We start from the raw sequence: 53,800 nt of genomic DNA, 5'->3' as shown, positions 1-53,800 counted from the left end.
GGAGAGGACTCGAACCTCCACGGTTTTACCCGCTAGTACCTGAAACTAGTGCGTCTACCAATTCCGCCACCTGGGCATTTCAGGAAGCGAATTTTGTCCTGAGCTAAGTGCACTGTCAAGACAGCGTCACGAAAAAAAACTCGGCCGCTTGTCGCGTGCCGAGGGCGGCGCGGACAATCGCGAGGCATCCCGAAGGAAAGGTCCAGATGACGTTGCCCCACGCCGCGTTGCGCGCCGGCCTGTTGTCACTCGCGCTGTTGTTCTTGCCGCTCACCGGCCTGGCCGCCGACGTGCCCGCTTCGGCCATGCCCACTGATCGCCTGGACCAGCCGTGGTGGGCGGCGCGCCACGCGCAGCTGCTTGCGCAGGTCCAGGCCAGCCCGCGGGCGCCGCTGCTGCTGATCGGCGATTCCATGACCCACAACTACGAGAAGGCCCAGGCGCCGGACGAGGATTTCCTGCCGACGTGGGAGACGTTCTACGGTGCGCGCGGGGCGATCAACCTGGGCTTCAGCGGCGATGGCACCCAGCATGTGCTGTGGCGGCTGGAGCACGGCGAGGTCGATGGGCTGCAGCCGAAGGTGGCGGTGCTGCTGATCGGCACCAACAACACCGGCTGGCTCCAGCAGGGCGCGCTCGATACCCAGCTGGGCATCGATGCGGTGGTGGCCAAGCTCGAGCAGAAGCTGCCTGACACACGCATCCTGCTACTGGGCCTGCTGCCCAGCGACATCTCCGCGGAGAAAACGCGCGCCGATGCGGCGGTCAACCGCTACCTGGCCGAGCGCTACGCGGACAATCCGCGCGTGACCTTCCTCGACATCGGCGCGATTTTCCAGCGGGACGGCAAGCTGGACACCACGCGCTTCTACGACACCCGCTTCAGCCCGCCGGCCGGCGCATTGCATCCGGACACGATCGGCCAGCGGATGATGGCCGAGGCCATCGAGCCGACGCTGGCGCGCATGCTCGGCGAACCGACGCGCGTGCCCATGGCGCAGCTCGGCACCGCGTTCAACCCGGCGCTGATCCCGGTGCCATGGCTGGAGCAGGATTCGTACGACTGGTTCGCGCGTCATCGCGGCGCGCTCGCCGCGGCGCGCACCCTGCACCCGGAGGTGGTGATGATCGGCGATTCGATCACCCATTTCTGGAGTGGCGAACCGCGCGGCGTGCGCGCCAGCGGGCCGGAATCGTGGCGGTGGCTCTACGGCGAGCGCCCGGTGCTCAACCTCGGCTTCGGCTGGGACCGCACGCAGAACGTGCTGTGGCGCATCCGGCAGGGCGAACTGGACGGCCTGGACCCGCGCTGGGTGGTGGTCAACATCGGCACCAACAACCTGACCGGCACCGAGCATGCGCGCGCCAGCACGCCGGCAGAAGTGGCTGCTGGCGTGGAAGAGGTGGTGGCGCAGGTGCGCACGCGCCTGCCGCGCGCCAAGGTGGTGCTGATGGGCATCTTCCCGCGCGGCCGGCATGCGGGCGACGCCTTGCGCAAGCCAATCGAGGAAACCAACCGCCTGCTCGCCGCCCGTTTCGGCAAGGATCCGAATATCCGTTTCATGGATATCGGCAGCCGTTTCCTGCAAAAGGACGGCACCCTGCCGGAGGCGCTGTTCCCGGACACCACCCACCCGAGCGAGGCCGGTTACCGCATCTGGGCGCAATCGCTAAGAGAGGTGGGCATAACAGCGCCCTGACCCTCAGCCGGCAAGTCACTCGATGGAGAACAGCCCCCTTTGTTAAGGGGGCGCGCCGAAGGCGCGGGGATAGGAAGCCACGAGGCCCGGCACCGGACATAAAAAAAACACCGCCGAAGCGGTGTTTTTTTTATGTCTGGTGCCCAGGAGAGGACTCGAACCTCCACGGTTTTACCCGCTAGTACCTGAAACTAGTGCGTCTACCAATTCCGCCACCTGGGCAGGTGAGCCGCGTATTGTGGTGATGAGGCGGAGGGCTGTCAACGGTTTTGTGCGGAATCCGTATATCACTTGAGCATGACACCGGATTGATGGGTCAGGGCGCTACCATTCCTGAATGAAAAAGAAGAACGCCAGGGATGCCGGCCAGGCCCCAAGCTCCCCCGCGCGCAAATCCGCGCCGGGCAAGTCGAACCCGCAGGGCAACGCCGGCAAGGGGGGCAAATCGGGTAAGGCGAAGCTGCCGCCCTGGATGCCGGAGTCGCTGAGCGCGCCGTCCCAAGGCGCCCGCAAGACAGGCAAGGCCGGCAAGTCCGGCAAGTCAGCGCCAGGGCCCGCGGCGCCGGCGGGCGAGGGCCGGCGCGGTCGCCGCGTCCCGCCGCCGCAGGTCGAACGCGTGCCGATGTCCGGCGGCGCGGCATCCTCCTTCCAGGACCCCCATGCCGCCCGCGAGGCCGAGCGCTACGCCGAGCCCATCGCCAGCCGCGAGGCCATCCTGCAGCTGCTCGAGCAATGCGATGGCCCGCAGACCGCCGAGGAGATCGCCGAGCGCCTGGGCCTGTCGCATCGCATCGATGCGCTGGGCAAGCGCCTCGCCGCGATGGTGCGCGAGGCGCAGCTGGTGCAGAACCGCCGCGGCGGCTATGCGCCGGTGAAGCACACCAACCTGATTGCCGGCGTGGTGATCGCCAACCCGGACGGCTTCGGCTTCCTGCGCCCGGACGAGGGCGGCGATGACCTGTTCCTGCCGCCGTTCGAGATGCGCAAGGTGATGCACGGCGACCGCGCGCTGGCCAACGTCACCGGCATCGACCGCCGCGGCCGCCGCGAGGGCAGCATCGCCCGCGTGCTGGAACGCCGCGTCACCCGGCTGATCGGGCGCTTCTTCTACGAACTCGGCATCGCCTACGTCGATCCGGACGACAAGCGCATCCAGCGCAACCTGCAAATTCCCGCCGACCAGACTGGCGGCGCGCGCGAGGGCCAGCTGGTGGTATGCGAGATGATCGCCCCGCCGGATGGTCGCCGCCCGGCAATCGGCAAGATCATCGCGGTGCTGGGCGACAAGCTCACCCCGTCGCTGGTGGTGGAGACCGCCATCCACGGCCACGACCTGCCGCACGAGTTCCCGCAGGAAGTGCTGGACGAAGCCGCCGCGGTGCCGCTGGTGGTCGAGCCTTCGATGATCGGCGGTCGCGTCGACCTGCGTTCCACCCCGCTGGTCACCATCGACGGCGAGGACGCCAAGGACTTCGACGACGCGGTCTACTGCGAGCCCACCCGCGATGGCTTCCGCCTCGTGGTCGCCATTGCCGACGTCTCGCACTACGTGCGCCCCGGCACGCCGCTGGACGACGAGGCGCAAAAGCGCGCCACCTCGGTGTACTTCCCCGGTTTCGTGGTGCCGATGCTGCCGGAGACGCTCTCCAACGGCATCTGCTCGCTCAATCCCAAGGTCGACCGCATGTGCTTCGTCTGCGACATGCAGGTGGACCGCGCGGGTGAGGTGACGTCCTCGCGCTTCTACGAGGCGGTGATGAACTCGCACGCGCGCCTGACCTACACCCAGGTCTGGAAGGCGGTGGGCGAGGACGATGCCGACGCCAAGGCGCAGGTCGGCGCGCTCCTGCCGCAGGTGCAGCAGCTGTTCCAGCTCTACCACGTGCTGGCGAAGGCGCGTACGCAGCGTGGGGCGATCGAGTTCGAATCCTCCGAGGTGCGCTTCGTGCTGGACAACCGCGGCGAGGTCACCCAGGCGGGCATGCTGGTGCGCAACGACGCGCACAAGCTCATCGAGGAATGCATGATCGCGGCCAACGTGCAGGCCGCGCGCTACCTCATCGCCCACCACATCCCGGCGCCGTTCCGCATCCACGAGCGCCCGCCGGAGCACAAGTACGAAGACCTGCTGGAATTCCTCAAGGAGTTCAAGCTCAGCCTGCCGCCGTGGAGCAAGGTCAAGCCGGGCGATTACACCAAGCTGCTGAAGAAGGTGCGCGAGCGCCCGGATTCGGCGCTGCTCGAATCGGTGTTGCTGCGCAGCCAGAGCCTGGCGGTGTATTCGCCGGACAACCAGGGCCACTTCGGCCTGGCGCTGGATGCGTATGCACACTTCACCTCGCCGATCCGCCGGTACCCGGACCTGCTGGTGCATCGCGCGATCAAGTACGCGCTGACCGGCGGGCGCGCCGACAAGTACCTCTACTCCGCCCGCGAGATGGCGGCGCTGGCGCTGCAGTGCTCCGAGCGCGAGCGCCGCGCCGACGAGGCCGAGCGCGAAGTGGACGAGCGCTACCGCGCGGCCTGGATGGAAAAACACGTCGGCGGCCAGTTCGATGGCGTGATCAGCGGCGTGACCAGCTTCGGCCTGTTCGTGGAGCTGGACGAGTCCAAGGTCAACGGCCTGGTCCACGTCACCCAGCTGCCGCAGGACTATTACCACTTCGACCCGATCCGCAAGACGCTCTCGGGCGAGCGCCGCGGCCTGGAATTCCGGCTCGGCGACCGCGTGCGCGTGCTGGTGCTGAAGGCCAGCATGGAAGAGCGCAAGATCGATTTCCGCCTGGTGGAAGCCAAGGACGCCGAACCGGCGCCGCCGCCGCCGCGCGGGCAACCGGCCAAGCGCAAGAAGCAGCCTTACTGAGGGCGATGCCATGGGCCGGTACAGTGGTGGATGCCAGTGCGGCGCGGTGCGCTTCCGGGTCGAAGGCGACCTGGAAGCGTCGATCTGCCACTGCCGGATGTGCCAGAAAGCCTTCGGCGCGTATTACGCGCCATTGGTGTCGGTGCGTGGCGCGGATTTCGCCTGGACCCGCGGCGCGCCGCGCCACTTCGCGTCCTCCAACCTGGTGCGGCGCGGCTTCTGCGGCGATTGCGGCACCCCGCTGCCCTACGAGGCGCCGGATGGCATGGCGGTGGCGCACGGCGCATTCGATGAGCCGGCCGCCATCGCGCCGCGCCTGCAGTTCGGGCTGGAGGCGCGGCTGCCCTTCGTCGAGGGCCTGGCCGCCTTGCCGGGAACCCGCACCGAGCAAGACGTCCAGGCCACCCCCTTCCTGGCCGCGCTGGTGTCCTGCCAGCACCCGGATCACGACACCGTCCGCTGGCCGCCGGCCGGGTAGGGCGGGGCCCTACGACCACGCGGGCCGTGCCAGCACCGGCCATAACCCCTACCATTGGCTTCTTTCGGCCATCCCCCGCCCCCCGTCCGCATGAGCAAGCAGAACCAATGGATCGTCGGCGTCAACGCCGTCGCGTCCTCGATCGAGAATGACGCCGACCACGTGCGCGAGGTGTTGGTCGAGGCCGGCAGCAAGAATCCGCGCCTGCAGGAAATCGAAGAGAACGCCCGCCGCAAGGGTATCGACGTGCGCCGCGTCAGCGGGCAGGCGCTCGACGGCGTCGGCGGCCAGGTGCGCCACCAGGGCGTGGCCGCGCGCTATGCCGCCGCCCAGACCTGGGCCGAGAGCGAGCTGCCGGGCCTGGTCGAGGCGGCCGAGGGCAAGGCGCTGCTGCTGGTGCTCGATGGGGTGCAGGACCCGCACAATCTCGGTGCGTGCCTGCGCAGCGCGGCCGCCGCCGGTGTTACCGCGGTGGTGATTCCCAAGGACAAATCGGCCACGGTCAACGCGACCGTGCGCAAGACTTCCGCGGGTGCCGCCGACCGTATCCCGGTGGTGGCGGTCACCAACCTGTCGCGCTGCCTGCGCGAGATCCAGAAGCTGGGCGTGTGGATTTACGGCCTGGCAGGCGAAGCCGAGGCTTCCCTGTACTCGCTGGACCTGCGCGGCAACGTCGCGCTGGTACTGGGGGGCGAGGCCGATGGCCTGCGCCGCCTGACCCGCGAGCATTGCGATGGCCTGGTGCGCATCCCGATGCCGGGCGAGATCGAAAGCCTCAACGTGTCGGTGGCGGCGGGCGTGACCCTGTTCGAGGCGGTGCGCCAGCGGCAGGGGTGAGCCTGGCGGGCCCCGCTGCGGCGCAGTGGCCCGGTTCTTGCCTCCTCCGTCTCGAGAACCTTTCCCGTCCCTCCATGTCCTCGCTCCGCCTGCGGCGAATCCCATTGTCCCGTCCCACCATGGTCCGGCCGTGGCAGGGCGGCCTTTGGCTGCTGCTGGCCGCGCTCCTGGGGCTGTGCGCAGGGCGGGCGCCGGCGGCCAACCCCGGCACGCCGCCGCTGCGCGATTACGCCATCGACGTATGGACCTCGCGCGAGGGCCTGCCGCACAACTCCATCCGCGCCATCGCGCAGACGGCCGAGGGCCACCTGTGGTTCGCCACCTGGGAAGGGCTGGTGCGCTACAACGGCCTGGACTTCACCGTGTTCGACCGCGGCACCCGCCCGGGGCTGCTCGACAACGGCGTGGGCACGTTGTTCATCGATAACCAGGGCCATCTGTGGCTGAGTGATTCGCGTGGCGACGTCGGCCGCTTCGACCCCGCCAGCAACGCCTGGCGGTGGTGGCCGCACCAAGACCCGGCGCCGCAGGTGATCATCCAGGGCATGCAGGCCGACAGCCAGGGCCGGCTGTGGCTGCTGTTCGAGGGCAACGGCCTGGGCTACCTGGGCACCGACGGCAAGATGGTCTACCAGCCCTCGCCGCCGGACATGCCGCTGACGGTGAGCTACATGCGCCTGGCCGTGGATGCGCGCGACCGCGTGTGGGTCGGCACCTTCGACGGCCTGGTCTATCGCGACACCGACGGCAGCTTCCATCGCGCCCCGGCCGGCTTCCACCTGCCGCCCGGGCTGGCCTGGCCGTACATGGCGCCGGATGGCGCGCTGTGGTTCGCCGCCGGCGACGGGCTGTACCGGCTGGAAGACGGCGAGGCGGTGCTCAAGCATCGCGTGCCCGGCCAGGGCCACCTCACCGCGCTGCTGCAGGACCGGCGCGGCGAATTGTGGGTGGGCACGGAGAACAACGGCCTGTTCCGCATCGGCCGCCGGGGCGTGGAGCGCTTCCCGCCGAGCGTGTCGATTCCCGGCGGTCGCATCAGCAGCTTGTTCGAGGATGCGGAGGGCAGCATCTGGGTCGGTGCCAATGCCGGCCTGTTCCGCCTGCGCGAGACGCTGATCGCCAACGTCACCCGGCGCGATGGCCTGAGCGGCGATTACACCCGCAGCGTGCTGGAAGACCGGCTTGGGCGGCTGTGGGTGGGCAGTTCGACCGGGCTGGACGTGGTCGAGCTGGACGGCCACATCCGCCACTACCCGCTGCCGGAAAGCAATGGCCGCGCGCCGGCGGTGCTGAGCCTGGCCGAGGACCGCGAGGGCCGCCTGTGGGTGGGCACCTACGGCGACGGCGTCTACCGCATCGACGGCGCGAACCTGCGCCACTTCGGCTTCGGCGACAACCTGCCGGCCGGCAACATCCGCGCCATCACCGTGGACGAGGACGGCACCGTCTGGCTGGGTACCCAGCACGGCGTGGTGGCCATGGCGCGCGACCAACCGCGCCTGGTGCGCACGCCCGGCGTGCCCACCGGGCTTATCACCGCCCTGGCCAGCAGCCGCGGCGCGCTGTGGATCGGCACCATTCAGGGCGCCTACCTGCTGCGCGACGACGGGCAGGTGGCGCATCCGGACCTGGAAGCGCTGGGCGGTGCGCGCACCGTGTTCGGCTTCCACCGCGCGGGCGCGGACATGTGGATCAGCAGCGACCGCGGCTTGTACCGCTACCGCGACGGCCAGCTGGCGCGCGTCGGCCTGGAGCAGGGCATGCCGGTCGATGCGGTGTTCCAGATGGTGGCCGACCACGACAACAACGTGTGGATCAGCAGCAACCGCGGGCTGATGCGCACGCAGATGGCCACGCTCAACGCCGTGGCCAAGGGCCGCGAGCGCCGGATCGCCGTGGAGCATTTCAACGAAATGGATGGCATGGCGAATTCCCAGGGCAACGGCAGCTCCGCGCCGTCCGCGCTGGTGCGCCGCGACGGCACGGTGTGGGTCGCCACCGCCGGGGGCCTGGCCACGCTCGACCCGGTGCGCCTGGATGCCTTGCGCGAGCGCACGCCGCCACCGCCGGTGATCGAAAGCGTGCAGGTCGACGGCCAGCCGCAGGGCTGGCAAGAAGCGCCGCGGCTGCGCGTGCCCGGACGCAGCCGGGTGTCGGTGACGTATGTCGGCCTGAGCTACCTGCTGTCCGAGCGCATCGAGTACCGCACCCGCCTGGAAGGGCTGGACAGCGAATGGATCGAACGCGGGCGGCAGCGCAACGTGGAATTCATCGGCCTGGCGCCGGGCCAGTACATCCTGCACGTCTCCGCCCGCCACCCCGGCGGCCGCTGGAGCGAGCGCGAGGCGGTGCTGCGTTTCAGCATCGCGCCGCTGTGGTGGCAGCGCCACGACGTGCAGGCCATCGCCGCGCTAGCCCTGGTGCTGCTGCTGGTGGCGCTGTACCGCTTCGGCATCCAGCGCTACAAGCGGCGCAACGAGCGCCTGGCCGAACTGGTGCGCGAGCGCACCCAGGACCTGCAGCAGCAGGCCCAGCGCCTGCTGCTGGCCAACCAGGAAAAGAGCGAGCTGCTGACCCGCCTGCGCCTGCGCTCGGACGCCTTCGAGCGGCAGGCCCACGAGGACGCGCTGACCGGGCTGCCCAACCGCCGCCAGTTTGATGAGGCGTTGGCGCGCGATCTCAGCCGCGCGCGGCGCAGTGGGCGGTTGCTGTCGCTGGTGATCCTGGACATCGACCACTTCAAGCTGATCAACGACCGCCACTCGCACGCCACCGGCGATGCGGTGCTGCACGAGGTGGGCGCGCTGCTCACCGCCGCCTGCCGCGCCTCGGACCTGCCGGCGCGCCTGGGCGGTGAGGAATTCGCCATCCTGCTGAGCGACACGCCGGCCGAAGAGGCCGAGCGCGTGTGCGCGCGGATCCGCGAGCTGTTCCATGCGCGCTCGGACTGGGGCGGCATCGAGGGATTGCGGGTGACCTTCAGCGCCGGCGTGGCGGAGCTGCGCGAGGACGAGTCCGGCTCCTCGCTGCTGCAGCGTGCGGACCACGCGCTGTACGAGGCCAAGAGCGACGGGCGCGACCGGATTCGGATCGGCTGACGCGCCGGGCGGCGGTAGCCGCGTATGCGGCCCTTACGGCGTGGGGCTCGGCCAGGCGTTGGTGATCTTGCAGAACAGGCGCGCGGTCTGCTCGGTGTCGTAGACGGCGCTGTGCGCATCGGCCGCGTTCCAGTCCAGCCCGGCGGCCTGCGCGGCGCGCGCCAACACCGTCTGGCCATAGGCCACGCCGGCCAGGGTCACGGTGTCGAACACGCTGAAGGGGTGGAACGGGTTGCGCTTGTGGGACGTGCGCGCGACCGCCGCATTGAGGAAGTTCAAGTCGAAGTGCGCGTTGTGGCCCACCAGGATCGCGCGCTGGCAGCCGTGCTTCTTCACCGCCGCGCGCACCGGCGCGAACACGTGGTCCAGCGCGGCCTTCTCTTCCTTGGCGAAACGGAACGGATGGTCGAGCACGATGCCGGTCACTTCCAGCGATTTCGGGTCGATGTCCGTGCCCGGCGCCGGCACCACGTGCGCGCTGCTGGTCTCGCCGGGATACAGCAGGCCGTTGGCGTCCATCTCGATCGGCACGACGGCGATCTCCAGCAGCGCGTGCCGGTTCCAGTCGAAGCCGCCGGTTTCCACGTCCACCACCACCGGCAGGTAGCCCCGGAAGCGGCGCGACATCGGCGTGACGATGGGCGCGGCCCCGGTGCTTTCGACGTTCTCGTTCATCGCAATAGCCTAGCAGGTCGCCCGCGGGCCCAGTTTGCAGCGCCCGGCGCGATTCAGGTGCCGATACGCGTGCCGAGCACGCTGCCCTGGGCGTGCAAACGGCGCAGCAGCGCCTCGGCGTGCGCGAGCAACACCTCATCGCCCTCGGCGCCGGCCTCGCGTGCGAGGTGCCGCAGGCGCTGCCCGCCGGTGTCCGGCCCGGGTGCGTCCAGCCAGTGCAACAGGCGCGCGGTCCAGGCGCCGAGTTCGGCAAAGCGCACCTGGCCCTGCGCATCGCGCCGGGCCAATAGCCACACCGGTTCCTCCAGCGGCGCGGGAGGCGGGAGGGTGGGGCCGATTCGGTGCACTGGCCAGCGATAGCTTTCCAGCCGCAGCCAGGGCGAGCACACGGGGATGCCGGCGAGCAGGTCGCCTTGCGGGTCGTGGGCGGGCAGCGGCGTGTCGTCGATGCGCAGCGACTGCTCGGTCCATTCGTGGCGCGCCAGCTCCGCCAGCCAGGGCGCATGGCCGGGCAACGGATGGTGTTCGAGGAAGGACACGAATTCCGCCCCGAAGCGGGGGAACACCGGCGTGCGCGCGCGGTGGTCGCGGCAGAACGCGTCGCCCAGTGCGTCCCACGCATCGGGCGCGAGCGTGGCGCGGATCACCGGGAAGTTCGCCGCCAGCAACTGGCCGATGTTGCGGCGGAACAGCTGCCGATAGAGCGCGGCGGCTTCGGGGTCGAAGCCTTGCGGCGGCGCATGCGCGCCCGGATCGCGCAGGTACGCCGCGAACGCGTGCTGCTGGGCCTGCAAGGTGCTCACGCCGGCATCGCCGTCGCGGCATCGCGCACGGCACGGATGCGCGCCAATTCGTCCGCGAGCACCGCCAGCGGCGGGAGCTGGCTGTCGCGTTCGAGCAGGGTCGGGCGCGGGCCATGGCAGGCATAGGCATGCGCCAGCAGCGCCCAGACCGCCTCGTCCACCGGGCGGCCGTGCGTGTCGATCCGCAGGCCGCTTTCGTGCGTATCGTGCCCGGCCACGTGCAGGCAGGCGATGCGCGCGCTGGGCATCGCGGCGATGAACGCCCGCGCGTCCACGCCGACATTCAGCGCGTTCACCTGCACGTTGTTGACGTCCAGCAACAGGTCGCAGTCCGCCTCGGCCAGCACGGCCCGCACGAAGTCGGCCTCGGACATCGGCGAGGCGCCGGCCGGCGGCGTTGCGTAGCGCGAGACGTTCTCTATCGCGATGCGGCGCCCGAGCGCGTCCTGTGCCTGGCGGATGCGCGCGGCGACATGGCGCACCGCTTCCTCGCTATGCGGCAGCGGCAACAGTTCGTACAGCTGCGCACCGTCGTCGCACCAGCTCAGGTGTTCGCTGTACAGGGCCACCTCGTGCGCATCCAGAAAGCGCCGTGTTGCCGCAAGGAATTCGCGGTCCAGCGGCGCCACGCCACCCAGCGACAGCGACAGCCCGTGGCAGGTCAGCGGGACGCGACGCGAAAGGGTGCGCAGTTGCTCGGCCGCCAGGCCGCCGATGCCGACCCAGTTGTCAGGCGCGCATTCGAGGAAATCGAACGGGGCCGGATCGGCGGCGAGCAGCTCGGGCAGGAGCGCGCGGCGCAGGCCCAGGCCCACCGCCGCCCGCGCGGGAAGGCGTGGCTCAGAGGCTGGCACCGCATTTGCCTTCGCCGCACTTGCCCTCCATGCCCTTGTCGGCGGCGTTGCCGGTGTCGCGGTGCTTGTCGGCCGCCTCATGTGGCTTCTCGGCCTGCGGCATGTTCGCACCGCACTTGCCTTCGCTGTGGGCGTGTTCGGAACTGGCTTGCTGGCTGGTGGGCACCGGCGGCTCGGCCGGCGGCGGGGTGTTGGGCTTGCCGGTGGCCGGCGGCGTGCTGGCCGGGAGGGCGTAGCCCTGCGCCAGGTCGGTCATCGCGAAGGCGGGGGAGGCGAGCAGCGCGGTAGTGGCCAGGGTGGTGGCCAGCACGGCCGTTTTGCGGATCGGGGGATTCATGGGCGGAACCTGCCGGTGATTTTCGGGGAGCTTAGCGCGTTCGATTCGCGCGAGAACCGCATGGCGGTCCTCACGAACCCATCCCCAACAAAAAGGCCCTGCAAGAAGCAGGGCCTCGAAGCCATCAAAGGCAGGAGAATCAGTGGCTGGCCAGGATCACGCTGGTGATCAAGCCGGTGGCGACCGCGATCAGCACGTAACGGTCGTCCACGCGGCGCCACTCGTGGCCGCGCGGCGGCGCCTTCAGGCCGTGCTTGCGGTAGTCGCTCACGTAGACGCCGCGGTGGTCGTGCGGCAGGCGCTCGCCGCGGGCCCAGGCATGCGGCGGCGGGCCGTTATGGCGGCCGTTGTCGTGGTGACGATCGTCGTGGCGATCGTCATGGCGATGCGCGGGGCCGCGATCATCATGGTGCGGCGGATCGGCCAGCGCGGCACCCGTGCCCAGCAGCAGCGAAATACCCAGCAGCGGAACGATAAGACGCTTCATAGCTTTCTCCGGTCGAGCGGGGGATGTGGGGTCCCGCCGTGGAGTCCACCCTATTCAGGCGAACCTGAATAGGGCATCAAAGCCGCGTGCAGGCGGCGTCAGGGCGTCACCGTGGTGCTGGTGTCGTCGCGCTTCTCGCGCGGCGGCAACGGCTGCTCGCCGTGGATCAGGAACCACACGTTCTCGGCGATGTTGGTCGCGTGGTCGCCGATGCGCTCCAGGTTCTTGGCCATGAACAGCAGGTGCGTGCACGGGGTGATGTTGCGCGGGTCTTCCATCATGTACGTCAGCAGCTCGCGGAAGAACGCGGTGTATTGCGCATCCAGTCGCGCGTCGGCATCGCGCACGCGCACCGCCGCCTCGCCGTCGTTGTCGCGGTAGGCGTGCAGCGCGTCGCGGACCTGGTCGGCCGCCAACCGGCCGAGCGCGCGCAGGCCCACGGTCTGCGGCAGCGGCGGCACCGCGTTCAGCGCGATGGAGCGCTTGGCCACGTTCGCCGCGTAGTCGCCGATGCGTTCGATGTCGGCGGGGATGCGCAGGCCCGCGAGGATCTCCCGCAGGTCGCGCGCCATCGGGCCACGCAGCGCCAGGCGCATCACGTCATGGCTGATCGCATGTTCCAGGCTGTCGATGGCCTCGTCGTTGGCGATGATGCGGTGCGCGGCGTTGTCGTCGCGGCGCTCCACCACGTCCAGCGCGGCCTCCAGCTGCGCCACGGCGGTTTCGCCCATGCGCACGATCTCGGCGACCAGCCGGTGCTGCTCTTCGTCGTAGCTCTTCACGATGTGTTCGTTGGGTAGGGTGTTCATGGGTGTCCCGGGCGGCGATGACGGGGAAGGCGAGAGGCGCCGGCCTCAGCCGAACCTGCCGGTGATGTAGTCCTCGGTCTGCTGCTTCGAGGGCTGCTGGAAGATGGTTTCGGTGCGGTCGTGCTCGATGAGGTCGCCCAGGTACATGAAGGCGGTGTAGTCGGAGACGCGCGCGGCCTGCTGCATGTTGTGGGTCACGATGACGATCGTGTATTCGCGCTTGAGCTCCTCGACCAGCTGCTCGATGCGGCTGGTGGAGATCGGGTCCAGCGCCGAGGTCGGCTCGTCGAGCAGCAGCACGCTCGGGCGCAACGCCACCGCGCGCGCGATGCACAGGCGCTGCTGCTGGCCGCCGGACAGGCCCAGCGCGCTCTGGTTGAGCTTGTTCTTCACCTCGTCCCACAGCGCGCCCTGGCGCAGCGCCTGCTCCACGCGGTCATTCATTTCCGACTTGGAGAGCTTCTCGTGGTGGCGGATGCCGTAAGCCACGTTCTCGAAGATCGTCATCGGGAACGGCACCGGCTTCTGGAACACCATGCCCACCTTCGAGCGCAGGCGGTTCATCGGGTACTTCGGGGAGAGGATGTTCTCGTCGTCCAGCAGCACCTCGCCCCGCGCTTCCAGCTTCGGGTACAGCGCGTAGATGCGGTTGAAGATGCGCAGCAACGTGGACTTGCCGCAGCCGGAAGGGCCGATCAACGCGGTGACGCGCTTTTCCGGGATTTCCAGGTTGATGTTCTTCAGCGCGTGGAACTTGTCGTAGTAGAAGTCCAGGTTGCGCGCGGCCAGCTTGACCGGGGCCGGCGCGAGCGCGGCCTCGCCCGAAGCCGGGACGGCGATGCGCTGCATCGGCGCGGCGTTGTTGAGGTCGTTCATGGCAAGGTTCCGGGAAAGGTCAGTCATGGGTGATCTTGTTGCGCAGGAGCAGGGCGCGGGCGCCGAGGCTGACGAGCAGCACGAACACGGTCAGCACCAGCGCGCCGGCCCAGGCCAGCACCTGCCACGATTCGTACGGGCTGCCGGCGAACTGGTTCATCACCACCGGCACGCTCGCCATCGGGCGGAACACGTTGCTGTTCCAGTACTGGTTGCCGAAGGCGGTGAACAACAGCGGGGCGGTCTCGCCGCTGATGCGCGCCAGCGCCAGCAGGATGCCGGTGACGATGCCGGCCGAAGCGCTGCGGTACAGCACCTGGACGATCACCTTCCACTGCGGGATGCCCAGCGACAACGCGGCTTCGCGCATCTGCGAAGGCACCAGCCGCAGCATCTCGTCGGTGGTGCGCACCACCACCGGCAGCACGATGAAGGCCAGCGCCAGCGCGCCGGCGAAGGCGGAGAACTGCCCACCGGTCTGCATCACGTACAGCGTGTAGACGAACAGGCCCAGCACGATCGACGGCGCCGAGAGCAGGATGTCGTTGACGAAGCGCACCACCGTGCCGGTCTTGCGCGCATTGCCGTACTCGGCCAGCCAGGTGCCGGCGGCCACGCCCAGCGGCGTGCCGATGGCGATGGCCAGCGCGCACATCACCGCGCTGCCGAAGAAGGCGTTGAGCAAGCCGCCCTCGGCCATGGGCGCGGGGGTCATCTTGGTGAAAAGATCGAGGTTGACGCCGGCCAGGCCCTTGGCCGCCAGCGTCCACAGGATCCAGCCGAGGAAGAACAGGCCGAACAACGCCGTGGCGCACGAGACCGCCAGCGCGACGACGTTGACGACGCGGCGGCGCAGGTACAGCCGATCTGAGACGGCGGACATCAGTTGCCTTCCTTGCGCGACAGGCGCAGCAGCATGAAGCGGGCGATCGCCAGCACGATGAAGGTGACGATGAACAGCACGAAGCCGAGCAGCAGCAATGCCGAGCGGTAGGTTTCGGTGGCTTCGCCGAAATCGTTGGCGATCAGCGCGGCGATGGTGGTGCCCGGCTCCAGCAGCGAGGGCGACAGGCGCACGGTGTTGCCGATCACGAAGGCCACCGCCATGGTCTCGCCGAGCGCGCGGCCCAGGCCGAGGAACACGCCGCCGATCACCGCCGAGCGCGTGTAGGGCAGCACGATGTCCCAGCTCACTTCCCACTTGGTCGAACCCAGCGCGTAGGCCGACTCCTTCAGGCGCGTCGGCACGGTGAGGAACACCTCGCGCATCACCGAGGAAATGAAGGGAATGACCATGATCGCCAGCACGAAGCCGGCGGTCAGCGTGCCGATGCCCAGCGGCGGACCCTGGAACAGGATGCCGATGCCCGGCAGCGTGCCGAGGTGGTCGTTCATCCAGGGCGTGACGTATTCGGTCATCACCGGTACCAGCACGAACAGGCCCCACATGCCGTAGATGATCGACGGGATGCCGGCCAGCAGTTCGATGGCCGTGCCGATGGGCCCGCGCAGCCAGCGCGGCGCCACCTCGGTGAGGAAGAAAGCGATGCCGAAGCTCACCGGCACCGAGACCAACATCGCGATCAACGCGGTGACCAGCGTGCCGTAGATCGGCGCCAGCGCGCCGAACTTGTTCTCGACCGGGTTCCAGTCGGCCGAGTAGAAGAAGCTCAGGCCCTGCTCCTGCAGGGCGTGGCGGCCGCCCCACAGCATGGACAGCGCCGCACTGGCCAGGGCGACCAGCACGAAGATGACCGTGGCGGTGAGGACCAGCCGGAAGAAGCGGTCGGCGCGCGCGTCGCGCAGGTCGCGCCCGAGGGGCGCGGTCATCGCTTCAGGGATAACAGTGGCATTCATGGGTGGGGGCTCGGCGTGGCCGGCGAAGGCGCACAGGAGGGGAATGCGAAAGGCCGGCCAGGCCGGCTACGGGCGTGGCGCCTGCCGGCAGAGCCGGCAGGCGCACCGGGCATCACTTGAACTCGCTGCCCCAATAGGCCTCGATCTGCTTCACCAATTCCGGCGGCAGCGGCACGTAGTGCAGTTCGTTCGCCTGCGCCTGGCCGTTCTCGAAGGCCCACTTGAAGAACGCCAGCGTCGCCTTGCTGCGCGCGGCGTCCTTGGGCTGCTTGTGCATCAACATGAAGTTGGTGGCGGTGATCGGCCACGCCTGGTCGCCCGGCGCGTTGGTGATCACCAGGTTGAAGTCCTTGGCGTTGGCCCAGTCCGCGCTGGCGGCCGCCGCGGCGAAGGTCTCCGCGCCCGGCTGCACCCAGTGGCCGGCCGCGTTCTGCAGCGAGGCATACGGCATGTTGTTCTGCAGCGCGTAGGCCAGTTCGACGTAGCCGATGGAGCCCTTGATCTGCTGCACGTAGGAGGCCACGCCCTCGTTGCCCTTGCCGCCCACGCCACCGGGCCACTGCACGGTGGTGCCTTCGCCGACCTGGTCCTTCCAGGACTGGCTGACCTTGGACAGGTAGTTGGAGAAGTTGAAGGTGGTGCCCGAGCCGTCCGAGCGGTGGACGATGTTGATCTTGCCGCTCGGCAGCTTCACGCCCGGATTGGCGGCGACGATCGCCGGATCGCTCCAGGTGGTGACCTTGCCCAGGAAGATATCGGCCAGCAAGGGGCCGGTCAGGCGCAGCTGCCCGGCGGTGACGCCTTCCAGGTTGACCACCGGCACCACGCCGCCGATGGCGGACGGGAACTGGCCCAGGCCGGCCTGCGCCAGTTCGGCCGAATCCAGCGGCTTGTCGGAAGAGCCGAAATCGACGGTGCCGGCCTTGATCTGCGCGATGCCGCCGCCGGAGCCGATGGACTGGTAGTTGACCTTGTTGCCGGTGGCGCCGTTGTAGTCGGCCGACCACTTGGAGATCAGCGGGTAGATGAAGGAGGCGCCCGCGCCGGAAATCTCGGCGGTCTTCGCATCGCCCGCGGCCGGGGCCGCGGCGCCCGGCGCGGACTGGCCGGCATCGGCGGCGGGCTGGGATTCGTTGCCCGGCTTGCAGGCCGCCAGGCCCAGGGCGATGGAAAGGGACAGGGCGGCGAGGGCTGCCTTCTGCAGTTTCATGCGAACTCCATAACGGGTGCCAGCGGGGGCTGGCGGTCGACGCTATGAAATGATGTTTTTGTTACAGCGGGATGACATCGGGCCGGGTGCCTGTCCGTCGCCCATTCCCGCGGCGCTGCGCGAAGGCGCGGGCAGGCCGGAAAGGGCGGTCCCCACTGGCCTTCGAAGCCTGCGCAAAAGAAAAGCGCGAACCTTGCGGTCCGCGCTTTTCCGGGTCGAACCGGCGGGAGAGAAGCGCCGGATCTTCCGTGCCTGGAAGGCTTACTTCATGTTCGCGGCCCAGTAGGCCTCGATCTGCTGCACCAGCGAGTCCGGCAGCGGCACGTAGTCCAGCTGCTGCGCCTGCGGGGCGCCGTTGTGGAAGGACCACTTGAAGAAATCCAGCGCGGCCTTCGAGGACGCCGGCTTCTTGGCCTTCTTGTACATGATCGCCCAGGTGGTGGCGGTGATCGGCCACGCTTCGGCGCCCGGGGCGTTGGTCATGATCAGGTTGAAGTCCTTGGCCGACTTCCAGTCCGCGGTGGCGGCAGCGGCCGAGAAGGCCTTGTCGTCCGGCTGCACGAAGCGGCCCGAGGCGTTCTTCAGGCTGGCGTAGTTGAGCTTGTTCTGCAGGGCATAGGCGTACTCGACATAGCCCACGCCGCCGCGGATCTGCTTGACGTAGGCGGCCACGCCCTCGTTGCCCTTGCCGCCGATGCCGGCCGGCCACTGCACGCTGGTGCCTTCGCCCACGGCCGACTTCCACTCCGGGCTGACCTTGGAGAGGTAGTTGGTGAAGTTGAACGAGGTGCCCGAGCTGTCGGAACGATGCACGACGGTGATCTTGATGTCCGGCAGGGTCACGCCCGGGTTCAGCGCGGCGATGGCCGGGTCGTTCCACTTGGCGATCTTGCCCATGAAGATGCCGGCCAGGGTGGTGCCGTCCAGCTTCAGCGCGCCCGGGGCCACGCCCGGCACATTGAACACCGGCACGATGCCGCCGATGACGACCGGGAACTGGCCCAGGCCGAACTTGGCCAGCTCGGCGCCGGTCAGCGGCTTGTCCGAAGCGCCGAAGTCGACGGTGGCGGCCTGGATCTGCGCGATGCCGCCGCCCGAGCCGATGGACTGGTAGTTGACGCGCGTGCCGCTCTTCTCGGCATAGGCCGCCGACCACTTCGACAGCACGGGGTACACGAAGCTCGAGCCCGCACCGGTCACGTCGGTCGCATTCGCGGCAATGCTGAGCGAAGCCAGGGCCAGCGCGAGCGGCAGGCGGAACTTGGAGATGGAAGTCATGTTGGGGTTTCTCGATGGGAGACGGCGCCACACGCCGTGGCGGCGCCATTGAAAGCGGCGTCGATGGCGGTTTGGCGACGGTGGGATGACAGTTCCATGACGGCCCTGTCATGGCGCCGGACGTGCAGGCCACGTGCAGTTTCCATGTGGCTGTCGCGCGGCTGTCATGTTCGAGTCGCCGGAGTGTCACAAATTTTTCGGAAATTTAACGAGGTCGGTGGCCGCCATCACCTGGCACTCACTGCGTAAACCTCTAACCACTCCGGAGAATCTCCAATGCGTTCCAGCTTGCTCGCAACGGCCATCGCCACTGGCCTCGGGCTCACCGCTCTCACTGCCGCCGGCAATGCTCATGCGGCTCCTCCCGCCGTCACCGCCGAGCAGCTGGCGCAGCTGCAGGCCCAGATCGCCTCGCTGCAGGCGCAGGTGGCCGAACTGCAGGCGCAGAACGACGCGCAGTCGGAAGTGAACGTCACCCAGGCCAAGGCCATCGAAGCCACTGCCGATACGCAGAAGACCGTGGACGGCCTGAAGAAGCTCGTCAACGACACCAAGATCGGCGGCCGCATCTTCTTCGACGCCACGCACGTGGACCAGGAGAACAACGGCAAGAAGACCGACGCCACCGGCTACGGCATCGACGTCAAGCGCTTCTACCTGACCGTGGACCACAAGTTCACCGACGTCTGGTCGGCGAACCTGACCACCGACTTCCAGTACCTGTCGGCGATCTCCAACACCGAAGTCTTCGTCAAGAAGGCCTACCTGCAGGGCAAGTTCAGCGACGCGTTCTTCTTCCGCGTCGGTGCGGCCGACATGGCGTGGATTCCGTTCGTCGAGAAGTACTACGGCATGCGCTACGTCGAGAACACCCTGACCGACCGCCTGTCCTACGGCACCTCGTCGGATTGGGGCGTGCACGCCGGCGGCGAGCTGTCCGACAGCATGTTCAACTACGCCGTCTCGGTGGTGAACGGCCGCGGCTACCGCAACCCGAGCCGCAGCGAAGGCATGGACGTGGAAGGCCGCTTCGGCTTCGCGCCGACCCAGAACACGATCATTGCCGTGGGTGGCTACAACGGCAAGCGCGGCCTGGACGTGGAAAGCACCAACCCGCCGCAGACCGCCGAGCGCTGGAACGCGCTGGCCGCCTATGCCTCGCCGAAGTTCCGCGTGGGCGCCGAATACTTCCAGGCCAAGAACTGGGCCGTCACCAACGTGCGCGAGGACAAGGCCGACGGCTACTCCTTCTGGGCGAGCGTGACCCTGACCGACGGCGGCATCACCGCGTTCGGCCGCTACGACAAGGCCAAGCTGAGCAAGGACATCGATCCGAGCCTGGAAGACACCTACTACAACATCGGTGTCGAGTTCCCGGTGGTGAAGGGCTTCAAGCTGGCCACCGTGTACAAGAACACGCATCGCGAGAACAGCACCAGCACCGACGTGAAGACCAACGAGTTCGGCGTGTGGGGCGACGTGTCGTTCTGACGCTGCACGTTTCGGGGTGAGAACGGCGGCGGGGAAGTCCCTGCCGCCGTTTTCTTTTGGGCGCGCGCTCAGGCCGGCGGGGTCTTGTCCGGGTAACGGCACAGGTCGCGGATCACGCACTGCGGGCAGTCGGGCTTGCGCGCCTTGCACACGTAGCGCCCGTGCAGGATCAGCCAGTGGTGGGCGTCCTGCATGAACTCGGCCGGCACCACCTTCATCAGCTTGTCCTCCACCGCGCGCACGTCCTTGCCCGGCGCCAGGCCGGTGCGGTTGGAAACGCGGAAGATGTGTGTGTCCACCGCCAGGGTGGGCTCGCCGAAGGCGGTGTTGAGCACCACGTTGGCGGTCTTGCGGCCCACGCCGGGCAGCGCTTCGAGCGCGGCGCGCTCGCGCGGCACCTCGCCGGCGTACTGCTCGACCAGGATGCGGCACGTCGCGATGACGTTCTTGGCCTTGGCGTTGTACAGGCCGATGGTGGAGATGTAGCGCTTCAGCCCTTCCTCGCCCAGGTCCAGGATCGCCTGTGGCGTATTGGCCACCGGGAACAGCCGGCGCGTGGCCTTGTTGACGCCCACGTCGGTGGCCTGCGCCGAGAGCGTCACCGCCACCAGCAGCTCGAAGGGCGTGGTGTATTCCAGCTCCGTGGTCGGGTGCGGGTTGAGCTCGCGCAGGCGCGAGAACAGTTCGACCACTTCGGCCTTGCTCAAGGTCTTGCCGCGGCGCACGGGCTTGCCAGTGACGGTGCTCATGTCGGCTCGCGGCCTGCCGCGCGCGCCTTGGCGCGCGCGAGGATCGCCGCGGCGGCGGCGGGCAGCGCGGGCACGGCGGGGCGATCCGGCGGCGGCGGCGGTGCGCGGCGGGCTTCGCGTTCGGCGGCGCGGCGGGCCAGGCGTGCCTGGCGCTGGCGGTAGCGTTCGCGCGCGGCCCAGGCGTCGCGCAACCGCGCCTGCGCGGCGAGCAGGCGCTGCGGCAGGTCCGGGTGCGCGGCCTCCAGCGTGTCGTCGCCGGGTTGCGGCAGGTAATCCATCAGCCCTTGGGCGAGCGCCTGGTCGAGGTCGTCGGCCAGCACGCAGGCGAGCAGGGCGCGGGCATCGGGTGACGCGCTGGCCATCAACGTCCCACGAACGCCGGCTTGCGCCGTTCGAGGAAGGCCGAGGTGCCTTCGCGCATGTCTTCGCTGGCGAACATCAGGCCGAACTGCGCCGATTCGAATTCCAGGCCCTCGTCCAGCCCGCATTCGCCGCCGACGATCACCGCGTCGAGGATCGCGCGCAACGCCAGCGGCGCGCTGGCGGCCAGCCGCTCGGCCCACTGGGCCGTGGCCGTTTCCAGCTCGGCTGCCGGCACCACGCGGTTGACCAGGCCCAGCTGGTGCGCGCGCGCCGCATCGATCGGCTCGCCGAGCAGGCACAGCTCCAGCGCCGCGGCGCGGCCGGTCAGGCGCAGCAGGCGCTGGGTACCGCCGAAGCCGGGGATGAGCCCGAGGTTGATTTCCGGCTGGCCGACCTTGGCGGTGTCGGCCGCGATGCGCAGGTGGCAGGCCATCGCCAGTTCCAGCCCGCCGCCGAGCGCGTAGCCGTTGATCATCGCGATCACCGGCTTGGGCATGCGCTCGATGCGCCGCATCAGGCGTTGCCCGACCAGCCCGAAGTCGCGCCCGGCCAACGCAGGCAGGCCGGTCATCTGCGCGATGTCCGCGCCGGCCACGAATGCCTTGGGGCCCGCGCCGGTCAGTACCACCACGCGCACGTCGTCGGCCACGGCGGCCTCGGCGAAGGCGGCATCCAGGGCGAGCAGGGTGTCCTGGTCGAGCGCGTTCAACTTGTCCGGGCGGTTGACGGTGACCGTGAGAATGGCCCCGCGGCGGGTGACGACGACGCTCTCGGACATGGATGAATCTCCAGATAAGTAAAAAAATAGTGAAGGCGGAACTTCCGAAACCCGCACTGGTCTTAGCTTCCAGCGCTGGTAGCGGACCTTCGAAGCGGTCGCTATCCTAGCGCGTCACCTCAGGCGGCAGCCCCGTCCTGTGCCACCACCCTGGAGAATTTTTTCAATGAAGTTGCGTTCGATCGCGGTCGCCGTGGCGGCCCTGGCCCTGACGGGCAATGCGCTGGCCCAGGACACCACGTCCGAGAAAGGCAAGCTGAGCTATTACTTCGGCTACGACTACGGCAACAACCTGGCCGAGCTGACCGGCCGCGGCGAGCAGCTGGACATCAACTCGGTCATCAAGGGCCTGCAGGACGCCTACGCGAAGAAGCAGCCGGCGATCACCGCCGACCAGCTCAAGCCGGCGGTCGAGGCGTTCCAGAAGCGCGAGCAGGGCCGTGCCCAGCAGGCCAAGGCCGAGTACGACAAGGCCGCCGCCGAGAACAAGACCAAGAGCACCCAGTTCCTGGCGCAGAACAAGGCCGCCGCGGGCGTGCAGACGCTGCCGAGCGGCGTGCAGTACAAGGTTCTGGAGAAGGGCACGGGCGCCAAGCCGACCCAGGCCAGCACGGTGCAGCTGGAAGTGGCCGGTCCGTTCCCGTTCGGCCAGCGTCCGGCGCAGGCGCGCCCGGCGCAGCAGATCCCGGCGATGAAGCTGAGCCAGGTCGAGATGCAGGCCATGCGCGATACGCTGCTGCAGATGCCGGCCGGTTCGAAGTGGGAAGTGACGCTGCCGCCGGAACAGGCCTACGGCGCCGACCCGCGCACGCCGTTCCCGCCGAACGTGGCGGTGCAGTTCGAGATCAAGCTGGTGAGCGTGAAGTAATCGCGCTTCTTGCTTGGAGAGGTAGTGAAGGACGCCGGCCGAAAGGCCGGCGTCTTTTTTGTCCGGTTGAGCGCGTGGCGGGGTCGCCCGTGCCTGTCCCGGGCACCCTCAGCCCTCACGCGATCTGATCGGAGATCAAACGCGGACATGGGCGCGGAAACGATTTCGCGCTACGCTCGTGCAGTGACTGTTTCGAAGGATCGCGCGGATCATGTGGTGGCTTCCCCCTGCGTCGGCCAATGCGCGCTCGATGCCGAGCGCCTGTGTCGCGGGTGTCGTCGCCATCTGGATGAAATCGCGCGCTGGTCGTCGATGAGCGAGGAAGAACGCCGCCATCTCGTCGAGGACGTGCTGCCGCTGCGCGCGCCCGCCGCGCGTTTCGAGCTGCAGCTGCGCGAACGCACGCATCTGCTGCGTGCGCTGTACCCGCCGCACGCGGCGCCTGCCGGCCCGGGCTGGAACCACGAGGAACTGGTCGATGTGCTGGCCGGCGGCGTGTCGTCCGAGGCCGCCGTGCTGGCCGGCCTGGTGCCACGCCCGGCGGGCACGCATGTGCTGCTCACGCGGCGCAACGATGCGCTGCGCCACCACGGCGGGCAGGTGAGTTTTCCGGGCGGCCGTATCGAGCCTTCCGATGCCGATGCCGCCGCCGCCGCGCTGCGCGAAAGCTGCGAGGAAATCGCGCTGCCGCCCGCGCAGGCCAGCGTGCTCGGCTACCTGGACCCGTTCCTGACCGTCAGCGGCTTTCGCGTCACCCCGGTGGTGGCGGTGATCGACCCTGCGTTCGTGCCGGTGCCGCAGCCCGACGAGGTGGCCGAGGTGTTCGAGGTGCCGCTCGCCTTCCTGATGGACCCCGGCAACCTGCGCAGCATCGATATCGAATTCCGCGGCCGCCCGCGCCGGGTACTGGAATACGCCTGGCCCGGCCAGCGCATCTGGGGCGCCACCGCCGCCATCCTGCTCAACCTGCGTCGCCGCCTGGAGCACACCGCATGATCGATTGGCAGACCCTCGTCGACCCGGCCACGCTCGCCACCGCGCTGGGCCACGCCGACCTGCGCATCGTCGATGCGCGTTTCGCCCCGGCCACGGTGGACGATCCCGATTTCGGCCGCCGCGCCTACGCCCAATCCCACCTGCCCGGTGCGGTGTACGCGGATCTCAACCGCGAGCTGTCCGATCTCTCGCGCAGCGGCCTGGGCCGCCATCCGCTGCCGCACGATGCGGATTTCGCCGCCGCGGTGGGGCGCTGGGGTATCACGCCCAACAGCCAGGTGGTGGTCTACGACGCCGCCGACGGCAGCATGGCCGCCGCGCGGCTGTGGTGGCTGCTGCGCCTGCTGGGGCATCGCCGCGTGGCCGTGCTCGATGGCGGCCTGGCCGCGTGGCGCGCCGCGGGCCTGGCCGAAAGCACGCAGCCGGGCGCGTATCCGCCCGCCCCGCCGTATCCCGCGCGCCTGGACATGCGCCAGGTGGCCGATGCCGACGAAGTGGCGCGCCGCGCCGGCGACGCGCCGGGCTGGCTGATCGACGTGCGTTCGCCGGAGCGGTTCGCGGGTCAATCCGAGCCGATCGACCGCGTCGCCGGCCATGTGCCCGGCGCCATCAACCGCCCGCTCCCGTTGAGCCTGTCCGAGGGGCGCTTCCTGCCGCCGGCGCAGCTGCGCGAGGACCTGTTACCGCGCCTGGGCGGCCATGCGCCGCACGAGGTGGTGCTGATGTGCGGCTCGGGCGTCACCGCGTGCCACACCCTGCTGGCGATGGAGGCGGCCGGCTTGTCCGGCGCGCGCGTGTACGCCGGCTCCTGGAGCGGCTGGATCAGCGATCCCGAACGACCCGTCGCGACCACCGGCGTCCCGTCTGCGGCACAATAGCCGCTGGCGACCGCAGCCGGCAGGGGCCGGAGCGAATCTCGGGGGCGGTGCGATGCGTTGGCGGGCGTGGGCCGTATGTGGCATGGCGATGGTGGGGGCGGCATGTTCCGATGGCGCGGGTACCGCGACGTCGGGGTCCGCGCTGCTCGGCGGCGCCGAAACCGACCGCTACACCGCGCAAATCGAGAAGTGGCGCCAGGCGCGCCTGGCCGCGTTGCGCGCGCCCGATGGCTGGCTCAGCTACACCGGCTCCGGCCGCCTGCGGCCGGGCAGCTATCGCGTCGGCACGGCCGCGGACAACGACATCGGGCTGTCCTCCGGGCCGCCGCGGCTGGGCCTGCTCACCGTGGAGGAAGGGCGCATCCGCTTCGAGGCCGCGCGCGGCGTGGACGTGCGCCTGCGCGGGCAGCCAGTCGGCCAGGTGCAACTGGTGCCGGAGGAAGCCGGGCGCAAGGCCGATCGCCTCGACGTGGGCGGCAGCCAGTTCTACGTGGTGCGTACCGGCCCGGTGTACGGCTGGCGCTTCCGCGATCCCGGCGCGCCCGCGCGGCACCTGCTGTCGGGGATCGAGCATTTCCCGGTCGATCCGCGCTGGCGCGTCAACGCGCGCTGGCAGCCTTACGCCAAGCCGCGCCCGATCACCCTGCTGACATCCATCGGCACGCCGCTGGCGGCGTGGATTCCCGGCGAGGCGGTGTTTGAGCGCGACGGCCACCAGTACCGGCTGCATCCGGTGACCCAGCCCAACGACACCAAGCTGTTCTTCATCTTCTCCGACCGCACCAGCGGCAAGGAGACCTATGGCGGCGCGCGCTACCTGTTCGTCGAGCCGCCGGCCGATGGCGTGCTGGTGCTCGATTTCAACCGCGCCGAGAACCCGCCGTGCGCGCTCACCCCGCACCTGGTGTGCCCGATCGCGCCCCCCGCCAACCGGCTGGACCTGGCGGTCAACGCGGGCGAGAAGACCTACATCGCCAACTGAGCGCGCGCCTCAACCCGATGCGCCATCGAACACCGCGCGCACGCGCGGCCAGGGGAAACGGGGGCCGGGGTCGAGCTTGCGCCGCACCTGCACCGAGGGATCGTCGCTGGCCGCTTCCAACGCGGTGTCCAGCGCGTCGTGCCCGGCGATCTCCTCCAGCGCAGGCAACTCGGCGCGCAGCCAGCGCAGCAGGTTTTCCAGGGCGAGCAGCTGCGCCTGCGGGTAATCCTCGTCCATCGCCTGGTGGCGCGAATCCAGCCAGTGCGGGTAGCGCCCGCGGTTGACCAGCTCGATGCCCACCGAGTGCGCGTTGTGCCCGCGCACGTGGTGGGCCACGCGCTCCAGCGCCACGTACTGCTCCACGCGGCCATCGCGGTCGATATAGAAATGGCCGCTGTTGCCGGTACCGTTGGCGTAGCGCGCGCGCTCGCCGTATTCGCGCGCCATCGCCAGGTCCGGCAGCTCGGTGCAGTGGATCACCACCAGGCGGATGTCGCCGCGTTCGCGCAGGTCCAGTTGTGCCTCGTAGGGCAGGGGTGCGGCGTGGATCCAGGTCGGTGTCGGCATGCGCGGATGCTAGCATTCGCGCATGCCCCTGAACCCCGAAAGCCCGCTCGCCCGGTTTATGGCGAACCTGCCGCAACGTGGACGCGTCGACTGGATCGGCGTGCGTCCGGCGCGCGCCATTCCGATGCGCACCGTCGAGGAAATCGAAGCATTCGCCGGGGGCGGTTTGGCCGGCGACCGCTACCAGGGGGGCAGCGGCAAGCGCGGCGTCACCCTCATCCAGGCCGAGCACCTGCCGGCGATCGCCGCGCTGTCCGGGCACGCGGTCGTCGCGCCGGCCACGCTGCGGCGCAACCTGGTCGTCTCCGGCATTCCGCTGGTCGCGCTGAAGGGCCGGCGGTTCCGCATCGGCGATGTGGAGCTGGAAGGCACCGCGCCGTGCGATCCCTGCTCGCGCATGGAGGACGCGCTCGGCCCGGGCGGCTACAACGCGATGCGTGGCCACGGCGGGCTGTGCGCGCGCATCCTGCGCGGCGGCACCGTGCGGGTGGGCGACGAGGTACAGGCGCTGTGAGCCGCGGCCATTGCATCCTCTCGCACGGCTTCGAGAGCGGCCCGGACGCCACCAAGGTCACCGCGCTGGCCGAGGTCGCCGAACGTCTCGGCTGGACCCACGAACGGCCGGACTACACCGACCTGGACGCGCGCCGCGAGGTCAGCGTGGTCGGTGACGTGGAAGCGCGCTGGCAGCGCCTGCTCGACCGCGCGCGCATCGCCGCCGCCCGAGGGCCGCTGGTGCTGGCCGGCTCCAGCCTGGGCGCGTACATCGCCGCGCAGGTGTCGTTGCAGGTGCCCATCGCCGCGCTGTTCCTGATGGTGCCGCCCACTCGCATGGGCCCGCTGCCGGCGCTGGACGCGGCCGACGTGCCGATCTCCGTGGTGCATGCCTGGCACGACGAGCTGATTCCGGCGGCGGAGATCATCGCCTGGGCGCAGCAGCGCTCGGCGCGGCTGCTGCTGGTCGACGACACGCACCGGCTGGCCGCTCATGTCGAAACGTCGGCGCAGGCGTTCGAAAGCCTGCTGCGCGCGGTATGAGCATGGAAGGCATCGTTTACCGTCCGGCCGTGCCGGCCGATTTCGAGGCGATCGAGGTGCTGACGCTGGTCGCCTACTTCGACCTGCCCGAGAGCCGGCACGACGAACACGCCGCGATTGCCACGCTGCGCCAGGACAGTGCGCTGTCCGCCTCGTGGGTCGCCGAGCACGAGAGCTACATCGTCGGCCACCTGGCCGCCTCGCCGGTGACGCTCTCCGACGGCGGGCGCGGCTGGCACGCGCTGGGGCCGATGGCGGTAGGGCCGGGCCACCGCGGCCACGGCCTGGGCGGCCAGTTGCTGCGCCACGTGCTGGCGCAACTGGAAGGCACCGGCGCGGCGGGCTGCGTGATCGCCGCCGGCCCGCGGGCGCTGTTCCAGGCCGCCGGCTTCGCACCCGAACCCGGCCTCACCCTGGACGGCCAGCCGCTGCTGGCGCGGGCGTTCGGCGACCGCCTGCCGCCGCTGGCCGAGGTCGCGCTGCATCCGGCGCTCGCCGGCGGTTGAGGCGGCCGCGCGCCGCCGCACTGGCAATGCGGGGCCCGATGGCCGAACATGCGCCCCTCCCGCGCGGCCCGGCCTGATCGCCGCCGCTCCCTTCACGGCCGGCCAGCTACAACGGCCCGGCCCATCGCGATCCGCTGACCACGTGAAATTCTTCGCATCCTGCGCCAAGGGCCTGGAGTACCTGCTGGCCGACGAACTGTCGGCGCTGGGCGCCGCCAAGGCGACCGCCACCATCGCCGGCGTCAACGCCGAGGGCAGCCTGGCCGATGCCCAGCGCGCCGTGCTGTGGTCGCGCCTGGCCAGCCGCGTGCTGTGGCCGCTGGCCGAATTCGACTGCCCCGACGAGGTCGCGCTGTACGACGGCGTGTTCGCCGTGGACTGGGCCGCGCACCTGGCGCCGGGCCACACCCTGGCGGTGGACGCGCACGTGTCGGGCACGGCGATCACCCATGCGCGCTACGCCGCGCAGCGCATCAAGGACGCGGTCGTGGACCGCATGCGCCAGCAGGGCCTGGAGCGGCCCTCGGTGGACGTGGAGCAGCCGGACCTGCGCTTGAACCTGTCGCTGCGCAAGGGCCGCGCCGTGCTCTCGGTGGACCTCGGCGGCGGCGCGCTGCACCGGCGCGGCTGGCGCCAGGCGCAAAACGAAGCCCCGCTGAAGGAAAACCTCGCCGCCGCCGTGCTGATGCGCGGCGGCTGGCCCAAGGCCTACCACGAAGGCGGCGGCCTGCTGGACCCGATGTGCGGCAGCGGCACGCTGCTGATCGAAGGCGCGCTGATGGCCGCCGATGTCGCGCCCGGATTGCAGCGCCACGGCACCACGGTGCCGAGCCGCTGGCGCGGCTTCGACCGCGGCGCGTGGGAAGTGCTGGTGCACGAGGCGCGAGGCCGCGAGCGCATCGGCCGCGCCGGGCTGCGCCACGCCTTCCACGGCAGCGACCTGGACCCGCGCGCCATCGCCAACGCGCGCGAGAACGCCGAAGTGGCCGGCGTTGCCGCCGCCCTGCAACTGCGCGTGCTCGACGTGGCCGCGCTGGCCTCGCCGCCGGAAGCGCAGGGCTTGGCGGTCTGCAACCCCCCGTACGACGAGCGCCTGGCCGCCGACGCCGCGCTCTACCGCCAGCTCGGCACCGCCTTGCGCCGCGCGGTGCCGACCTGGCGCGCCAGCCTGCTGTGCGGCGATGCCGAACTGGCGATGGCCACCGGCCTGCGCGCGAACAAGCGCTACCAGTTGTTCAACGGCGCCATCGAATGCGCGCTGATCGTCTGCGACCCGATCGCACCACCGCAACGCGAAGTGTCCGATGAGCCGCGCGCGCTGAGCGAAGGCGCGCAGATGGTGGCCAACCGCCTGCGCAAGAACCTGCAGAAGCTGAAGAAGTGGCGCGCGCGCGAGCAGGTCGAATGCTTCCGCGCCTACGACGCGGACCTGCCCGAATACGCCGCCGCCATCGACGTCTACGAAGAGGCAGACGGTGCCCGCCGCACCTTCCTGCACGTGCAGGAATACGCCGCCCCGGCGACCATTCCCGAAGCGGACGTGCGCCGTCGCCGCAACGAGTTGCTGGCGGCCGCGCGCGAGGTATTCCAGGTGCCGGCCGAGCAACTGGCGCTGAAGTCGCGCGAGCGTGGCAAGGGCGGCAGCAAGTACGGCCGCTTCGAACAGCGCGGCGAGTTCATCCACGTGCGCGAGCATGCCGCGCTGTTGCAGGTGAACCTGTTCGACTACCTGGACACCGGCCTGTTCCTGGATCATCGTCCGCTGCGCGGGCAGATGGCGGCGCAGTCACGCGGGCGGCGCTTCCTCAACCTGTTCTGCTACACCGGCGTGGCCAGCGTGGAAGCGGCGGTGGCCGGCGCGAGCGCGACGACCAGCGTGGATCTTTCCGGCACGTACCTGGAATGGTGCGCGCGCAACCTCGCGCTCAACGGGCACGGCGGGGCGCGCCACCAGCTGGTGCAGGCCGATGCGCTGGCCTGGCTGGAGGCCGAACGCGGCCAGTACGACGTGATCTTCTGCGACCCGCCGACGTTCTCCAACTCCGCGCGGGCGGAGGATTTCGACGTGCAGCGCGAGCATGTGCGCCTGCTGCGCGCGGCCATGGCGCGGCTGGCGATGGGCGGCGTGCTGTACTTCTCCAACAACTTCCGCCGCTTCAAGCTGGAAGAGAACGCGATCGCCGAGTTCGCGCGCTGCGAGGAGATCAGCGCCAAGACCCTCGATCCGGATTTCGAGCGCAATGCGCGCATCCACCGGGCGTGGCGGTTGACGCATCCGTGAGCGGCAGGGCGTCGGCCGGCGGGAGCGCCTAGCCCGCGCCCCATGCCGGCAACCCCACCGACAACGCATGCAGCAGCAGCCCGATCAAGCCGCCGACCAGCGTGCCGTTGAAACGGATGTACTGCAGGTCGCGCCCGACGCTCAGTTCGAGCTGGTCCACCAGGTGGCGCTCATCCCAGCCTTTCATCGTCGAGGCGATGTGCTCGGTGACCGAGCTGCGCAGCCGCGTGCTGAGCCGCCCGGCGGCGTCGAGCATGTGCGTGTTGAGCGCTTCGCGCAGCGAGGGATCGCGGCCCAGCGCCTGGCCCAGCCCCCGCAGCGATTGCTCCAGGTGCCGGGCGATCGCCGAATCCGCGCGCTCCAGGTCCTGCCGCAGCGCGGCGTGGATGCGCGCCCATAGGCCCTGGATGTATTCCTGCAGGGCCGGGTGGTCGATCGCCTGCTGCTTGAGTTCTTCCACCCGCGCGGCCAGCTGCGGGTCTTCGCGCAGGCGCACCACATAGGCCTGCAGCCAGCGCTCGTAGTCCTGCCGCAGCGGATGCTCCGGGGTGGTCAGCACTTGTTGCAGTTCTTCCAGCGCGGCGCGGGCGAGGCGCTCGGCGAGGCTGTCGCCGATCTCCTCCACCGGTTTCACCCAGTCCACCGTGTCCATCAGCTTGGGCCATTCGCGCCGGGCGTAGCGCACGATCAGCGCCGACACGCGCGCCTTGACCGACTCGTTGTCCAGCCAGCCCCCCAGCCGCTGCAGGGCTTCGTCCAGCAGCCGCTGGTGGCGGCCGTCGGCGGTGAGCAGGCCGAGCACGTCGCCGGCGGTCGCCGCGGCGTTCCATTGCCGCAGGCGTTCGACGACGAAGCGCTGGATCGCGCGCCGCACGGCGCGTTCGTCGAGCAGGTCCAGCGCCTGCAGCAACCAGCCGCGGCCCATGTCCGCCAGCATGCGCGACTGCGCCGGCTGGGCCAGCCACTGTGCCAGGCGCTCGGCCGGGTCGAACGCGCGCAGCTTCTCCAGCAAGGTGTCCGGCGCGAGGAAGTGGTCGCGCACGAAGGCGGCCAGGCCATCGGCGAGGCGATCCTTGCCGCGCGGCAAGATCGCGGTGTGCGGGATCGGCAGGCCGAGCGGGCGGCGGAACAACGCCACCACGGCGAACCAATCGGCCAGCGCGCCGACGGTAGCCGCCTCGCAGAAGGCCGCCAGCCACGCCCAGCCGCCCTGCTGGCCCATCAGGTGGCTGAGCACGAAGCCGGCGAGCATCAGCAGCAACAGGCCGGTGGCCAGGGCACGCATGCGCCGCAATTCGGCGCGGCGGGGATCGGGATCGGTGAGGACGCGCGTCGTCATGCGCCGCAGTGTACGCAGGCGCGCATGACGCGGCCGTGCAACGCCGTCATGCCACCTTCTGGATCGTCTCGCCCAGCACGTTGACGATGCGGTCGATCTGCGCGGGGGTGATGATCAGCGGCGGCGAAAGGGCGAGGGTGTCCCCGGTGACGCGCACCAGCAGGTCGCCCTCGTGGAAGGCGCGCTCGAACACCTCGTAGCCGCGCGCGCCCGGGGCGCCTTCGCGCGGGGCCAGTTCGATGGCGCCGATCAGCCCGAAATTGCGCAGGTCGATCACGTTCGGCAACCCTTTCAGCGAGTGGATCGCCTGTTCCCAGTGCGGGCCCAGCTCGATGGCGCGTTCGAACAACTGCTCCTCGGCATAGGTGTCCAACGCCGCGAGCGCGGCCGCGCACGCCAGCGGATGGCCGGAGTAGGTGTAGCCGTGGAAGAACTCGATCGCGCCCGGCGGGCCTTCCATGAAGGCCTGGTGCACTGCGTCAGCCACGAACACCGCGCCCATCGGCACGCTGCCGTTGGTGAGCCCCTTGGCGGTGGTCATCAGGTCAGGGGTGACGCCGAAGCGCTGCGCGGCGAAGGCCTTGCCCACGCGGCCGAAGCCGGTGATCACCTCGTCGAACACCAGCAGGATGCCGTGGCGGTCGCAGATGTCGCGCAGCCGCTGCAGGTAGCCTTCCGGCGGCAACACCACGCCGGCCGAACCGCTGATCGGCTCGACGAACACCGCGGCGATGGTCGAGGCATCGTGCAGGGCGATCAAGCGTTCCAGGTCCTCGGCCAGCTCCACGCCATGCTTGGGCAGGCCCGGCGTGAACGCATTGCGCGGCAGGTCCAGCGTGTGGCGCAGGTGGTCCACGCCGGCGAGCAGCGGTCCGAACCATTTGCGGTTGTTCGGCAACCCGCCGATGGACATGCCGCCGAATCCCACGCCGTGGTAGGCCTTCTCGCGGCCGATGAACTTGATGCGCTGCCCCTCGCCGCGCGCGCGGTGGTAGGCCAGGGCGATCTTCATCGCGCTGTCCACCGCCTCCGAGCCGGAGTTGGTGAAGAACACGTGGTGCAGGCCCGGCGGGGCGATCTGCGCCAGCCGCTCGGCCAGCACGAACGGCAGCGGCGAGCCCATCTGGAACGTGGGCGCGAAATCGAGCGTGGCCGCCTGCTGCTGGATCGCCGCCACGATGCGCTCGCGTGCGTGCCCGGCGTTGCAGCACCACAGGCCCGCCGCGCCGTCGAGGATCTGCCGCCCCTGCACGTCGCGGTAGTACATGCCCTGCGCCGAGGCCAGCAGGCGCGGGCGCGCCTTGAACTGGCGGTTGGCGGTGAAGGGCATCCAGAACGCCTCCATCGAGGCCGGCGCCTGCAGCGACTGGCGGGCGTACTCGCCCTCGGGGCGATGCGAGGAATCACTGCCCATGACGTGCTCCCGGTAGGCCGGCCGCGCCGGCGGGTCGTTGAAAAAACTTTACACCACCCCGGCCGGCGGCGGCAGGTTGCGCGGCGCGGGGCGTCGGTGTGTAAAGTATCCGCAACACGACAGGCCCGGGGTCGATCCACAAGGCAATGGATATCGGAGCACGCCTGCAACTGGTGCGCACCGGGCGCGGCCTGAGCCAGCGCGAGCTGGCCAAGCGCGTCGGGGTCACCAACAGCACGATCTCGCTGATCGAGCAGAACAAGGTCAGCCCGTCGGTGGCCTCGTTGAAGAAGGTGCTGGACGGCATCCCCATTTCGCTGGCCGACTTCTTCACCCACGACCTGGAGATCGCCGCCGACACGCCCTTCTACGCGGCCGCCGAGCAGCCGGACGTGGGCAACGACGGCATCCATTACTTCCTCGTCGGCCAGCGCCGCCCGCAGCGCCGCATGTGCATCCTGCGCGAGGTGATGCCGCCGGGCAGCGATACCGGCGAGAGCATGCTCAACCACGAGGGCGAGGAGGGCGGGGTCATCGTCGCCGGCACCGTGGAAGTCACCGTCGGCCACCAGGTGCGCGTGCTGCGCGCCGGCGAGGCCTATTACTTCGAAAGTCGGGTGCCGCACCGGTTCCGCAACGTCGGCGACGACGAGGCGGTGATCGTCAGCGCCAACACCCCGGCCACGTTCTGAACCCGCTCCGGAGACACGCCATGTCCACGCCCCAGACCCGAGACGATTGGCAGGCCCTGGCCGACGCCTTGCGCCCGGAAACGCGCGCCTTCATCGACGGCCGCTACGTGGAGGCCGCCAACGGCGCCAGCTTCGAATGCCGCAGCCCGATCGACGGCCGCCTGCTGGGCCGCATCGCCAAATGCGGCGAGGAAGACATCAACCGCGCCGTCGCCGCCGCGCGGCGCAGTTTCGAATCCGGCGCGTGGTCGCGCGCCACGCCGGTGCACCGCAAGCGCACCGTGCAGAAGTTCGCCCAGCTGGTGGAAGCGCACGCGGACGAGCTGGCGCTGCTGGAAACGCTGGACATGGGCAAGCCGGTGCGCGACGCGCGCCGCGTGGACCTCCCCGCCAGCGTGCGCTGCCTGAACTGGACCGCCGAGGCGATCGACAAGGTGTATGGCGAAGTGGCGCCGACCGGCATCGACGAACTCGGCCTGATCACCCGCGAACCGCTCGGCGTGGTGGGCGCGATCGTGCCGTGGAATTTCCCGTTGCTGATGGCGTGCTGGAAGATCGCCCCGGCGCTGGCGGCCGGCAATTCGGTGGTGCTCAAGCCATCAGAGAAATCGCCATTGAGCGCGATCCGCGTGGCCGCGCTGGCGGCCGAGGCGGGCATCCCGGACGGCGTGTTCAACGTGGTGCCGGGCACCGGCAAGGGCGCCGGCGAGCCGCTGGCGCTGCACATGGACGTGGATGGCCTGGTGTTCACCGGCTCCACCGCGGTGGGGCGCCGGCTGCTGCAATGCGCCGGCCTGTCGAACATGAAACGCGCCTACATGGAATGCGGCGGCAAGAGCCCGAACTTGGTGTTCGCCGATGCGCCGGACCTGGACCGCGCCGCCGAAGCGGCGGCCAGCGCGATCTTCTACAACCAGGGCGAGGTATGCACCGCCGGCTCGCGGCTGCTGGTGGAACGCTCGATCAAGGACGAGTTCGTCACGCGCGTGGTCGCCGCCGGGCGCGCCATGCAGCCGCGCCACCCGTTCGACCCGGAGGCGGCGATGGGCGCGCTGGTAGACGACACCCAGGCCGCGCGCGTGCTCGACTACATCGCCCGCGGCACCGCCGAGGGCGCGCGCCTGCTGCTCGGCGGCAAGCGCGCCGACGTGGTGGAGGGGGGCAGCTACGTCGAGCCGACGGTCTTCGACGAGGTTGCCCCGGAGCATGCCATCGCGCGCGAGGAAATCTTCGGCCCGGTGCTGGCGGTGATGGCCTTCGACGACGAGGCGCAGGCGCTGCGCATCGCCAACGACAGCGAATACGGGCTGGCCGCGGGCGTGTGGACGCGCGACATCTCGCGCGCGCATCGCGTGGCCCGCGCGCTGCGCGCCGGCAGCGTGTGGGTGAATTACTGGGACGGCGGTGACATGACCGCCCCGTTCGGTGGCTACAAGCAGTCCGGCAACGGGCGCGACAAGTCGCTGCATGCGTTCGACAAGTACACCGAGATGAAAGCTACCTGGATCAACCTGGCCTGAGGTCCGCGCGATGGTTGCGGACGCAACGGTAACGGGCAGGGCGCGCGATGATCTGACAGAATCCGGCGATCGTTCCGCATCGAATCATCCATGAGCGTTGCCGCCGTTCCCGCCCCGCCCGCCAATTCCACGCGGCGCGTGCTGCTGGCCAGTCTGGTCGGTACCACGATCGAGTTCTTCGACTTCTACATCTACGCCACCGCCGCGGTGCTGGTGTTCCCGACCCTGTTCTTCCCGGCCGGCGATGCCAGCGCCGCGCGCCTGCAATCGCTGGCGACCTTCGCGGTGGCCTTCATTGCCCGCCCGGTGGGCTCGGCGTTGTTCGGCCACTTCGGCGACCGCATCGGCCGCAAGGCCACGCTGGTGGCCGCGTTGCTGACGATGGGCATCTCCACGGTGACCATCGGCCTGCTGCCGGGCTATGCGCAGATCGGCGTGTGGGCGCCGGCGCTGCTGGCGCTGTGCCGTTTCGGCCAGGGCCTGGGCCTGGGCGGAGAATGGGGCGGCGCGGTGCTGCTGGCGACCGAGAATGCACCGCCCGGCAAGCGCGCCTGGTACGGCATGTTCCCGCAGTTCGGCGCGCCGCTGGGGTTCCTGCTCTCCACCTCGACCTTCCTGTTGTTGGGCGGCGTGCTGAGCGATGCGCAGTTCATCGCCTGGGGCTGGCGCATTCCCTTCATCGCCAGCGCGTTGCTGGTGCTGGTGGGCCTGTGGGTGCGGCTGAGCATCACCGAGACGCCGGATTTCCAGCGTGCCATCGACCGCGCCGAGCGCGTGCGCCTGCCGCTGCGCACGGTGCTGTCGCGCCACGCGGCTGAAGTGGTGCTGGGCACGCTGGCGACGTTCGCCACCTTCGCGCTGTTCTACCTGATGACGGTGTGGGCGCTGGGCCATGGCACGGCGAAGCTGGGGTACCCGAAGGAAGCATTCCTGTTGCTGCAGATGGCCGGCATCGTGTTCTTCGCGCTGGGCATTCCGGTATCGGCGCGGTGGGGCGACCGTGGCGGCACCGCGCCGGCAATGATCATCGCCAGCGCGTGCATCATCGCCTTCGGGCTGTGCTTCGCGCCGCTGTTCGTGGCCGGAGACGCGCTGCGCGTGCTGGTGTTCCTGGCGGTGGGTTTTTTCTTCATGGGCCTGACCTACGGCCCGTGCGGGACGCTGCTGGCCCAGCTGTACCCGGTGCAGGTGCGGTATACCGGGGCGTCGCTGTCGTTCAACCTGGCCGGGATTCTGGGGGCCGCGCCGGCGCCTTATATCGCCACCACGCTGGCCGAGCGATATGGGTTGGCGGCGGTGGGGGCGTATCTGGCGGTGGTGGCGGCGATCAGTCTGGGCGCGTTGGTGGTTTCGCGGCGGTATTTGGGGACAGTCTCAGAGGTCCAGCCATCCACACTGCGGTAATCAGCCGGGAAGCGCGCCAGGCGTCTGTCGATGATCGAGGTGCAATTTCGTCGTCCAGGTATCCCAACTTCAGGATCACCCATGAAATACCTCGGCCTCGCTTACTTCACTCCCGAAAAGATGTCCGCCATGACCCCGGAAGAGGTCAAAGCCCTCGTCAGCCAATGCCCCGCGCTGGACGAGAAGATGCGCGCCACGGGCAAGGTTCGGGTATCCGCTTCGCTCGGCGACCTGGAAGGCTGGCGCACGCTGCTCCCGCGCGATGGCAGGACGCAGGTCGTGGACGGTCCCTACACCGAATCCAAGGAGTTGGTCGGCGGGCTCTTCATCATCGAGGCCGACACCCACGACGATGCGCTGCGCGTCGCATCAATGCATCCGGCCGCGAACGTCGGGGCGCAGGCCGGCTGGGCCGTCGAACTCATCCCCATCGATTTCTACCTGGGCGACTGACCCGCCACCCCCGCGGCCTCACCCAAACAACCGCCGCAACGTGCGCGACAACCACCGCCCTTCCTCATGCTCGCGCGTGAAGCGGTTGAGATGCCGCTTCACCGTCTCGGCATAGGCCTGGTCATCGCCGCGGATATGGTTGAACAGCCATCGCGCCAGCATCGCGCGCAGCTCGTCGGCGATGTCCTCGCCGGCGGCGAAGCGCAGCCGGTACTCCATCACCCGCTTGCCGAATACCTCGTGTACGCGTTTGTGCGCGGCGCAGAACGGGTAGCCCGCTTCCTCCATCAGCTCCTCCTCGAAGGCGAAGTGCGAGAGCGTGTAGTCCACCAGTTCGTCGATCACCTCGGCCACCGCCATCGGCTCCAGGCTGTGCCGCGCCACGTGCAGGTGGTTGATCATCTCCACGATGCGCTGGTGCTGGTGATCGATCACCTCGATGCCGGTGTTGAGTTCGTCCTGCCAGGTCAGCAGCGCCATCGTCCTTCCCCTCTTCTGTGAGCGGGGCCAGCATGGCGGTGCGACGAAAGCGCGGCCTTGATCCGGATCAAGGCGCGCCGGCGGGCGCGGGCGCAAGGCCCGCGCCGCGGATCAGGCGGCCGCGGCGCCGGAAGGCAGGGCGTAGCTCAGGCGGTTGCGGCCGGCGGCCTTGGCCAGGTACAGGTGCTTGTCCGCCTCGCCCAGCAGGTGATGCAGGGATTCGTCGTGGCGGCGCGCGGTGCAGAAACCGATGCTGGCGGTCATGCGGAGCTCCTGCTCGCCCACCGGCACGCGCAGCGCTTCGATGCGCGCGCGCAGCTGTTCGAAGTACTCGGCGGCGCCCGCCGGGTCCAGGCCGGGCACCAGCAGGCAGAATTCCTCGCCGCCGAAGCGCGCGGCCAGGTCCTGCGGGCGGGCGTGCGCACCCACCGCGGCGGCCACGGCACGCAGCGCGTCGTCGCCGGCCTCGTGGCCCCAGGTGTCGTTGATGTGCTTGAAGTGGTCGATGTCCAGCATCGCCGCGGTCACGCTCTGGCGCTCGGCCAGCAGGCGCGGCAGCGTGCGCTGGCTTTGCTCCAGGAAATGGCGGCGGTTCGGCAGCCCGGTGAGGTAGTCGCGCGTGGCCAGGTCCTGCAGCGTGCCGATCAGTTCCAGCTGGTCGATGTTCTGCGAGACGCGGCAGAAGAACTCCTCGCGCGAGAACGGCTTGCGCAGGAAGTCGTTGGCGCCGTTCTTCAGGAAGCGCGGGATCAGCGAGGCGTCGGTGTTGCCCGAGATGCCGATCACCGCGACCTTGTCGCGCGTACGCAACCCGCGCAGGCGGCGGGTGAACTCCACGCCCTCCATGCCGGGCATTTCCTGGTCCACGATGGCCAGGCGGATGCTCGGGTCCTGCTCGATGGCCTGCAGCCCGGCGAGGCCGTCGGCCACCGCCACCACCCGGTAGCCGTACATCTGCAACAGGCTGGCGGCATAGGTGCGCGCGGAAAGCGAATCGTCCACCACCAGCGCGGAAATGCGCCGGTTGCGCTCCAGGCGCTGCACCAGCCAGGCCAGGTAATCGATGCTGCCCGGGGCGTTCTTCACCACGTAGTCGATGATCTGCTGCTGCAGCACGCGCCGGCGCAGGTCTTCGTCGTACACGCCGCTGACCACCACGGTGGGCAGGTTGCGCGCGGTGAAGAACTCCACCACCTGGTCGCGGTCGCCATCCACCAGCACCAGCCCGGTCAGTGCCAGGAACCAGCCTTCTTCCTCGTCCAGCACCCGCGCCGCCTCGGCCAGCGTGGAGACCACCGTGACCGGCAGTTCGACGCGCTGCTCGATGGCCTCGCGCAGCAGCGTGGTGAACGTGCGCGAGTTTTCCACCAGCAGGATGCGCTGGGGGAGGGAACTACCGTCGTCGTAGGGGCGGACGGGTGCGGTGGCGGACATGGATCCGGGAGCCGGATGGAAGGAGTCGCCAGAAGTAGCGGCGGCCGCGGGAAAAACTTGAGCCAATTCACGGAATTCGTGGCGGGGGGCGGCCGGCCGGGCGGTGGATACGTCGCATGGCCCCGGGTACCGGCCGCGTGGTGTCGTGCCCTCGCGTCGTTTGGCGCACCCCCGACCCGTTCCAGGAGAAGCCCATGAATCCCTCCCGTTTCCTCCCGCGCCGCCTGCGGGTGCCGGGGCTGCTGGCCCTGTCCGCGGCCGCCATCGCCGGCTGGGCCGCCATGGCCACCGTTGCGGGCAGCATGAGCACGCCGGTGCCCGAGGATCGCCGGCGCGCCACGCCCGCCGCGCTGCCCGATCCGGCCTGGCGCCGCCGGCAGGGCGCTTTTACCCCGGTGCCCGACCCCGCCCAGCGCCAGGCCGAGGTCGAGCGCCAGCAGGTCCGCGTCTACGCCGAGGCGATGTGGAACGCGATCCAACAGTTCGATACCGGCAAGGCGCTGCCCTCGGACAAGCTCTGCTTCGAGGACGATGGCAGCCTCTCGCGCACCGATTACACCTTCATCGCCAACATCGGCGCGTTCGTGTGGAGCGTGCTGGGCGCGCGCGAACTGGGCCTGATCGGCGAGGAGGCGGCGCGGCAGAAGCTGCTGCCGCTGCTCGATGCCATCGCCACCCTGCAGGACCAGGCCGCCGCGGCCGGCGCACCGGGCGGCATGCTGGCTTGGGCGGCGAAGGTGGACGGGCCGCGGATCGACAACGGCACGATCTCGTCCGTGGACAACGCCTGGCTGGCGGCCGGGCTGGCGTTGATCGCCGAGTCCTCGCCGGCGCTCAAGCCGCGTGCCGAAGCGCTGCTGGCGAAGATGGACTTCGCCACGCTGTTGAACGCCGACAAGGGCCAGTTCTACAACAACTACGACCTCGGCAGCCGTGCGTTCTCCGGCGGCACCTACGACCTCATGACCGAAGGACGCTTCATCTCCTACCTGGCGATCGGCGAGGGACACGTGCCGGCGTCGCAGTACTTCCGCGTGGAGCGCTGGCCCTGGTGGCGCGGGCAGGACAACCCGGCGCAGTTCCGCCAGTACGAGGGCGTGCGCGTCTACGAGCACACCGTGACCTACGGCGCGCACCGTTTCCTGCCGAACTGGGGCGGCAGCATGTTCGAGACCTTCCTGCCGTTCGTGCTGATCCCCGAGACGCAATGGGCGCCGGAGGCGTGGGGGCGTTCGCATCCGCAGATGGCGGCGGCGCACGTCCGCTACGGCCTGGACAACTTCGGCTACTGGGGTTTCTCGCCGGCGATGATCCCCGCCACCCGCGGGTATACCGAATATGGCGCGCCGCCGTTGGGCATCGGCGGCTATTCGCCATTGGGGCAGGACGAGGGCGCACGCGCCGGCGCGGTGGTGACGCCGCATGCGGTGTTCCTGCCGATTGAGTTGGAGCCCACCGCCGCGCTGGCGAACCTGCAGAAGCTGCGCCAGCATTTCCCGGGGGTCTACGACGAGCGCTACGGTTTCCGCGACAGCGTGGACGTGGGCACCGGCACCGTGAGCCAGTGCATGCTCCTGCTGGACCAGGCGATGGCATTCGGCGCGATGACCAACTACCTCACCGACGGCGGGCTGCGGCGTTATCTCGGAAATCGCTATGCCGCGCGGCTGCGGCCGGCGATGGCGCAGGAGGTGTTCTGGTATCCACAGTAGCCTCCTGGCAGGAGCGGCTTCAGCCGCGACGCGACCCATCCCGCGTTCGCGGCTGACGCTGCTCCCGCCAACAGGCCGGCGACGCCCCACGGCTGCTCACCACAGCGCATCGCGCAGCCGGTACCAGCTCATCGCCGCCACCAGCAGCGGGGTGCGTAGCCATTTGCCGCCGGGGAAGGGCCGGTGCGCGATCCGCGCGAACGCATCCAGCCGGTGCGACTGCCCGCTGATCGCCTCGGCGATCAACTGCCCGGCCAGTCCGCTGGTGGCCACGCCGTGCCCGGAAAAGCCCTGGGCGTAGTACACGTTGTCCGCCAGCCGGCCCCAGTCCGGCGCGCGGTTGCGGGTGATGTCCACGTAGCCGCCCCACAGGTATTCGAAACCGACATCGCGCAATTGGGGGAACACGCGCGCCATGCGCCGCTGCATCAGGCCGCGCAGTCCCGGCGGTGGCAGCGAGGAATAGCTGGCGCGGCCGCCGAACAGCAGCCGGTGGTCGTGGCTGAGGCGGAAATAATCCAGCGCCCAGTTCGCATCCGATACCGCCATGTCGTTGCCGATCAACGCGCGCGCGTGCGCGGCCCCCAGCACCGGGGTGGCGCCGATGTAGGTGCCCACCGGCATGATCCGCGCCTCCAGCGCGGGGGCTATGCCGTGCAGCCAGGCGTTGCCGGCGATCACCGCGTAGTCCGCGCGTACCTCGCCGTGCGCGGTGTGCAGCACCGGCTGCGCGCCCATGGCCAGCCGACTGACCGGGGAGTGCTCGTGGATCACCACGCCAGCCGCCAGCGCGGCGCGGGCCAGGCCCAGCGCGTATTGCAGAGGATGCAGGTGGCCGCTGGCGGCGTCGTATACCGCGCCCAGGTAGAGGTCGCTGCCGAGGTGCGCGCGCAGCTGCGCGCGGTCCCACCACTGCAGCGGGTAGTCGTAGCGCTCGGCCATCTCGACCAGGTCCGCGCGCAAGGCGCGCACCTGCCGCGGCTTCAGCGGCACGTGGGCGTAGCCGTCGCGCCAGTGGCAATCGATGGCATGGCGGGCGATGCGCCCGCGCAGGTTCGCCATGCCTTCGCGCGAGAGGTCGAACAGCAGGCGCGCCTGGTCGGCGCCGAGCAGGCCCTCCAGGGTGGATTGCTCGCAGCCATAGCCGACGATCGCCTGCCCGCCGTTGCGCCCGGAGGCGCCCCAGCCCACGCGCTCGGCCTCCAGCACGATGACGCGATGCCCGGCCTCGGCCAACGCCAGCGCGGCGGTCAGCCCGGTGTAGCCGGCGCCGAGCACGGCCACGTCCGCGCGCTGGGCGCCGCGCAGCGGCGGCTGCGCGGGCAGCGAACCGGCACTGGCGGCGTACCAGCTGGGGGGATAGCCGCTGGCGCCATCGCGGGCCATCACACCGTCCGCAGGTACCAGGCGTAATCCAGGTCGGGCACCTGGGCGTGGAAGTCGAGCATTTCCCGGCGCTTCTGCTGGCCGTAGATGTGGCGGAAGCGTTCGCCGAAATGGCGGGCGATGAAATCGTCCTGCAGGAAGGCCTCGATGGCGTCGCGCCACGAAGGCGTGGCCGCTTCGATCTGCGCGTAGGCGTTGCCGCTGGTCGCCGGGCCGGGCGGATGTTGCGCGATCAGGCCATCGAGCAGGCCGGCCAGCACCGCGGCGGTGACCAGATAGGGATTGGCATCGGCGCCGGCGATGCGATGCTCGATGCGGGTATTGCGCGCGTCGCTGTGCGGGATGCGCAGCGCCACGGTGCGGTTGTTGAAGCCCCAGCTGTCGTTGAGCGGCACGAAGGCGTTGGGCACGAAGCGCCGGTAGCTGTTGGCGTGCGGGGCAAACAGCAGCAGCGAGGACGCCGCGGCCTGTTGCAGGCCCGCCACCGCGTGCAGCAGGGCATCGGCGGGGGCCTCGGGGATGCCGTCGAACAGGTTGCGGCCCTGTGCGTCGAGCACGCTCACGTGCAGGTGCAATCCGCTGCCGGCCTGTTCGGCGAACGGCTTGGCCATGAAGCTGGCGAGCTTGCCTTGCTGCTGGGCGATGGCCTTGATGGTGCGCTTGAGCAGGATCGCGTCGTCGCAGGCGGCCATTGCGTCGGCGCGATGCAGCAAGTTGATCTCGAACTGGCCCGGCGCGTACTCGGCCACCGCGGTGTCGGCGGGGATGCCTTGCGCGCGGCAGGCGGACGCCACGGCGTCGATGAACTCGCGATGCTCGTCCAGCTCCTGCAGGTAGTAGACCTGGGTGCTGTCGCTGCGCAGGCCGCTGTGCGGGTCCCGCGGCGTCTGCGGGCGGCCGCGCGCGTCGGGCGCGGCGTCGAACAGGTAGAACTCCAGCTCCACCGCCACCACCGGTGTCCACCCGCGCGCGGTGAACCCTTGCAGCACGCGTTCGAGCACGGCGCGCGGGGCCACCTCGAACACGCCGCCGGCACCGTCCTCCATCGACAGCAGCAGCTGCGCGGTCGGCCGCGTTGCCCACGGCACCGGCCGCAGCGAGCCGGGCACCGGCCGGCAGATGCGGTCCTCGTCGCCGATGTCGTAGCCCAGGCCGGTCTCTTCCACCGTGTTGCCAGTGATGTCGGTGGCAATCAGCGACATCGGCAGGCACACGCCGTTGAGGTACACCTTCTCCAGCGCCTCGCGGGTGATGCGCTTGCCGCGCAGCAGGCCGTTGGTGTCGCACAGCAGCAGGTCGACCTGCTCGCAGCCGTCGATCGAGGCGAGCGCGCGGGCATCGTGGGCGGGCAGCGGCGAAGCGGAATCGTCGGCCATGGGCGGTGCCATCGGGGGTCGGGACGAGCTTAGCAGAGGGCAGCGGGTGTCAAGAATACTCAACGCATGGCGGCGTGCGCGGCGGGCAGGGGGCCGGTTTGCCGGGCGGCCGCGCGCCGCGTGCCGCGGCGTTGTTGTAAAAATAAAACGCCCGGGGTAAGTTGCGGGCAAGCCAGAACGAGCAATTCGCATGGCCCTCCCTCCGCTGGTCGGCCTGCCGTCCGACCGCAAGATCATCGGCCCGCATCCCTTCCTTGCCGTCGGCGAGAAGTACGTGCGCGCCGTCGTCGAAGGGGCGCACGCCACGCCGGTGCTGCTGCCTTCGCTGCAGCCGGCCGTGCCGGCCGCGGATTGGCTCGACCGCCTGGACGGCCTGCTGCTCACCGGCGCGGTCAGCAACATCGAACCCCATCATTACGCCGGCGGCCCGAGCTGGGAAGGCAACCCGCATGACCCCGCGCGGGACGCCAACACCCTGCCGCTGATTCCCGCCGCGATCGCGCGTGGCCTGCCGGTGTTGGCGATCTGCCGCGGCCTGCAGGAGGTCAACGTGGCGCTGGGTGGCAGCCTGCATGCGAAGGTGCACGAGGTCCCCGGCCTGTCCGACCACCGCGAAGACGTCGAGGCCGCGCTGGAAGTGCAGTACGGCCCGGCGCATGCGTTGCAGCTGGCCGCCGGTGGATGGCTCGCCGGGATCGCCGGCGGCGATTCGGTGCGGGTGAATTCGCTGCACGGGCAGGGCATCGACCGCCTCGCCGAAGGCATGATCGTCGAGGCGGTCTCGCCCGACGGCCTCGTCGAAGCCTTTCGCGGTCCTGGTCCCGGCTTCCTGCTCGCCGTGCAGTGGCACCCGGAATGGCGGGTGCGCGACAACCCTTTCTATCTCGGCATCTTCCGTGCCTTCGGCGACGCCTGCCGCCGCTACGCCACCCAACGGTCCCTTTCCCCGCCATGACCACCGTCCGCTCCCGCTCGCGCAAGAACGTTCCCGAACAGGCCGAAAGCTCGCTGCGGCGCTGGCTCAAGGAGCGCCACATCACCGAGGTCGAGTGCCTGGTGCCGGACATCACCGGCAACGCGCGCGGCAAGATCATCCCGGCCGACAAGTTCTCCCACGACTACGGCACGCGCCTGCCCGAGGGCATCTTCGCCACCACCGTCACCGGTGACTACCCGGACGACTACTACGACCTGACCTCGCCTTCGGATTCGGACATGCAGCTGCGCCCGGACCCGGACACCGTGCGCATGGTGCCGTGGGCGACCGACCCCACCGCGCAGGTCATCCACGATTGCTACACCCGCGACGGCCAGCCGCACGAGCTGGCGCCGCGCAACGTGCTGCGCCGCGTGCTGGCCGGCTACGCCGAGGCCGGCCTGCAACCGGTGGTCGCGCCAGAACTGGAGTTCTTCCTGGTGCAGAAGAACACCGACCCCGATTTCCCGCTGCTGCCGCCGGCCGGCCGTTCCGGGCGCGCGGAAACCGCGCGGCAGTCGTATTCCATCGACGCGGTCAACGAGTTCGACCCGATCCTGGACCTGATGTACGACTACTGCGATGCGATGGAGCTGGACGTGGATACGTTGATCCACGAATCCGGCGCCGCGCAGCTGGAAGTGAACTTCACCCATGCCGATGCGCTCTCGCGCGCCGACCAAGTGTTCCTGTTCAAGCGCACCATGCGCGAGGCGGCTATGCGCCACGGCGTGTACGCCACCTTCCTGGCCAAGCCGATGGAAACCGAGCCGGGCAGTGCGATGCATATCCACCAGAGCCTGCTCGATGCCAAGGGCCGCAACGTCTTCAGCGGCAAGCGCCCGGACGGCCTGAGCCAGACCTTCCTGTATTACCTGGGCGGGCTGCAGAAGTACGTGCCGATGGCGATGGCGTTCTTCGCGCCGAACGTCAATTCCTATCGCCGCCTGGTGTTCGGCGAAGTGTCGCCGAGCAACGTGCTGTGGGGGTTCGACAACCGCACCTGCGGGCTGCGCGTGCCGATCGACACGCCGGAGAACATGCGCGTGGAAAGCCGCTTCGCCGGTTCCGATGCCAACCCCTACCTGGCCATGGCCGCCACGCTGGCCTGCGGCCTGCTCGGCATCCGCGAGAAGCTGGAGCCGACGCCGGCCTTCACCGGCAGCGGCAAGGAAGAGGGCTACGACCTGCCGCGCTCGCTGGGCGAAGCGCTGGACGAACTGGAAAGCTGCGAGCCGCTGCAGGCCATGCTCGGCCCGCGTTTCGTGCGCGCCTACATCTCGGTCAAGCGCAAGGAATACGAAACGTTCTTCCGCGTCATCAGTTCGTGGGAGCGCGAGTTCCTGTTGTTGAACGTCTGACCCCGCCGGGACCGCCGACATGGACCACACCACGCTCCACCACCTGCAGCAACTGGACGCCGCCCACCACCTGCACCCGTTCAACGACAACGCCGCCCTGGCCGCCAAGGGCACGCGCATCCTCACCCGCGGCGAGGGCTGCTACGTGTGGGACGCCGAAGGCCACAAGCTGCTCGATGCCTTCGCCGGGCTGTGGTGCGTCAATATCGGCTACGGCCGCGCCGAACTGGGCGATGCTGCCGCCAACCAGATGCGCACGCTGGCGTACTACAACAGCTTCTTCCAGTGCACCACCGAGCCGACGATCCGCTTGGCGGCGGAGATCGCCGAACTCACGCCGGGCGATCTCAACCATGCCTTCTTCACCAACTCCGGCTCGGAGGCCAACGACACCATCCTGCGCCTGGTCCGCCACTTCTGGGCGGTGCAGGACCAGCCGCAGAAGAACATCTTCATCGGCCGCCACGACGGCTACCACGGCACCACGATGGCCGGCGCCAGCCTGGGTGGCATGAAGGGCATGCACAAGCAGGGCGGGCTGCCGATCCCGGACATCCACCACATCGATCCGCCGTACCCGTTCGGCGATGCCGGCGACCTGGACCCGGAGGAATACGGGCTGCTCGCCGCGCGGCGGCTGGAGGAGAAGATCCTCGAACTGGGGCCGGAACGCGTGGCCGCCTTCATCGGCGAGCCGATCATGGGCGCGATCGGCGTGTACATCCCGCCGCGCAGCTACTGGCCGGAAATCGAGCGCATCTGCCGCCGTTACGACGTGCTGCTGGTGGCCGACGAGGTGATCTGCGGCTTCGGCCGCACCGGCGAATGGTTCGGCTCGCAGTATTTCGGCTTCCAGCCGGACGTGATGACCATCGCCAAGGGCATCACCTCCGGCTACATCCCGCTGGGCGCGGCGATCTTCAACGACCGCGTCGCCGGCGTGCTGGCCGCGCAGGGGGGCGAGCTGGCCCATGGCTGCACCTATTCGGGGCATCCGGTGTGCGCGGCGGTGGCGCTGGAGAACCTGCGCATCCTGCGCGACGAGCGCGTGGTGGAGCATGCCCGCCTCGACATCGCCCCCTACCTGGCCGCGCGCTGGGCCGAGCTGGGCGAGCACCGGCTGGTGGGCGAGGCGCGCATCGCCGGGTTGATGGGTGCGCTGGAGCTCGTGCCGGACAAGCGCCGCCGCGGCGCCTATTTCCCCGAGCGCGGCAAGGTGGGCGCCCTGTGCCGGGACATCGCCCTGCGCCACGGCCTGATCCTGCGCGCCACCTACGACGCCATGCTGCTCTCGCCCCCGCTGGTCATCACCCGGCTGCAGGTGGACGAGCTGTTCGACAAGGCCTGGAAAGCGCTGGACGAGTGCGCCGATGCGCTGGGCAAATAGCCCGGCGCTGGGTACGCTGGACGGGTCCGCCCTCCCTCCCGCTCCGCCATCCCCCGTGGCTCCCAGGAGACTTCGATGAAGCTGCGCATCCTCACCCTCACCCTTGCCTCCACCTTGCTGGCCGCCTGCGGCGGCAAGGGCGACCAGCGCGCCGACGCGGCGAAGTCCGGCGACGCCGGCGCGGCCCAGGAGAAGGTGCTCAACGTCTACAACTACTCGGACTACATCGCCGAGGACACCATCCCCAACTTCGAGAAGGCCAGTGGCATCAAGGTCGTCTACGACACCTTCGACAGCGACGAGATGGTGGAGACCAAGCTGCTGGCCGGCGGCAGCGGCTACGACCTGGTCGTGCCGACGCTGAACTTCTTCGGCCGCCAGATTCAGGCCGGCGTGTTCCTGCCGCTGGACAAGAGCAAGATCCCGAACCTGGCCAACCTGGATCCGGAGGTGATGAAGCGCATCGCCCAGCAGGACCCGGACAACAAGTACGGCGTGCCGTACATGATCGGCACCACCGGCATCGGCTACAACGTGGACAAGGTGAAGGCCGCCTTCGGCAGCACCGACATCGCCAACAGCTGGGACCTGGTGTTCAAGCCGGAAAACATCGCCAAGCTGAAGGATTGCGGCGTCACCCTCCTGGATACGCCGTCGGACCTGATCCCGATCGCGCTGAACTACCTCAAGCTCGACCCGCACAGCCATGACCCGGCGCAGATCCAGCAGGCCGCCGATCTCATCAAGAAGATCCGCCCCTACGTGCAGAACTTCCACTCCAGCCAGTACGTGACCTCGCTGGCCAACGGCAGCACCTGCCTGGCGGTGGGCTGGTCGGGCGACATCATCCAGGCGCGTGACCGCGCCGAGGAAGCCCAGAACGGCGTGCAGGTGGCTTATTCGATTCCGAAGGAAGGCGCGCCGCAGTGGTTCGACATGCTGGCCATTCCCAAGGACGCGCCGCACCCGGAGAACGCCTACGCGTTCATCAACTACCTGCTGCAGCCGGAAGTGGCCGCGTCCAACACCAACTTCATCCACTACGCCAACCCGGTGCCGAAGGCCACGCCGCTGGTGTCGGAGGAAATCCGCAACGATCCGACCATCTACCCGCCGGCGGATGTGGCGGCCAAGATGTTCACCTATTCGATCAACCCGCCGGAAGTGGACAAGCTCTATACGCGGCTGTGGACGGAGATCAAGACCGGCCGCTGAGGCGGGGGCGTCAAGGCGCGGCCGCCGGCAGGGCGGCTGCGCGCCGGCCCGGGGCAAGGGGGCCGCACGGCAAGCAGCACGTACACACGCATTCTCCGACGCGCCAGCAGAGCGCGCGGACGTCGAAAGGGGAGGGCAATACCGGAGGCCGCCTGCGCGGTGTCCGCAACCGCCGCCCATGGGCGGCCTGGGAGACCACGATGAAGCACGCGAGTCGGTGGATGCTGGCGTTTGCGGTGGTGGTGATGGGGATCGGCGGCTGCGGCCGCCACGGCGACACGCCCGGGGGGCATGACGGCAGCGGCAAGTCCGCCGCCGTCGAAGCCAGGGAATTGAACGTCTACAACTGGTCGGACTACATCGCCGCCGGCACCGTGCCCGGCTTCGAGCAGGCCTCCGGGGTGAAGGTCGTCTACGACACGTTCGACAGCAACGAGCTGCTGGAGGCCAAGCTGCTGGCCGGTGCCAGCGGCTACGACGTGGTGGTGCCGTCGCTGAGTTTTCTGGGCCGGCAGATCCAGGCCGGCGTGTTCCAGCCGCTGGACAAGTCGAAGATTCCGAACCTGGCCAATCTCGATCCGGCGATGATGGCGCGCATCGCCCAGCAGGACCCCGGCAACAAGTATGCGGTGCCGTACCTGTGGGGCACCACGGGCATCGGCTACAACGTGGACAAGATCAAGGCGGTGTTCGGCACCGACGAGGTCGTCAACAGTTGGGACCTGGTGTTCAAGCCGGAGAACGTGGCCAAGCTGAAGGACTGCGGCGTCACGCTGCTCGATACGCCGTCGGAGATCATTCCCACCGTGCTGAACTACCTCGGGGAAGATCCCAACAGCACCGACCCGGCGGTGATCACGCGCGCGGTGAAGGTGTTGCGCAGCATCCGGCCGTACATCCGCAACTTCCATTCCTCGCAGTACATCGACGCGCTCGCCAAGGGCAACATCTGCCTGGCGGTGGGCTGGTCCGGCGACGTGCTGCAGGCGCGCGACCGCGCCAAGGAAGCGGACAACGGCGTGCACGTGGCCTATTCGATCCCGAAGGAAGGCGCGCTGCAGTTCTTCGACATGCTGGCGATCCCCAAGGACGCCCCGCACCCGGATAACGCGCATGCGTTCATCAACTATCTGCTGCGCCCGGAAGTGGCGGCGGCCAACACCAACTTCGTCAGCTATCCCAATCCGGTGACCACGGCCACGCCCTTGATCGACGCGGCCATCCGCGACAACCCGACCATCTATCCGCCGCCGGAGGTGCAGGCCAAGCTGTTCGGCCTGAAGATCATGCCGCCGGAAGTGGACCGCCTGTATACGCGCCAATGGACGGAACTGAAGACCGGCCAGTAAGCCGCCGGGCCTTCCTTGCGGAAGGCCCGAACGCCCGTGACCGCGACGGCGGCATCTGCGATCATGCCGGCCGTACGCCGGTGCGATGGGAGCGCGCGCCGGAGCAAGCCGTTCCATAGCAGAGGGATCCGATGGCACCGACCGACGCCAAGCCCGAGCGCGCTCCCGCCCCGCCCAGCGGCGGCGAGGGCTACCTCTCCATCCAGGACGTGCGCAAGGAGTTCGACGGTTTCGTCGCCGTCGACGACGTCAACCTGCAGATCCGCAAGGGCGAGATCTTCGCGCTGCTCGGCGGCTCGGGCAGCGGCAAATCCACGCTGCTGCGCTGCCTGGCCGGCTTCGAGAAGCCCACTAAGGGTCGCATCGTCCTCGACGGGCAGGTGATGAACGAGCTGCCGCCCTACGAGCGGCCGATCAACATGATGTTCCAGTCCTACGCACTGTTCCCGCACATGACGGTGGAGCAGAACATCGCCTTCGGCCTGAAGCAGGATGGGCTCTCACGCGACGCCGTGCGCAAGCGCGTGGGCGAGATGCTGGAACTGGTGCAACTGGGCAAGCTCGGCAAGCGCAAGCCGCACCAGCTTTCCGGCGGCCAGCAGCAGCGCGTGGCGCTGGCGCGTTCGCTGGCCAAGGGGCCCAAGCTGCTGTTGCTCGACGAGCCGATGGGCGCGCTGGACAAGAAGCTGCGTTCGCGCATGCAGCTGGAACTGGTCAACATCATCGAGACCTCCGGCGTGACCTGCGTGATGGTCACCCACGACCAGGAAGAGGCCATGACCATGGCCACCCGCATCGCGCTGATGGACCAGGGCTGGATCCAGCAGGTCGGCAAGCCGGACGACATCTACGAGCAGCCGGCCAACCGCTTCGCGGCCGAGTTCATCGGCTCGGTCAACCTGATCGACGGCGTGATCGACGAGGACCTGCCGGAGTACGTGACGCTCAGGACCGAGGTGCTGCCGGTGCCGGTCTACATCGGCCATGGCATCACCGGCTTCGAGGGCCAGCAGGTGTCCTTCGCGGTGCGCCCGGAGAAGCTGGCCATCGGCAAGGACGAGCCGGCGCATCCGTACAACAAGGCGCGCGGCACCATCGAGGACATCGCCTATTTCGGCAGCCATTCGGTGTACCACGTGCGCCTGCCCAGCGGCTTCAAGCTGATGGCCAACTTCACCAACCAGCAGCGCTGGGCCAGCGAAGGCATGACCTGGGGTGACGAGGTATGGGTGAGCTGGGGCGAGAACGACGGCGTGGTGCTGACCTCATGAACCTGGCGCCGCTCAAGCGCTGGCTGCCGGGCGCGCGCTGGGGCGTGATCGCCCCGCCGTACCTGTGGATGATCGTGTTCTTCGCGATTCCGTTCCTGATCGTGCTGAAGATTTCCTTCTCGCGGCTGGCCATCGCGATGCCGCCGTACACGCCGATCCTGGAGTACGTGGACAACGCCTTCCACCTCAAGCTCAACCTGGGCAACTACCTCAACCTGCTGACCGACAGCCAGTACATCGCCGCCTACCTGAGCTCGATCAAGATCGCGGCGATCTCCACCGTGCTGGCGTTGCTGGTGGGCTACCCGATGGCCTACGTGATCGCGCGGATGTCGCCGGCGGCACGCAACGTGGCGATGATGCTGGTGGTGCTGCCCTCGTGGACCTCGTTCCTGATCCGCGTGTATGCCTGGATCGGCATCCTGGACAGCAACGGCCTGCTCAACCGCGTGCTGATGGGCATCGGCGTGATCGACGAGCCGCTGCGCATCCTCTACACGCCGCTGGCCGCCTATATCGGCATCGTCTACTGCTACCTGCCGTTCATGGTGCTGCCGCTGTACGCCACGTTGGTCAAGCTGGACCGGCGCCTGCTGGAAGCGGCCTACGACCTGGGCGCGCGGCCATGGAAGGCGTTCCTCACGATCACCTTGCCGATGTCGCGCAGCGGCATCATCGCCGGCTGCATGCTGGTGATGATCCCGGCGGTGGGCGAGTTCGTGATCCCGGAAATGCTCGGCGGCCCGGACACGCTGATGATCGGCCGCGTGCTGTGGGGCGAGTTCTTCAACAACCGCGACTGGCCGGCGGCCTCGGCGGTGGCGATCGTGATGCTGCTCCTGCTGCTGGTGCCGATCCTGATCTTCAACCGCTACCAGCAGCGCGACCTGGAAGGGAGGCTGTCGTGATCGGCAACCGCGGGGGGCAGGTGATGCGCTGGGCCGTGCTGTGCTTCGGCTTCGCGTTCCTGTACCTGCCGATCCTGCTGCTGATCGTGTACTCGTTCAATTCCTCGCGGCTGGCGACGGTGTGGGCGGGTTTCTCGACCAAGTGGTACGGCGAGCTGCTGCGCGACCGCCAGATGCTGGACGCGGCATGGGTGAGCCTGCGCGTGGCGTTCTGGACGGCGACCGCCTCGATGGTGATCGGCACGATGGCCGCGCTGGTGATGACGCGGCTGCGGCGTTTCCCCGGCAAGACCTTGTTCGGCGCGCTGATCACCGCGCCGCTGGTGATGCCGGAGGTGATCATCGGCCTGTCGATCCTGCTGATGCTGGTCTCGATGGGCGGCGTGCTGGGCATCGCCCCGAAGGGCGTGATGGCGATCTGGGTGGCGCACGTGACCTTCACCATCTCGTTCGTGACGGTGGTGGTGTCCTCGCGGCTGCAGGAGCTGGATCGCTCGCTGGAAGAAGCCGCGATGGACCTGGGGGCGAACCGCTTGAAGGTGTTCTTCCTGATCACGTTGCCGATCATCGCGCCGGCGCTGGTATCCGGTTGGCTGCTCGCGTTCACGCTCTCGCTGGACGACGTGGTGATCGCCAGTTTCGTCGCCGGGCCGAGTTCGACCACGCTGCCGATGAAGGTGTTTTCCTCCGTGCGGCTCGGCATCAGCCCGAAGATCAACGCGCTGGCGACGATCATGGTGCTGGCGGTGTCGCTGGCCGCGGTGGTGGGGTGGTGGCTCATGGCGCGCAGCGAGAAGCGCCGGCAGCGCGACATGCAGATGGCGTTGCAGGACAACAGCTGATCGCGCCCCATCCCGCAGCGTTCCACCCCTGCAATGCTCCGCTGACATCGCCACGACCTGGTGCGGACTACCATGGCCGCCTTGATTCCGCGGAGTGCCCCGATGTCCAGCTACCAGACGATCAACCCCCATACCGGCCAGTCCGAGCACACGGTGCAGCTGATGGACGCGGCGGCGGTCGAGCAGCGGCTGGCGGCGGCCGCGCGAGCTTTTCCGGCCTGGGCGGCGCGCCCGCTGGCCGAACGCGCGGCGTTGATGCGCCAGGCCGGCGAGGCGCTGACCCGGCGCCGCGAGGATATCCAGCGGGCAATGACCGCCGAAATGGGCAAGCTGCGGGTGGAGGCGCTGGCGGAGATCGACAAGTGTGCGCAGGCTTGCGCGTACTACGCCGACCACGCGGCGGAGTATCTCCAGCCCAAGGAGATCCGCACCGAGGCGCAGCGCAGCTATGTGCGCTACGAGCCGATCGGCTGCGTGCTCGCGGTGATGCCGTGGAACTTCCCGATCTGGCAGGTGTTCCGTTTCCTGGCGCCGGGCCTGATGGCGGGCAACGTGGCGTTGCTCAAGCATGCGAGCAACGTGCCGCGCTGCGCGGATGCGATCAAGGCGGTGCTGGACGAGGCGGGCTTTCCCGCCGGCGTATTCGACGTGTTGCACATCGACAACGACCAGGCCGCCGATGTGCTGCGCGATCCGCGCGTGGTGGCGGTGACGCTGACCGGCAGCGAGCGGGCAGGGCGGTCGATCGCCGGCAATGCGGGCGAGCAGCTGAAGAAGAGCGTGATGGAGCTGGGCGGCAGCGATGCGTTCGTGGTGCTGGAAGATGCGGACCTGGACAAGACGGTGGCCGCGGCGGTGAAGTCGCGTTTCGACAATGCGGGGCAGACGTGCATCGCGGCCAAGCGTTTCATCGTGGTGGCGCCGATTGCCGATGCGTTCGTGGAGAAGTTCGTGGCGGCGGCATCCAAGCGCGTGGCGGGCGATCCGCAGCGCGAGGACGTGACGCTGGCGCCGATGGCGCGGGCCGACCTGCGCGACGAGCTGCACAAGCAGGTGCGGGCGAGCGTGGAGAAGGGCGCGAAGGTATTGCTGGGCGGCGAGCCGGTGGCGGGCACGCACGCGGCGTATCCGGCGACGATCCTGGATGCGGTGGGGCCAGGGATGCCGGCCTACGAGGAGGAGCTGTTCGGCCCGGTGGCGGCGATTCTGCGGGTGGCCGACGAGGCGGAGGCGGTGCGCGTGGCCAACGATACGACCTACGGGCTGGGCGGCAGCGTGTGGACCGGCGATGCGGCGCGTGGCGAACGGGTGGCGCAGCAGCTGGAGTGCGGGGCGGCGTTCGTCAACGCGATCGTGAAGAGCGATGTGCGGCTGCCGTTTGGCGGGACGAAGCGGTCAGGGTTCGGGCGGGAGTTGGCCGAGCATGGGATTCATGAGTTCACTAACGTCAAGACGGTTTATGTGGCTTGAGAGGTAGGTGGGGGTTTTTTTGTGGGGCGGCCGTTGGCCGCCCTTTTTGTTTGTCTGCGTGGGTTTTTGGGTTTGTTGGCCTTCGATGTGGGTCGGCTTGCAGCTATTTGTGCACGGCCTGCGGGGGCTGGGCCCTTTCGGGACACGCCGTG

49 protein-coding genes and 1 tRNA gene are annotated in these 53,800 nt (G+C 69.2%); 28 read left to right on the top strand and 22 right to left on the bottom strand.

Annotated features, from left to right (window positions below; genetic code table 11):
- Positions 1-305: 305 nt before the first annotated feature.
- Positions 306-1,700, top strand: coding sequence for a GDSL-type esterase/lipase family protein (locus P6166_RS15430; protein WP_277765331.1), 1,395 nt, complete (start codon positions 306-308; stop codon positions 1,698-1,700).
- Positions 1,701-1,837: 137 nt separating this feature from the next.
- Here the strand turns inward: P6166_RS15430 and P6166_RS15425 are convergent.
- Positions 1,838-1,922, bottom strand: a tRNA-Leu gene (locus tag P6166_RS15425).
- A gap of 250 nt (positions 1,923-2,172) precedes the next feature.
- On the opposite strand from P6166_RS15425, the gene rnr reads away from it, so the two are divergent.
- From rnr to P6166_RS15405, 4 genes are all read left to right on the top strand, one after another.
- Complete coding sequence (rnr, locus tag P6166_RS15420; RefSeq protein ID WP_277765330.1) at positions 2,173-4,563, top strand: ribonuclease R; 2,391 nt, start codon at positions 2,173-2,175, stop codon at positions 4,561-4,563.
- A 10-nt stretch (positions 4,564-4,573) separates the two neighbouring features.
- Complete coding sequence (locus tag P6166_RS15415; RefSeq protein WP_277765326.1) at positions 4,574-5,041, top strand: GFA family protein; 468 nt, start codon at positions 4,574-4,576, stop codon at positions 5,039-5,041.
- Positions 5,042-5,131: 90 nt separating this feature from the next.
- Entirely contained in the window at positions 5,132-5,878 is a 747-nt protein-coding gene (gene rlmB / locus P6166_RS15410; protein ID WP_277765325.1) for a 23S rRNA (guanosine(2251)-2'-O)-methyltransferase RlmB, read from the top strand.
- A 119-nt stretch (positions 5,879-5,997) separates the two neighbouring features.
- The gene (locus tag P6166_RS15405; protein WP_277765329.1) at positions 5,998-8,976 is read left to right on the top strand and encodes a ligand-binding sensor domain-containing diguanylate cyclase; all 2,979 of its coding nucleotides are present in this window, start codon (positions 5,998-6,000) and stop codon (positions 8,974-8,976) included.
- A 33-nt stretch (positions 8,977-9,009) separates the two neighbouring features.
- On the opposite strand, the gene rnt is transcribed toward P6166_RS15405, so the two are convergent.
- From rnt to pstS (P6166_RS15350), 11 genes are all read right to left on the bottom strand, one after another.
- A complete protein-coding gene (gene rnt / locus P6166_RS15400) occupies positions 9,010-9,651 on the bottom strand; it encodes a ribonuclease T (protein ID WP_277765324.1) in 642 nt (213 codons plus the stop codon).
- A 53-nt stretch (positions 9,652-9,704) separates the two neighbouring features.
- Positions 9,705-10,454 carry a putative DNA-binding domain-containing protein gene (locus P6166_RS15395; RefSeq protein ID WP_277765323.1) on the bottom strand — a complete coding sequence of 250 codons (750 nt, stop codon included), beginning with the start codon at positions 10,452-10,454 and terminating at the stop codon, positions 9,705-9,707.
- Complete coding sequence (locus tag P6166_RS15390) at positions 10,451-11,308, bottom strand: DUF692 domain-containing protein (RefSeq protein ID WP_277765322.1); 858 nt, start codon at positions 11,306-11,308, stop codon at positions 10,451-10,453. Before P6166_RS15390 ends, P6166_RS15395 begins: the two co-directional genes overlap by 4 nt.
- Positions 11,295-11,645 carry a hypothetical protein gene (locus tag P6166_RS15385; protein ID WP_277765321.1) on the bottom strand — a complete coding sequence of 117 codons (351 nt, stop codon included), beginning with the start codon at positions 11,643-11,645 and terminating at the stop codon, positions 11,295-11,297. The genes P6166_RS15390 and P6166_RS15385 overlap by 14 nt, the downstream gene beginning before the upstream one ends.
- A 139-nt stretch (positions 11,646-11,784) precedes the next feature.
- Positions 11,785-12,132 (bottom strand): RcnB family protein, encoded by a 348-nt coding sequence (locus tag P6166_RS15380; protein ID WP_277765320.1) that lies wholly within the window; start codon positions 12,130-12,132, stop codon positions 11,785-11,787.
- 98 nt (positions 12,133-12,230) lie between these two features.
- Entirely contained in the window at positions 12,231-12,941 is a 711-nt protein-coding gene (gene phoU / locus P6166_RS15375) for a phosphate signaling complex protein PhoU (RefSeq protein WP_130318027.1), read from the bottom strand.
- A gap of 45 nt (positions 12,942-12,986) precedes the next feature.
- Entirely contained in the window at positions 12,987-13,817 is an 831-nt protein-coding gene (pstB, locus tag P6166_RS15370) for a phosphate ABC transporter ATP-binding protein PstB (protein ID WP_277765319.1), read from the bottom strand.
- Between the two features lie 19 nt (positions 13,818-13,836).
- Positions 13,837-14,700, bottom strand: coding sequence for a phosphate ABC transporter permease PstA (gene pstA, locus P6166_RS15365; protein ID WP_277765318.1), 864 nt, complete (start codon positions 14,698-14,700; stop codon positions 13,837-13,839).
- On the bottom strand, positions 14,700-15,674 hold the full coding sequence (gene pstC / locus P6166_RS15360) for a phosphate ABC transporter permease subunit PstC (RefSeq protein ID WP_277765317.1): 975 nt from the start codon (positions 15,672-15,674) through the stop codon (positions 14,700-14,702). Before pstC ends, pstA begins: the two co-directional genes overlap by 1 nt.
- 112 nt (positions 15,675-15,786) lie before the next feature.
- The gene (gene pstS / locus P6166_RS15355) at positions 15,787-16,884 is read right to left on the bottom strand and encodes a phosphate ABC transporter substrate-binding protein PstS (RefSeq protein ID WP_277765316.1); all 1,098 of its coding nucleotides are present in this window, start codon (positions 16,882-16,884) and stop codon (positions 15,787-15,789) included.
- A gap of 261 nt (positions 16,885-17,145) precedes the next feature.
- Positions 17,146-18,162, bottom strand: coding sequence for a phosphate ABC transporter substrate-binding protein PstS (pstS, locus tag P6166_RS15350; RefSeq protein ID WP_277765315.1), 1,017 nt, complete (start codon positions 18,160-18,162; stop codon positions 17,146-17,148).
- A 276-nt stretch (positions 18,163-18,438) separates the two neighbouring features.
- Between pstS (P6166_RS15350) and P6166_RS15345 the strand changes: the two genes are divergently transcribed.
- Positions 18,439-19,653: a carbohydrate porin gene (locus P6166_RS15345; protein WP_277765314.1), complete on the top strand. Its 1,215-nt coding sequence runs from the start codon at positions 18,439-18,441 to the stop codon at positions 19,651-19,653.
- 68 nt (positions 19,654-19,721) lie between these two features.
- On the opposite strand, the gene nth is transcribed toward P6166_RS15345, so the two are convergent.
- Genes nth through P6166_RS15330 form a run of 3 tightly spaced genes read right to left on the bottom strand, consistent with a single transcriptional unit; the run spans position 19,722 to position 21,543 of the window.
- On the bottom strand, positions 19,722-20,402 hold the full coding sequence (nth, locus tag P6166_RS15340) for an endonuclease III (protein WP_277765313.1): 681 nt from the start codon (positions 20,400-20,402) through the stop codon (positions 19,722-19,724).
- Positions 20,399-20,764 carry a hypothetical protein gene (locus P6166_RS15335; RefSeq protein WP_277765312.1) on the bottom strand — a complete coding sequence of 122 codons (366 nt, stop codon included), beginning with the start codon at positions 20,762-20,764 and terminating at the stop codon, positions 20,399-20,401. The genes nth and P6166_RS15335 overlap by 4 nt, the downstream gene beginning before the upstream one ends.
- Entirely contained in the window at positions 20,764-21,543 is a 780-nt protein-coding gene (locus P6166_RS15330) for an enoyl-CoA hydratase-related protein (protein WP_277765311.1), read from the bottom strand. Before P6166_RS15330 ends, P6166_RS15335 begins: the two co-directional genes overlap by 1 nt.
- A gap of 166 nt (positions 21,544-21,709) precedes the next feature.
- Here P6166_RS15330 and P6166_RS15325 point away from each other — a divergent pair, with 166 nt between their 5' ends.
- From P6166_RS15325 to P6166_RS15310, 4 genes are all read left to right on the top strand, one after another.
- A complete protein-coding gene (locus P6166_RS15325; protein ID WP_277765310.1) occupies positions 21,710-22,411 on the top strand; it encodes an FKBP-type peptidyl-prolyl cis-trans isomerase in 702 nt (233 codons plus the stop codon).
- Between the two features lie 162 nt (positions 22,412-22,573).
- Positions 22,574-23,407, top strand: coding sequence for a CoA pyrophosphatase (locus P6166_RS15320; RefSeq protein ID WP_277765328.1), 834 nt, complete (start codon positions 22,574-22,576; stop codon positions 23,405-23,407).
- Positions 23,404-24,285 carry a sulfurtransferase gene (locus tag P6166_RS15315; protein WP_277765309.1) on the top strand — a complete coding sequence of 294 codons (882 nt, stop codon included), beginning with the start codon at positions 23,404-23,406 and terminating at the stop codon, positions 24,283-24,285. The genes P6166_RS15320 and P6166_RS15315 overlap by 4 nt, the downstream gene beginning before the upstream one ends.
- Before the next feature lie 82 nt (positions 24,286-24,367).
- Positions 24,368-25,267, top strand: coding sequence for a DUF1684 domain-containing protein (locus P6166_RS15310; protein ID WP_277765308.1), 900 nt, complete (start codon positions 24,368-24,370; stop codon positions 25,265-25,267).
- Between the two features lie 9 nt (positions 25,268-25,276).
- Here the strand turns inward: P6166_RS15310 and P6166_RS15305 are convergent, their stop codons facing one another.
- Positions 25,277-25,834: an N-acetylmuramoyl-L-alanine amidase gene (locus tag P6166_RS15305; protein WP_277765307.1), complete on the bottom strand. Its 558-nt coding sequence runs from the start codon at positions 25,832-25,834 to the stop codon at positions 25,277-25,279.
- 22 nt (positions 25,835-25,856) lie between these two features.
- Here P6166_RS15305 and P6166_RS15300 point away from each other — a divergent pair, with 22 nt between their 5' ends.
- The 4 genes from P6166_RS15300 to rlmKL all read left to right on the top strand — a co-directional run bounded on the left by P6166_RS15300 (position 25,857) and on the right by rlmKL (position 29,659).
- Positions 25,857-26,348: an MOSC domain-containing protein gene (locus P6166_RS15300; RefSeq protein WP_277765306.1), complete on the top strand. Its 492-nt coding sequence runs from the start codon at positions 25,857-25,859 to the stop codon at positions 26,346-26,348.
- Positions 26,345-26,872 (top strand): hypothetical protein, encoded by a 528-nt coding sequence (locus P6166_RS15295; protein ID WP_277765305.1) that lies wholly within the window; start codon positions 26,345-26,347, stop codon positions 26,870-26,872. The genes P6166_RS15300 and P6166_RS15295 overlap by 4 nt, the downstream gene beginning before the upstream one ends.
- Positions 26,869-27,378 carry an N-acetyltransferase gene (locus P6166_RS15290; RefSeq protein WP_277765304.1) on the top strand — a complete coding sequence of 170 codons (510 nt, stop codon included), beginning with the start codon at positions 26,869-26,871 and terminating at the stop codon, positions 27,376-27,378. The genes P6166_RS15295 and P6166_RS15290 overlap by 4 nt, the downstream gene beginning before the upstream one ends.
- 142 nt (positions 27,379-27,520) lie before the next feature.
- On the top strand, positions 27,521-29,659 hold the full coding sequence (rlmKL, locus tag P6166_RS15285) for a bifunctional 23S rRNA (guanine(2069)-N(7))-methyltransferase RlmK/23S rRNA (guanine(2445)-N(2))-methyltransferase RlmL (RefSeq protein WP_277765303.1): 2,139 nt from the start codon (positions 27,521-27,523) through the stop codon (positions 29,657-29,659).
- Positions 29,660-29,687: 28 nt separating this feature from the next.
- Here rlmKL and P6166_RS15280 read toward each other — a convergent pair whose 3' ends face one another.
- Positions 29,688-30,998, bottom strand: coding sequence for a DUF445 family protein (locus P6166_RS15280; protein ID WP_277765302.1), 1,311 nt, complete (start codon positions 30,996-30,998; stop codon positions 29,688-29,690).
- A gap of 46 nt (positions 30,999-31,044) precedes the next feature.
- Positions 31,045-32,412 carry an aspartate aminotransferase family protein gene (locus tag P6166_RS15275; protein ID WP_277765301.1) on the bottom strand — a complete coding sequence of 456 codons (1,368 nt, stop codon included), beginning with the start codon at positions 32,410-32,412 and terminating at the stop codon, positions 31,045-31,047.
- Between the two features lie 146 nt (positions 32,413-32,558).
- Here P6166_RS15275 and P6166_RS15270 point away from each other — a divergent pair, with 146 nt between their 5' ends.
- From P6166_RS15270 to P6166_RS15255, 4 genes are all read left to right on the top strand, one after another.
- Positions 32,559-33,104: a cupin domain-containing protein gene (locus P6166_RS15270; RefSeq protein WP_277765300.1), complete on the top strand. Its 546-nt coding sequence runs from the start codon at positions 32,559-32,561 to the stop codon at positions 33,102-33,104.
- A 20-nt stretch (positions 33,105-33,124) separates the two neighbouring features.
- Positions 33,125-34,624: an aldehyde dehydrogenase gene (locus P6166_RS15265; RefSeq protein WP_277765299.1), complete on the top strand. Its 1,500-nt coding sequence runs from the start codon at positions 33,125-33,127 to the stop codon at positions 34,622-34,624.
- 90 nt (positions 34,625-34,714) lie between these two features.
- Complete coding sequence (locus tag P6166_RS15260; RefSeq protein WP_277765298.1) at positions 34,715-36,028, top strand: MFS transporter; 1,314 nt, start codon at positions 34,715-34,717, stop codon at positions 36,026-36,028.
- An 81-nt stretch (positions 36,029-36,109) separates the two neighbouring features.
- Positions 36,110-36,481 (top strand): YciI family protein, encoded by a 372-nt coding sequence (locus P6166_RS15255; RefSeq protein WP_277765297.1) that lies wholly within the window; start codon positions 36,110-36,112, stop codon positions 36,479-36,481.
- An 18-nt stretch (positions 36,482-36,499) separates the two neighbouring features.
- Here P6166_RS15255 and P6166_RS15250 read toward each other — a convergent pair whose 3' ends face one another.
- Both P6166_RS15250 and P6166_RS15245 read right to left on the bottom strand, forming a co-directional pair.
- Positions 36,500-36,961: a bacteriohemerythrin gene (locus P6166_RS15250; protein WP_130318050.1), complete on the bottom strand. Its 462-nt coding sequence runs from the start codon at positions 36,959-36,961 to the stop codon at positions 36,500-36,502.
- Between the two features lie 111 nt (positions 36,962-37,072).
- Positions 37,073-38,395, bottom strand: a complete 1,323-nt coding sequence (locus P6166_RS15245; protein ID WP_277765296.1) for a diguanylate cyclase — start codon at positions 38,393-38,395, stop codon at positions 37,073-37,075.
- A gap of 194 nt (positions 38,396-38,589) precedes the next feature.
- Between P6166_RS15245 and P6166_RS15240 the strand changes: the two genes are divergently transcribed.
- Positions 38,590-40,107, top strand: a complete 1,518-nt coding sequence (locus P6166_RS15240) for a glucoamylase family protein (protein ID WP_277765295.1) — start codon at positions 38,590-38,592, stop codon at positions 40,105-40,107.
- 96 nt (positions 40,108-40,203) lie between these two features.
- Here the strand turns inward: P6166_RS15240 and P6166_RS15235 are convergent, their stop codons facing one another.
- Positions 40,204-41,493, bottom strand: coding sequence for an FAD-binding oxidoreductase (locus tag P6166_RS15235; RefSeq protein ID WP_277765294.1), 1,290 nt, complete (start codon positions 41,491-41,493; stop codon positions 40,204-40,206).
- A complete protein-coding gene (locus tag P6166_RS15230) occupies positions 41,493-42,869 on the bottom strand; it encodes a glutamine synthetase family protein (protein WP_277765293.1) in 1,377 nt (458 codons plus the stop codon). Before P6166_RS15230 ends, P6166_RS15235 begins: the two co-directional genes overlap by 1 nt.
- Positions 42,870-43,059: 190 nt before the next feature.
- Between P6166_RS15230 and P6166_RS15225 the strand changes: the two genes are divergently transcribed.
- The 9 genes from P6166_RS15225 to P6166_RS15185 all read left to right on the top strand — a co-directional run bounded on the left by P6166_RS15225 (position 43,060) and on the right by P6166_RS15185 (position 53,648).
- Positions 43,060-43,824 carry a gamma-glutamyl-gamma-aminobutyrate hydrolase family protein gene (locus P6166_RS15225; protein ID WP_277765292.1) on the top strand — a complete coding sequence of 255 codons (765 nt, stop codon included), beginning with the start codon at positions 43,060-43,062 and terminating at the stop codon, positions 43,822-43,824.
- Positions 43,821-45,206, top strand: a complete 1,386-nt coding sequence (locus P6166_RS15220; protein WP_277765291.1) for a glutamine synthetase family protein — start codon at positions 43,821-43,823, stop codon at positions 45,204-45,206. The genes P6166_RS15225 and P6166_RS15220 overlap by 4 nt, the downstream gene beginning before the upstream one ends.
- A 19-nt stretch (positions 45,207-45,225) precedes the next feature.
- Entirely contained in the window at positions 45,226-46,593 is a 1,368-nt protein-coding gene (locus tag P6166_RS15215; RefSeq protein WP_277765290.1) for an aspartate aminotransferase family protein, read from the top strand.
- A 75-nt stretch (positions 46,594-46,668) separates the two neighbouring features.
- Positions 46,669-47,808: a polyamine ABC transporter substrate-binding protein gene (locus P6166_RS15210; RefSeq protein ID WP_277765289.1), complete on the top strand. Its 1,140-nt coding sequence runs from the start codon at positions 46,669-46,671 to the stop codon at positions 47,806-47,808.
- Between the two features lie 200 nt (positions 47,809-48,008).
- Positions 48,009-49,157 carry an extracellular solute-binding protein gene (locus P6166_RS15205; protein ID WP_277765288.1) on the top strand — a complete coding sequence of 383 codons (1,149 nt, stop codon included), beginning with the start codon at positions 48,009-48,011 and terminating at the stop codon, positions 49,155-49,157.
- Positions 49,158-49,288: 131 nt separating this feature from the next.
- Positions 49,289-50,428: a polyamine ABC transporter ATP-binding protein gene (gene potA / locus P6166_RS15200; protein WP_277765287.1), complete on the top strand. Its 1,140-nt coding sequence runs from the start codon at positions 49,289-49,291 to the stop codon at positions 50,426-50,428.
- Positions 50,425-51,336 (top strand): ABC transporter permease subunit, encoded by a 912-nt coding sequence (locus P6166_RS15195; RefSeq protein WP_277765286.1) that lies wholly within the window; start codon positions 50,425-50,427, stop codon positions 51,334-51,336. Before potA ends, P6166_RS15195 begins: the two co-directional genes overlap by 4 nt.
- A 23-nt stretch (positions 51,337-51,359) precedes the next feature.
- Positions 51,360-52,178 (top strand): ABC transporter permease subunit, encoded by an 819-nt coding sequence (locus P6166_RS15190; RefSeq protein ID WP_277765327.1) that lies wholly within the window; start codon positions 51,360-51,362, stop codon positions 52,176-52,178.
- A 72-nt stretch (positions 52,179-52,250) separates the two neighbouring features.
- Positions 52,251-53,648 (top strand): NAD-dependent succinate-semialdehyde dehydrogenase, encoded by a 1,398-nt coding sequence (locus P6166_RS15185; RefSeq protein ID WP_277765285.1) that lies wholly within the window; start codon positions 52,251-52,253, stop codon positions 53,646-53,648.
- The last annotated feature ends 152 nt before the right edge of the window (positions 53,649-53,800 follow it).

The sequence above is a fragment of the Stenotrophomonas sp. HITSZ_GD genome, assembly GCF_029543105.1.
Lineage (GTDB): Bacteria > Pseudomonadota > Gammaproteobacteria > Xanthomonadales > Xanthomonadaceae > Stenotrophomonas_A.
Note: the sequence above shows the minus strand (reverse complement) of the source record. Positions and strands in the feature narration are given on the sequence as shown.

Coding starts and splice junctions, on each gene's coding strand:
- P6166_RS15430 (WP_277765331.1), top strand. CDS start 306: ATGCCCACTGATCGCCTGGACCAGCCGTGGTGGGCGGCGCGCCACGCG.
- rnr (WP_277765330.1), top strand. CDS start 2,173: ATGCCGGAGTCGCTGAGCGCGCCGTCCCAAGGCGCCCGCAAGACAGGC.
- P6166_RS15415 (WP_277765326.1), top strand. CDS start 4,574: ATGGGCCGGTACAGTGGTGGATGCCAGTGCGGCGCGGTGCGCTTCCGG.
- rlmB (WP_277765325.1), top strand. CDS start 5,132: ATGAGCAAGCAGAACCAATGGATCGTCGGCGTCAACGCCGTCGCGTCC.
- P6166_RS15405 (WP_277765329.1), top strand. CDS start 5,998: ATGGTCCGGCCGTGGCAGGGCGGCCTTTGGCTGCTGCTGGCCGCGCTC.
- rnt (WP_277765324.1), bottom strand. CDS start 9,651: ATGAACGAGAACGTCGAAAGCACCGGGGCCGCGCCCATCGTCACGCCG.
- P6166_RS15385 (WP_277765321.1), bottom strand. CDS start 11,645: ATGAATCCCCCGATCCGCAAAACGGCCGTGCTGGCCACCACCCTGGCC.
- P6166_RS15380 (WP_277765320.1), bottom strand. CDS start 12,132: ATGAAGCGTCTTATCGTTCCGCTGCTGGGTATTTCGCTGCTGCTGGGC.
- phoU (WP_130318027.1), bottom strand. CDS start 12,941: ATGAACACCCTACCCAACGAACACATCGTGAAGAGCTACGACGAAGAG.
- pstB (WP_277765319.1), bottom strand. CDS start 13,817: ATGAACGACCTCAACAACGCCGCGCCGATGCAGCGCATCGCCGTCCCG.
- pstA (WP_277765318.1), bottom strand. CDS start 14,700: ATGTCCGCCGTCTCAGATCGGCTGTACCTGCGCCGCCGCGTCGTCAAC.
- pstC (WP_277765317.1), bottom strand. CDS start 15,674: ATGAATGCCACTGTTATCCCTGAAGCGATGACCGCGCCCCTCGGGCGC.
- pstS (WP_277765316.1), bottom strand. CDS start 16,884: ATGAAACTGCAGAAGGCAGCCCTCGCCGCCCTGTCCCTTTCCATCGCC.
- pstS (WP_277765315.1), bottom strand. CDS start 18,162: ATGACTTCCATCTCCAAGTTCCGCCTGCCGCTCGCGCTGGCCCTGGCT.
- P6166_RS15345 (WP_277765314.1), top strand. CDS start 18,439: ATGCGTTCCAGCTTGCTCGCAACGGCCATCGCCACTGGCCTCGGGCTC.
- nth (WP_277765313.1), bottom strand. CDS start 20,402: ATGAGCACCGTCACTGGCAAGCCCGTGCGCCGCGGCAAGACCTTGAGC.
- P6166_RS15335 (WP_277765312.1), bottom strand. CDS start 20,764: ATGGCCAGCGCGTCACCCGATGCCCGCGCCCTGCTCGCCTGCGTGCTG.
- P6166_RS15330 (WP_277765311.1), bottom strand. CDS start 21,543: ATGTCCGAGAGCGTCGTCGTCACCCGCCGCGGGGCCATTCTCACGGTC.
- P6166_RS15325 (WP_277765310.1), top strand. CDS start 21,710: ATGAAGTTGCGTTCGATCGCGGTCGCCGTGGCGGCCCTGGCCCTGACG.
- P6166_RS15315 (WP_277765309.1), top strand. CDS start 23,404: ATGATCGATTGGCAGACCCTCGTCGACCCGGCCACGCTCGCCACCGCG.
- P6166_RS15310 (WP_277765308.1), top strand. CDS start 24,368: ATGGCGATGGTGGGGGCGGCATGTTCCGATGGCGCGGGTACCGCGACG.
- P6166_RS15305 (WP_277765307.1), bottom strand. CDS start 25,834: ATGCCGACACCGACCTGGATCCACGCCGCACCCCTGCCCTACGAGGCA.
- P6166_RS15300 (WP_277765306.1), top strand. CDS start 25,857: ATGCCCCTGAACCCCGAAAGCCCGCTCGCCCGGTTTATGGCGAACCTG.
- P6166_RS15290 (WP_277765304.1), top strand. CDS start 26,869: ATGAGCATGGAAGGCATCGTTTACCGTCCGGCCGTGCCGGCCGATTTC.
- P6166_RS15280 (WP_277765302.1), bottom strand. CDS start 30,998: ATGACGACGCGCGTCCTCACCGATCCCGATCCCCGCCGCGCCGAATTG.
- P6166_RS15275 (WP_277765301.1), bottom strand. CDS start 32,412: ATGGGCAGTGATTCCTCGCATCGCCCCGAGGGCGAGTACGCCCGCCAG.
- P6166_RS15270 (WP_277765300.1), top strand. CDS start 32,559: ATGGATATCGGAGCACGCCTGCAACTGGTGCGCACCGGGCGCGGCCTG.
- P6166_RS15265 (WP_277765299.1), top strand. CDS start 33,125: ATGTCCACGCCCCAGACCCGAGACGATTGGCAGGCCCTGGCCGACGCC.
- P6166_RS15260 (WP_277765298.1), top strand. CDS start 34,715: ATGAGCGTTGCCGCCGTTCCCGCCCCGCCCGCCAATTCCACGCGGCGC.
- P6166_RS15255 (WP_277765297.1), top strand. CDS start 36,110: ATGAAATACCTCGGCCTCGCTTACTTCACTCCCGAAAAGATGTCCGCC.
- P6166_RS15250 (WP_130318050.1), bottom strand. CDS start 36,961: ATGGCGCTGCTGACCTGGCAGGACGAACTCAACACCGGCATCGAGGTG.
- P6166_RS15245 (WP_277765296.1), bottom strand. CDS start 38,395: ATGTCCGCCACCGCACCCGTCCGCCCCTACGACGACGGTAGTTCCCTC.
- P6166_RS15240 (WP_277765295.1), top strand. CDS start 38,590: ATGAATCCCTCCCGTTTCCTCCCGCGCCGCCTGCGGGTGCCGGGGCTG.
- P6166_RS15235 (WP_277765294.1), bottom strand. CDS start 41,493: ATGGCCCGCGATGGCGCCAGCGGCTATCCCCCCAGCTGGTACGCCGCC.
- P6166_RS15230 (WP_277765293.1), bottom strand. CDS start 42,869: ATGGCCGACGATTCCGCTTCGCCGCTGCCCGCCCACGATGCCCGCGCG.
- P6166_RS15225 (WP_277765292.1), top strand. CDS start 43,060: ATGGCCCTCCCTCCGCTGGTCGGCCTGCCGTCCGACCGCAAGATCATC.
- P6166_RS15220 (WP_277765291.1), top strand. CDS start 43,821: ATGACCACCGTCCGCTCCCGCTCGCGCAAGAACGTTCCCGAACAGGCC.
- P6166_RS15215 (WP_277765290.1), top strand. CDS start 45,226: ATGGACCACACCACGCTCCACCACCTGCAGCAACTGGACGCCGCCCAC.
- P6166_RS15210 (WP_277765289.1), top strand. CDS start 46,669: ATGAAGCTGCGCATCCTCACCCTCACCCTTGCCTCCACCTTGCTGGCC.
- P6166_RS15205 (WP_277765288.1), top strand. CDS start 48,009: ATGAAGCACGCGAGTCGGTGGATGCTGGCGTTTGCGGTGGTGGTGATG.
- potA (WP_277765287.1), top strand. CDS start 49,289: ATGGCACCGACCGACGCCAAGCCCGAGCGCGCTCCCGCCCCGCCCAGC.
- P6166_RS15195 (WP_277765286.1), top strand. CDS start 50,425: ATGAACCTGGCGCCGCTCAAGCGCTGGCTGCCGGGCGCGCGCTGGGGC.
- P6166_RS15190 (WP_277765327.1), top strand. CDS start 51,360: ATGCGCTGGGCCGTGCTGTGCTTCGGCTTCGCGTTCCTGTACCTGCCG.
- P6166_RS15185 (WP_277765285.1), top strand. CDS start 52,251: ATGGCCGCCTTGATTCCGCGGAGTGCCCCGATGTCCAGCTACCAGACG.